At 53.9% G+C, this 57,671-nt stretch carries 51 protein-coding genes and 1 pseudogene (2 of these 52 only partly in view); 32 read left to right on the top strand and 20 right to left on the bottom strand.

What is annotated here, in order from left to right; all coding sequences use genetic code 11:
- Positions 1-149, bottom strand: the beginning of a protein-coding gene (locus JK211_RS01515; RefSeq protein WP_212706902.1) for a trimeric intracellular cation channel family protein. 469 nt of this gene lie to the left of the window's left edge; only the first 149 of its 618 coding nucleotides appear in the window; it begins with the start codon at positions 147-149; its stop codon lies off the left edge, out of view.
- A 380-nt stretch (positions 150-529) separates the two neighbouring features.
- Between JK211_RS01515 and yddG the strand changes: the two genes are divergently transcribed.
- From yddG to phoC, 4 genes are all read left to right on the top strand, one after another.
- The gene (gene yddG / locus JK211_RS01520; RefSeq protein ID WP_212706903.1) at positions 530-1,450 is read left to right on the top strand and encodes an aromatic amino acid DMT transporter YddG; all 921 of its coding nucleotides are present in this window, start codon (positions 530-532) and stop codon (positions 1,448-1,450) included.
- 23 nt (positions 1,451-1,473) lie between these two features.
- Positions 1,474-2,112 (top strand): glutathione S-transferase family protein, encoded by a 639-nt coding sequence (locus tag JK211_RS01525; protein ID WP_212706904.1) that lies wholly within the window; start codon positions 1,474-1,476, stop codon positions 2,110-2,112.
- Positions 2,113-2,229: 117 nt separating this feature from the next.
- A complete protein-coding gene (locus JK211_RS01530) occupies positions 2,230-3,129 on the top strand; it encodes a Kdo hydroxylase family protein (protein WP_212706905.1) in 900 nt (299 codons plus the stop codon).
- Between the two features lie 225 nt (positions 3,130-3,354).
- Positions 3,355-4,083 carry an acid phosphatase PhoC gene (gene phoC / locus JK211_RS01535; RefSeq protein ID WP_371734564.1) on the top strand — a complete coding sequence of 243 codons (729 nt, stop codon included), beginning with the start codon at positions 3,355-3,357 and terminating at the stop codon, positions 4,081-4,083.
- 172 nt (positions 4,084-4,255) lie between these two features.
- On the opposite strand, the gene pmrB is transcribed toward phoC, so the two are convergent.
- Both pmrB and pmrA read right to left on the bottom strand, forming a co-directional pair.
- Positions 4,256-5,368 carry a two-component system sensor histidine kinase PmrB gene (gene pmrB / locus JK211_RS01540; RefSeq protein ID WP_371734565.1) on the bottom strand — a complete coding sequence of 371 codons (1,113 nt, stop codon included), beginning with the start codon at positions 5,366-5,368 and terminating at the stop codon, positions 4,256-4,258.
- Between the two features lie 25 nt (positions 5,369-5,393).
- Positions 5,394-6,050, bottom strand: a complete 657-nt coding sequence (pmrA, locus tag JK211_RS01545) for a two-component system response regulator PmrA (RefSeq protein ID WP_212706907.1) — start codon at positions 6,048-6,050, stop codon at positions 5,394-5,396.
- A 377-nt stretch (positions 6,051-6,427) separates the two neighbouring features.
- Here pmrA and JK211_RS01550 point away from each other — a divergent pair, with 377 nt between their 5' ends.
- Positions 6,428-6,901, top strand: coding sequence for a very short patch repair endonuclease (locus JK211_RS01550; protein WP_212706908.1), 474 nt, complete (start codon positions 6,428-6,430; stop codon positions 6,899-6,901).
- A 41-nt stretch (positions 6,902-6,942) separates the two neighbouring features.
- On the opposite strand, the gene JK211_RS01555 is transcribed toward JK211_RS01550, so the two are convergent.
- A complete protein-coding gene (locus JK211_RS01555) occupies positions 6,943-8,415 on the bottom strand; it encodes a catalase (protein WP_212706909.1) in 1,473 nt (490 codons plus the stop codon).
- A gap of 242 nt (positions 8,416-8,657) precedes the next feature.
- Here JK211_RS01555 and JK211_RS01560 point away from each other — a divergent pair, with 242 nt between their 5' ends.
- Positions 8,658-9,896, top strand: coding sequence for an MFS transporter (locus tag JK211_RS01560; protein ID WP_212706910.1), 1,239 nt, complete (start codon positions 8,658-8,660; stop codon positions 9,894-9,896).
- 66 nt (positions 9,897-9,962) lie between these two features.
- Here JK211_RS01560 and mqo read toward each other — a convergent pair whose 3' ends face one another.
- Positions 9,963-11,606: a malate dehydrogenase (quinone) gene (gene mqo / locus JK211_RS01565; RefSeq protein WP_212706911.1), complete on the bottom strand. Its 1,644-nt coding sequence runs from the start codon at positions 11,604-11,606 to the stop codon at positions 9,963-9,965.
- 365 nt (positions 11,607-11,971) lie between these two features.
- On the opposite strand from mqo, the gene JK211_RS01570 reads away from it, so the two are divergent.
- Complete coding sequence (locus JK211_RS01570) at positions 11,972-12,889, top strand: bestrophin family protein (protein ID WP_212706912.1); 918 nt, start codon at positions 11,972-11,974, stop codon at positions 12,887-12,889.
- 36 nt (positions 12,890-12,925) lie between these two features.
- Here the strand turns inward: JK211_RS01570 and JK211_RS01575 are convergent, their stop codons facing one another.
- A complete protein-coding gene (locus JK211_RS01575; RefSeq protein WP_212706913.1) occupies positions 12,926-14,140 on the bottom strand; it encodes an MFS transporter in 1,215 nt (404 codons plus the stop codon).
- Positions 14,141-14,719: 579 nt separating this feature from the next.
- Here JK211_RS01575 and JK211_RS01580 point away from each other — a divergent pair.
- Complete coding sequence (locus JK211_RS01580) at positions 14,720-16,075, top strand: carbohydrate porin (RefSeq protein ID WP_212706914.1); 1,356 nt, start codon at positions 14,720-14,722, stop codon at positions 16,073-16,075.
- Positions 16,076-16,126: 51 nt separating this feature from the next.
- Here JK211_RS01580 and fhuB read toward each other — a convergent pair whose 3' ends face one another.
- Genes fhuB through fhuF form a run of 4 tightly spaced genes read right to left on the bottom strand, consistent with a single transcriptional unit; the run spans position 16,127 to position 20,476 of the window.
- Entirely contained in the window at positions 16,127-18,088 is a 1,962-nt protein-coding gene (fhuB, locus tag JK211_RS01585; protein WP_212706915.1) for a Fe(3+)-hydroxamate ABC transporter permease FhuB, read from the bottom strand.
- Positions 18,081-18,998 carry a Fe(3+)-hydroxamate ABC transporter substrate-binding protein FhuD gene (fhuD, locus tag JK211_RS01590; RefSeq protein ID WP_212706916.1) on the bottom strand — a complete coding sequence of 306 codons (918 nt, stop codon included), beginning with the start codon at positions 18,996-18,998 and terminating at the stop codon, positions 18,081-18,083. The genes fhuB and fhuD overlap by 8 nt, the downstream gene beginning before the upstream one ends.
- Positions 18,988-19,800, bottom strand: a complete 813-nt coding sequence (locus tag JK211_RS01595; RefSeq protein ID WP_212706917.1) for an ATP-binding cassette domain-containing protein — start codon at positions 19,798-19,800, stop codon at positions 18,988-18,990. Before JK211_RS01595 ends, fhuD begins: the two co-directional genes overlap by 11 nt.
- Positions 19,801-19,804: 4 nt before the next feature.
- Positions 19,805-20,476, bottom strand: a complete 672-nt coding sequence (gene fhuF, locus JK211_RS01600; RefSeq protein ID WP_212706918.1) for a siderophore-iron reductase FhuF — start codon at positions 20,474-20,476, stop codon at positions 19,805-19,807.
- Between the two features lie 157 nt (positions 20,477-20,633).
- On the opposite strand from fhuF, the gene JK211_RS01605 reads away from it, so the two are divergent.
- Together JK211_RS01605 and JK211_RS01610 are read left to right on the top strand one after the other, a co-directional pair.
- A complete protein-coding gene (locus JK211_RS01605; RefSeq protein WP_249213252.1) occupies positions 20,634-22,835 on the top strand; it encodes a TonB-dependent siderophore receptor in 2,202 nt (733 codons plus the stop codon).
- Positions 22,836-22,899: 64 nt separating this feature from the next.
- Positions 22,900-24,540 (top strand): multidrug ABC transporter permease/ATP-binding protein, encoded by a 1,641-nt coding sequence (locus JK211_RS01610; RefSeq protein ID WP_212706919.1) that lies wholly within the window; start codon positions 22,900-22,902, stop codon positions 24,538-24,540.
- A 44-nt stretch (positions 24,541-24,584) separates the two neighbouring features.
- On the opposite strand, the gene JK211_RS01615 is transcribed toward JK211_RS01610, so the two are convergent.
- Genes JK211_RS01615 through JK211_RS01625 form a run of 3 tightly spaced genes read right to left on the bottom strand, consistent with a single transcriptional unit; the run spans position 24,585 to position 28,110 of the window.
- Positions 24,585-25,940 (bottom strand): cytochrome c, encoded by a 1,356-nt coding sequence (locus JK211_RS01615; RefSeq protein WP_212706920.1) that lies wholly within the window; start codon positions 25,938-25,940, stop codon positions 24,585-24,587.
- Between the two features lie 11 nt (positions 25,941-25,951).
- On the bottom strand, positions 25,952-27,556 hold the full coding sequence (locus JK211_RS01620; RefSeq protein WP_212706921.1) for a GMC family oxidoreductase: 1,605 nt from the start codon (positions 27,554-27,556) through the stop codon (positions 25,952-25,954).
- Between the two features lie 50 nt (positions 27,557-27,606).
- Positions 27,607-28,110 carry a sugar dehydrogenase complex small subunit gene (locus JK211_RS01625; RefSeq protein ID WP_212706922.1) on the bottom strand — a complete coding sequence of 168 codons (504 nt, stop codon included), beginning with the start codon at positions 28,108-28,110 and terminating at the stop codon, positions 27,607-27,609.
- Between the two features lie 533 nt (positions 28,111-28,643).
- Here JK211_RS01625 and JK211_RS01630 point away from each other — a divergent pair.
- A complete protein-coding gene (locus JK211_RS01630) occupies positions 28,644-29,819 on the top strand; it encodes a M20 aminoacylase family protein (protein WP_212706923.1) in 1,176 nt (391 codons plus the stop codon).
- 48 nt (positions 29,820-29,867) lie between these two features.
- Here the strand turns inward: JK211_RS01630 and JK211_RS01635 are convergent, their stop codons facing one another.
- On the bottom strand, positions 29,868-30,644 hold the full coding sequence (locus tag JK211_RS01635) for a transporter substrate-binding domain-containing protein (RefSeq protein ID WP_371734563.1): 777 nt from the start codon (positions 30,642-30,644) through the stop codon (positions 29,868-29,870).
- 425 nt (positions 30,645-31,069) lie between these two features.
- Between JK211_RS01635 and JK211_RS01640 the strand changes: the two genes are divergently transcribed.
- The 14 genes and pseudogenes from JK211_RS01640 to JK211_RS01705 all read left to right on the top strand — a co-directional run bounded on the left by JK211_RS01640 (position 31,070) and on the right by JK211_RS01705 (position 46,822).
- Positions 31,070-31,603 (top strand): lysozyme inhibitor LprI family protein, encoded by a 534-nt coding sequence (locus tag JK211_RS01640; protein ID WP_212706924.1) that lies wholly within the window; start codon positions 31,070-31,072, stop codon positions 31,601-31,603.
- A gap of 484 nt (positions 31,604-32,087) precedes the next feature.
- Complete coding sequence (locus tag JK211_RS01645) at positions 32,088-33,560, top strand: aldehyde dehydrogenase (protein ID WP_212706925.1); 1,473 nt, start codon at positions 32,088-32,090, stop codon at positions 33,558-33,560.
- Between the two features lie 26 nt (positions 33,561-33,586).
- Positions 33,587-34,255, top strand: coding sequence for a haloacid dehalogenase type II (locus JK211_RS01650; RefSeq protein WP_212706926.1), 669 nt, complete (start codon positions 33,587-33,589; stop codon positions 34,253-34,255).
- 16 nt (positions 34,256-34,271) lie between these two features.
- Positions 34,272-35,549 carry an FAD-binding oxidoreductase gene (locus JK211_RS01655; protein ID WP_212706927.1) on the top strand — a complete coding sequence of 426 codons (1,278 nt, stop codon included), beginning with the start codon at positions 34,272-34,274 and terminating at the stop codon, positions 35,547-35,549.
- A 30-nt stretch (positions 35,550-35,579) separates the two neighbouring features.
- Positions 35,580-37,017: pseudogene (locus JK211_RS01660) on the top strand (ABC transporter substrate-binding protein).
- Positions 37,018-37,031: 14 nt separating this feature from the next.
- Positions 37,032-37,985, top strand: coding sequence for an ABC transporter permease (locus JK211_RS01665; RefSeq protein ID WP_212706928.1), 954 nt, complete (start codon positions 37,032-37,034; stop codon positions 37,983-37,985).
- A complete protein-coding gene (locus tag JK211_RS01670) occupies positions 37,985-38,836 on the top strand; it encodes an ABC transporter permease (protein WP_212706929.1) in 852 nt (283 codons plus the stop codon). Before JK211_RS01665 ends, JK211_RS01670 begins: the two co-directional genes overlap by 1 nt.
- Entirely contained in the window at positions 38,833-40,494 is a 1,662-nt protein-coding gene (locus tag JK211_RS01675) for an ABC transporter ATP-binding protein (protein ID WP_212706930.1), read from the top strand. Before JK211_RS01670 ends, JK211_RS01675 begins: the two co-directional genes overlap by 4 nt.
- A gap of 24 nt (positions 40,495-40,518) precedes the next feature.
- On the top strand, positions 40,519-41,850 hold the full coding sequence (locus JK211_RS01680) for an FAD-binding oxidoreductase (RefSeq protein ID WP_212706931.1): 1,332 nt from the start codon (positions 40,519-40,521) through the stop codon (positions 41,848-41,850).
- Positions 41,851-41,860: 10 nt separating this feature from the next.
- Positions 41,861-42,715 carry a GNAT family N-acetyltransferase gene (locus tag JK211_RS01685; protein WP_212706932.1) on the top strand — a complete coding sequence of 285 codons (855 nt, stop codon included), beginning with the start codon at positions 41,861-41,863 and terminating at the stop codon, positions 42,713-42,715.
- A complete protein-coding gene (locus JK211_RS01690) occupies positions 42,715-43,641 on the top strand; it encodes a glyoxylate/hydroxypyruvate reductase A (protein ID WP_212706933.1) in 927 nt (308 codons plus the stop codon). The genes JK211_RS01685 and JK211_RS01690 overlap by 1 nt, the downstream gene beginning before the upstream one ends.
- A 5-nt stretch (positions 43,642-43,646) precedes the next feature.
- Entirely contained in the window at positions 43,647-44,774 is a 1,128-nt protein-coding gene (locus tag JK211_RS01695) for a M20 aminoacylase family protein (RefSeq protein WP_371734566.1), read from the top strand.
- A gap of 149 nt (positions 44,775-44,923) precedes the next feature.
- Positions 44,924-46,225, top strand: a complete 1,302-nt coding sequence (gabT, locus tag JK211_RS01700; RefSeq protein WP_212706935.1) for a 4-aminobutyrate--2-oxoglutarate transaminase — start codon at positions 44,924-44,926, stop codon at positions 46,223-46,225.
- A 102-nt stretch (positions 46,226-46,327) separates the two neighbouring features.
- Entirely contained in the window at positions 46,328-46,822 is a 495-nt protein-coding gene (locus JK211_RS01705; RefSeq protein ID WP_212706936.1) for an Lrp/AsnC family transcriptional regulator, read from the top strand.
- 100 nt (positions 46,823-46,922) lie between these two features.
- Here the strand turns inward: JK211_RS01705 and JK211_RS01710 are convergent, their stop codons facing one another.
- The 4 genes from JK211_RS01710 to JK211_RS01725 all read right to left on the bottom strand — a co-directional run bounded on the left by JK211_RS01710 (position 46,923) and on the right by JK211_RS01725 (position 49,652).
- Entirely contained in the window at positions 46,923-47,213 is a 291-nt protein-coding gene (locus tag JK211_RS01710; protein ID WP_212706937.1) for a DUF1330 domain-containing protein, read from the bottom strand.
- Between the two features lies 1 nt (position 47,214).
- Positions 47,215-47,898, bottom strand: a complete 684-nt coding sequence (locus JK211_RS01715; RefSeq protein ID WP_212706938.1) for a type 1 glutamine amidotransferase domain-containing protein — start codon at positions 47,896-47,898, stop codon at positions 47,215-47,217.
- 16 nt (positions 47,899-47,914) lie between these two features.
- Complete coding sequence (locus tag JK211_RS01720) at positions 47,915-48,952, bottom strand: NADP-dependent oxidoreductase (RefSeq protein WP_212706939.1); 1,038 nt, start codon at positions 48,950-48,952, stop codon at positions 47,915-47,917.
- Between the two features lie 103 nt (positions 48,953-49,055).
- On the bottom strand, positions 49,056-49,652 hold the full coding sequence (locus tag JK211_RS01725; protein ID WP_212706940.1) for a TetR/AcrR family transcriptional regulator: 597 nt from the start codon (positions 49,650-49,652) through the stop codon (positions 49,056-49,058).
- Positions 49,653-50,102: 450 nt separating this feature from the next.
- Here JK211_RS01725 and JK211_RS01730 point away from each other — a divergent pair, with 450 nt between their 5' ends.
- The 6 genes from JK211_RS01730 to JK211_RS01755 all read left to right on the top strand — a co-directional run bounded on the left by JK211_RS01730 (position 50,103) and on the right by JK211_RS01755 (position 54,197).
- Positions 50,103-51,014 (top strand): LysR family transcriptional regulator, encoded by a 912-nt coding sequence (locus tag JK211_RS01730; RefSeq protein ID WP_212706941.1) that lies wholly within the window; start codon positions 50,103-50,105, stop codon positions 51,012-51,014.
- 103 nt (positions 51,015-51,117) lie between these two features.
- Complete coding sequence (locus tag JK211_RS01735; protein WP_212706942.1) at positions 51,118-51,522, top strand: DoxX family protein; 405 nt, start codon at positions 51,118-51,120, stop codon at positions 51,520-51,522.
- 13 nt (positions 51,523-51,535) lie between these two features.
- Entirely contained in the window at positions 51,536-52,477 is a 942-nt protein-coding gene (locus tag JK211_RS01740) for a glutathione S-transferase family protein (RefSeq protein ID WP_212706943.1), read from the top strand.
- A 9-nt stretch (positions 52,478-52,486) separates the two neighbouring features.
- Entirely contained in the window at positions 52,487-53,089 is a 603-nt protein-coding gene (locus JK211_RS01745; protein WP_212706944.1) for an alpha/beta hydrolase, read from the top strand.
- A gap of 179 nt (positions 53,090-53,268) precedes the next feature.
- Complete coding sequence (gene rutR / locus JK211_RS01750) at positions 53,269-53,910, top strand: HTH-type transcriptional regulator RutR (protein ID WP_212706945.1); 642 nt, start codon at positions 53,269-53,271, stop codon at positions 53,908-53,910.
- A 110-nt stretch (positions 53,911-54,020) separates the two neighbouring features.
- On the top strand, positions 54,021-54,197 hold the full coding sequence (locus JK211_RS01755) for a hypothetical protein (RefSeq protein WP_212706946.1): 177 nt from the start codon (positions 54,021-54,023) through the stop codon (positions 54,195-54,197).
- A gap of 465 nt (positions 54,198-54,662) precedes the next feature.
- Here JK211_RS01755 and JK211_RS01760 read toward each other — a convergent pair whose 3' ends face one another.
- Entirely contained in the window at positions 54,663-55,298 is a 636-nt protein-coding gene (locus JK211_RS01760; RefSeq protein ID WP_212706947.1) for a carbonic anhydrase, read from the bottom strand.
- Positions 55,299-55,563: 265 nt separating this feature from the next.
- Between JK211_RS01760 and JK211_RS01765 the strand changes: the two genes are divergently transcribed.
- A complete protein-coding gene (locus JK211_RS01765; RefSeq protein ID WP_212706948.1) occupies positions 55,564-56,298 on the top strand; it encodes a glutamine amidotransferase in 735 nt (244 codons plus the stop codon).
- Between the two features lie 76 nt (positions 56,299-56,374).
- Here the strand turns inward: JK211_RS01765 and JK211_RS01770 are convergent, their stop codons facing one another.
- On the bottom strand, positions 56,375-57,671 hold the 3' portion of the coding sequence (locus tag JK211_RS01770) for an MFS transporter (RefSeq protein ID WP_212706949.1). Its footprint extends 113 nt past the window's final position; 1,297 of the gene's 1,410 nt are visible here — the last part of the coding sequence; its start codon lies beyond the right edge, outside the window — the gene reads right to left on this strand; its stop codon occupies positions 56,375-56,377.

Consider the following 57,671-nt stretch of genomic DNA (forward strand, 5'->3'; position numbering starts at 1 on the left):
TCCCTGATACAGCCGCCGCCAATGGCGGTAACAAATGACAGTGCAAAGACACCAAACAGATCGAACCGGTTTCTGACGCCGACAGTAGCCCCACTGAGGGCAAAGACAAAAGTACCGAATAAGTCGATAAAGTGTAAAAGTAAGCTCATAAATTCTCGATAAACCGGGTTTCAGGCAGTAAAAACAGCACTCCGGCCGCCGCAGGATCTTCTGCCCCGGCAAGGCCATCCGCTCACCGGGCGCAGGCACAATAAATGTTTCCGGCGAAGAGCGCAATCCTTTGCGTGGCATCGCCTGCGGCTGGTACAGCCGGTGATTTCTCCTGAACAGAGACGGGCTGAGGTGGCAGGTAAAAGAAGTTACGTCAGGGATCGGGAAAAATCGTGACAGGATGACAGCCAGCCGATACCCTGAAACCAGTAAATATTATGAACGACAGACCGGTTTTTTCCGGCAAATGGTTGCCTGCTCAGGCAGCCTCTGACGTTCCCGGCGCCCCCTGAACAGCAGATAAATAGGATAGGTAGTCATGAATTCGACAAAAGCGACGGTCATCGGCTTAGCCGCTATTGTGCTTTGGAGTGCCAATGTCGGGCTAATCAAACATGTCAGTGAAGGGTTCGGGGCGGTCAGAGGAGCTGCGCTGGTATATACCCTGAGTTCGGTGGTGCTGTTACTGACTGTTGGCTTCCCGAAACTCAGAACATTTCCGCGCAGCTACCTGCTGATCGGCAGCTTACTGTTTGTCAGTTACGAAATCTGCCTGTCCCTGTCGCTGGGTTTTTCACAAAATGCTCAGCAGGCCATCGAAGTCGGGATGGTGAATTATCTCTGGCCGGCAATGACCGTGGTTCTGGGGATCATTGTAAACCGTCAGCGGGTACACTGGACAATTTTGCCGGGCATTGGCCTGTCGCTGGCAGGCATTCTTCAGGTGTTGTCCGGTAACCAGCCGCTCTCCCTGATACAGATAACCCGGCATATTGGAGAAAACCCGTTCAGTTACGGTCTGGCTTTCAGCGGAGCGGTTATCTGGGCGGTGTACTGTGTTGTCACCCAAAAGCTGGCTCGTGGCAGTAACGGAATTACCTTCTTCTTTATGCTGACTGCGGCCACCCTGTGGGTGAAACAGCTGAGTTCTTCCGCCAGTCCTTTCAGTGTCAGTCTGCCTGCCACCATAAGCCTGTTACTGGCAGCCCTGGCGTTCGGCCTGGGTTACGCGGCATGGAATATTGGTATTCTGCGCGGAAATGCCACCTTACTGGCGACTGTTTCTTATTTTATTCCGGTACTGTCAGCGGTACTGGCTTCAGTTATGCTGCACTCCGCCCTGACCCTTTCATTCTGGCAGGGCACAGGGATGGTCTGCTTTGGTTCTCTGGTTTGCTGGCTGGCAACCCGCAGAAAAAAACCGCCAGTGTCACAGGCGGTGGTGCAGCAGAACCGGTAAATTGTGACTGACGGAGAATATCGATGATAGAAATCTGGGGGCGCAAAACCTCGTCAAATGTACAGGCTGTGATGTGGGCGGTGGCCGAACTGCAGCAGCATTATAAACGCTATGATATCGGACACAGGTTTGGCGGCAATGATACTCCGGCGTTTCTGGCCATGAACCCCAACGGTACGGTACCCGTCGTCAGTATCAACGGGGGAACTCCCCTGTGGGAGTCTGGTGCCATTCTGCGTCATCTGGCGGCGCTCTATGGTGACCCGCCGTTCTGGCCATCTGATGTGAATCAACGCTGTGTTATCGACCAGTGGGCGGAATGGTCAAAAATTAATATTGCCATTAATTTTACTATGCCGGTGTTCTGGCCCCTGGTGCGTATTCCGGCGGAACAGCGTGATATGCAGGCACTTACGGTCGCTTTACAGCGGCTGACCCGTTTTCTGAATATTGCAGAGCAACAATTATTGCGTCACCCGTATCTGGCCGGGCCGGAATTCACTCTGGCTGATATTCAGTTCGGCCATATTTTGTATCGCTATTTTGATCTGGATATCCGGCGGGCAGCATTACCGGCCGTCGAAGCTTACTACCAGCGACTGACCCGGCGAGCAGCCTACCGTGAACATGTGATGGTCAGCTATCAGGAGTTAGCGGTCTGAGGCTGTTTCGTTGCTGATATTTTGTCCGGATGAGACTGATTCGCATTTTTGGCGTTAAACAATTTTCTTAACTCTATTATTCTTAACAGTATAAAATTCTTAAACAAGGAGTCAGAAATGCAGACCGATACGCTGCGTTATGACGACGTGATATTCACTTTACCTCTGAATGACTGGGCAGATGGCGGGAGTTTCAGCCAGCAGGCCCTGACGGCCCTTGAGCAGGGCGCAGTTCTTAGCCTGCCACGACTAGGTTTTCCTCTTACTCCGGATGAACAGCCACGTCTGCGGGAGCAAACCGTTCAGCCGGGGCGAAAAAATATCAGCTACCGCGCTGAGACTGATCAGTTATTTGGTGTCGCCGACAAGGCAGACGAAACGGTGATCCGTCAGTTGCTGCAACGCCATCATCAGGTCTGTCAGCAGCTGATCGGTAGTCTGCTGCCTGCTTATGTTCCGGTACTGCACACCCCGATTAACACGTTGCGGGTTCATCCGGTAGCGGTGTGGAAGAAAGGCAGTTCATGGCGTAAAGATGATACCCGGTTACATGTGGATGCTTTCCCGTCGCGGCCTATCCACGGGGAACGTATCCTGCGCATTTTCACCAATATTAATCCGCACGGTGAAGCCCGGGTCTGGCGGGTCGGTGAGCCATTTCCGTCGCTGGTCAAACGATTCCTGCCACGGGTGGGGCGTTACCATCCCCTGAGCAGTCTGTTACAGCAAAAGCTGGGGATCACCAAAAGTTACCGCACCCGTTATGACCATATTATGCTGGGGTTGCACGACGCAATGAAAGCCGATACAGACTACCAGTCATCGGGTGCACAGCTGGAGGTGAGTTTTCCGCCGGGCAGCAGCTGGATCTGTTTTTCTGATCAAACCCCCCACGCAGCCATGTCGGGGCAGTTTATGCTGGAACAGACGTTTCTGTTGCCGGCCAGAGATATGGTAAATCCGCAACATTCTCCCCTGAAAACCCTCGAGACTTTGCTGGGTGCCTCTTTACTCTGAGATATTCCTGCCCGGCCGGGCAGGAACAGTAACCCCCGGGTGTAAATGAACTGTTAATCGTCGATAGTTATTAACTTAGTCACGAACGGCAGAGATCCTGAACATTATAGCGTTATTTTTTTGAACTGTGACCAGTGCAGGAGTTTCGGTGATACGTGACGTGGTAACGTATTTTTTCCGGGAATGTACTTATCACAGGACGACATAATGACTAAAAAACTGACGATGGCACTACTGATATCAGCACTGTTTTATGGTGCTGCTGCGGCGGCGGCAACCCCTGCCGGGGATGATGTCACCACCAAACCAGACCTCTATTATCTGACCAATAGTCAGTCCATTGACAGCCTGGCACTGCTGCCCCCGCCTCCGGCAATTGGCAGTATCGCTTTTCTGAATGATCAGGCGATGTACGAACAGGGGCGCTTATTACGTAACACCGACCGCGGCAAGCTGGCGGCCGAGGATGCTAACCTGAGCAGCGGCGGGGTGGCGAATGCATTTTCTGCGGCCTTCGGACGCGAAATTACGGCCAGAAATACGCCGCAACTGTATAAACTGCTGACCAACATGATCGAAGATGCCGGGGACCTGGCAACCCGCTCAGCAAAGCAGCATTATATGCGTATCCGTCCGTTTGCTTTCTACCAGGTGGCGACCTGTAATACCCGGCAACAGGATGAACTTTCGACCAACGGTTCTTACCCCTCTGGTCATACGGCTATTGGCTGGGCCACGGCGCTGGTACTGGCCGAAATTAACCCGCAGCGGCAGAATGAAATCCTTAAGCGGGGTTATGAACTCGGGCAAAGCCGTGTCATTTGCGGCTATCACTGGCAGAGTGATGTTGATGCTGCACGGGTAGTGGCTTCAGGGGTGGTGGCGACTCTGCATACCTCTCCGGCCTTTAACGCCCAGCTGGCAAAAGCGAAAGCGGAATTTGCTGCACCTTAACCTGCCGTCATTATCTTCTCCCGATTAATAAAATCTTAATGATTAACCTGCATACTCTCCTGACAAACCAGACAGGAGAGTATGATGAATAAAGTCGCGGCTATTTCTTTCGGTGAACTCAGTGCCACATTGCTCGGTCTGTGTGTGCTGGCAACCTTTCTGCTGGTCTGGTTCAGCAGTTTTCCGTAACAATGTCCTGCTTTATGAAGCGTACCACTGCCCGGCACCCCTGACGGTCGGTACGGTTAGTCAGACAAAATGTTGCATCATGCAGCTGACAGATCCGGCTGACAATACTGAGTCCCAGCCCAATCCCTCCGTAGCGGCTATCCATCCGCGTAAAGGCTTTGCTGAGCTCACCGGTTTTGCTTTCATCAATGCCGGGTCCCTGGTCTTCTACCGCCAGCTCAATATATTGCTTACCGTCGGTCGCGGTTAGCTGCTGAATACTCACCTGTAAGGTACTGTGTTCAGGGCTGTAACGGTGCGCGTTTTCTGTCAGGTTACGTACCACCAGCTGTAATAATGTCGGGTCGCCTTTGACGATAAAGTCTGCGCTGTCATCCGGCAAAATTAAGTGCTGGTGCCGCAGCTTGATCATGGTCAGCAAACTGTCACGCAGGGGACGGGTGACAGCGCTGACCAGTGGCACCGGTTGCTGACTGCCAGCGGAAAATGACTGCCCAACCCGTGCCAGTTGCAGCAGCTGTGAAACACTGTCAGTCATCTGATCGAGACGATGGATCAGAGCCGACATATCAATGGGATGCTGTCTGGCAATTAATTCAAGATGCAACCGCAGCCCGGCCAGCGGGGTACGTAATTCATGGGCGACATCGGCAGTAAACAGCCGTTCTCGTTCGAGGGTGGTGGTTAAACGTTCGACCATCTGATTAATCGCGTGGATCACCCCGTCGATCTCGATAATTGCGCTCTGGTACTCCACCGGTTGCAGATTAAATTCGCTGCGTTTTCCGAGGTGATAGCGTAATTCTGACAGGGGATGCGTGATCCACTTCACCGCCTGCCAGCACAATATCAGGGCGACGGAAATCATGATCAGGCTGGGTAATGCCAGGCTGGCGACCGCTTCGTGGATCTCTTTTTCCACATGTCCCTGTTCATTACGTTGCTGCAATACAGCTCTGACCAGCAGATCTATCTGTTCTTTGCTCTCATGCCATAACCAGAGCACACTGATTAGCTGGCAAAACAGTAAAATCGCGCCGATAGTGATCAGCAACCGCCGGCGCAGGGTGGTTGTTTTCGGTAACCTGTTCAATATTTGCTGACCCTCTTCGACGGACACTTTATTTCAGCAGAGCGTACCCAAATCCCCGCACGGTGCGGATACGGGGTTTACCTATTTTTTCACGCAGATTATGGATGTGAACTTCAAGGGTATTGGTTGAAGGTTCATTATTCCAGTTATAAATATCGTTGTATAAAATCTCACGGTGAACCGGGCTGCCGGCTTTCATCATCAGCCGGGCCAGCAAGGCATACTCTTTCGGCGTCAGATCCAGCAATTCGCCGCTGCGGAACACCTGACGATGGGCGGTATCCAGCGACAAATCCTCAACCGTCAGCAGATTGGTGCTCTGGTTATTGTGGCGGCGGATTAAGGCCCGTATCCGCGCATTCAGTTCTTCCAGAGCGAAAGGTTTGATCAGGTAATCGTCGGCCCCGCTGTCGAGGCCGATAATCCGGTCGCTCAGGGTATCTCTGGCGGTCAGTATCAATACCGGTAAAGCCATTTTCTGACGACGTAAACGTAACAGCAGGTGTATTCCATCCTCATCCGGCAGACCAAGATCGAGGATCACCAGACTGTATTGGGTAGCTTTAAGACAGTTTTCTGCTTCCCGTGCACTGCTGACACCATCGCAGGTGTAGCCTTCATCGTGCATAGCGATTATCAGACCCTGCAGTAACAGGGCATCATCTTCAACAATTAATATCTTCATCTGGTACTCCGGCAAGACAGTTACAGTTTATCTGTCTGATAACAGTGGTGACGGCCACTGGTCATAACCCCGCGGGCCAGACAACAGGCAGTGGCGGGGGAACGATTTTTCTGGTGTATTGTTAGCTGCGATTACTGGCCGCAGGTACCACCGCCGGTAATATAAGCAGTGATGTCATAAGCAATATAAGTATACCGGTACAATAATACCGGCGGGCTATTATGCGGCGCAAAGCTTAGGATAACCTTAAATTACTTAATCCTGTGACGCGGGCTGCTGGCTTAACGGCATGATTTTTCATGAGACAGCCGGTCTGACGTATTAAGTAACTTAAGATACGCTGGCAGGCCGGCGGCGGTCACACTACCGGAGGAACGATGGCTGATGTACATGATGAGCCGACCCGCAGTAAAAATATGCGGGCCATCAGGGACCGTGACACGTCCCTGGAAAAACGAATACTGTGGTTATTGCAGTCACTGAATATCCCGGCATCTCAGCAGGTACGGGAACTACCCGGCCGGCCCGATTTTGTCCTGCAGGACAGTAGCAAAATTATTTTTACCCACGGTTGCTTCTGGCATCGTCACTCCTGTCATTTATATAAACCTCCGGCAACCCGCCGTACTTTCTGGCAACAGAAAATTGACCGGAATGCTGAACGGGATGAGCAAATTCTCGAAAAGCTGCAGGCGGCTGGCTGGAATGTGTTGATTATCTGGGAATGTGCCCTGAAAGGAAAATACCGTCTGACGGAGAAGCAACTAACAGAACGGGTCGAAGAGTGGGTCTGTACGGCGCAGGATTCGGCAGAAATCAGCCAGTCAGGGTTACGTCTGTTGTCAAAGTAACCCTCCGGTAGCGCAGGGGCGGTTTCCCGGAGGGCTGAGTGTTATTTCGCTGCCTGGCGGGCAGTGGTGACTTTCTCTGCTATCCGGTCACCGATTTTACGGTCGATATTTCGCCAGTAGTCAAATGCCCGTGATAATACCGGTTCTTCAACCCCGTTCAGCAGATGCCCGCTGACATTATCCACCAGCCGTTGCCGTGCCGCATCATCCATCACCTGACAGACCAGCGTATTCGCCTGACTGAAATCATCATCCTCAGCATGAAGCGCATAGGGCTGGCGCACCATATCACCGCTGCTGTGCCAGGCAGAATCGGTCGGATATTGTTTGCCATCGGCCTGCGGGCCTGCTTTGGAGTTTGGCGCATACACCGGGTCACTGACCGGTGTCATACGCATAGCGCCATCTTTACTGTAGCTGTTCACCGGTGAGTGAGGGGCGTTAACGGGGATCTGTTTATAGTTGACCCCCAGCCGTGCACGGTGGGCATCGGCATAGGCAAAGACGCGGCCGAGTAACATTTTATCCGGACTTAAGCCGATGCCGGGCACCAGGTTGTTAGGTTCAAATGCGGCCTGTTCAATCTGGGCATGGTTATCCGTCGGGTTACGGTCGAGGGTCAGTTTACCGACTTCGATTAATGGATAATCCTGATGCGGCCAGACTTTGGTCAGGTCAAACGGGTTAAACCGGTAGTGCTCTGCGTCGGCAAACGGCATAATTTGCATATACAGGGTCCATTGGGGAAAGTCGCCCTGTTTAATGGCGTTAAACAGATCCCGCACATGGAAATCCCCGTCAGCCCCGGCCAGCTGGTCGGCCTGCTGTTGGGTCAGACATTCAACACCCTGATCGGTTTTAAAATGGTATTTAACCCAGAATTTCTCCCCGGCAGCATTGACCCACATATAAGTATGGCTGGAATAACCGTTCATATGGCGCCAGCTTTTCGGGATACCACGGTCACCCATCAGCCATGCCAGCTGGTGTGAGGACTCGGGGGATAAGGTCCAGAAATCCCACTGCATTTCATTATCACGCAGGTTATTATCAGCGCGGCGTTTCTGCGAGCGGATAAAATGCTGGAACTTCATCGGGTCACGGATAAAAAATACCGGGGTATTATTGCCGACCAAATCATAGTTACCTTCGGTGGTGTAAAACTTTATCGCAAATCCGCGCGGATCCCGCCAGGTATCAGGACTGCCGCGTTCTCCGGCCACGGTCGAAAACCGCATCACAACCTCTGTTTTTACCCCCGGCTGGAACAGGGCTGCACGGGTATACCGGCTCACGTCTCCCGTCACCCGGAAATGGCCGAAAGCGCCGCTGCCTTTGGCATGGGGCTGACGTTCTGCAATTCGCTCCCGGTTAAAATTAGCCATTTGTTCGATAAGATAATGGTCATGCAATACCAGCGGACCATCGGCACCGACCGACAGAGAGTGTTCGTCGCTGGCAACCGGGATGCCGGCATCGGTCGTCGTTATTTTTGGTTTCTGATCATTGCTCATGCTTCTTCTCCATGTGAAAAACAGGGTTAATGCGCACCCGCTAAGCATAGTCGAAACCTGACCATTGAGGGGCTCCGTCCCGCAAAATAATCGACCAGCGGGATTCCCCTGAGACAGAAACCGCTGAACGTTATCAGTACTGCGGCAAAATTTATCATTTTCTGTACGTTGGATTGATGCGGGTAATACGTTATTCTCGCGGGCTAATAATCACCTGAGTAAATAATCCCGGAGTTTTGCTTATGGTCTCTTCCGGCGGAGAGTCTTCATCGCGTGTTTTTCATCATCCTGGCTTCAGGGTCTATGTTGCCGCACAAACCTGTTCTTCTCTGAGTTTTCAGATTGTCTCCCTGGCGGTCAGCTGGCAATTGTATACCATGACCCACAGCACTTTTATGCTGGGGATGATCGGCCTGATGCAGTTTATACCCTCGGTAGTGCTGGCATTACCGGCGGGCCATCTGGCGGACCAGTATAATCGCAAGACCCTGATTATCGGTGGTCAGAGTATCGAGTTTCTGGCGGTTATCGGGCTGGCGGTTTTACCCTTTATCGGTACCGGCAGTCCGGTAATCTTACTGGCGCTGGTATGCCTGTTTTCGCTGGCCCGCGCTTTTGAGGGGCCGTCAATGACCTCTCTGTTACCGGCGCTGCTGCCCGCGGGGCTGCTATCAAAAGGGATGGCGACTAATCAGGTGTTCCGCGAGGCGATGGTAATTGCCGGACCGATGGCTGGCGGGTTGCTGTATGTCGTTGCGCCGCAGGTGGCCTACGGAACGGCGGCGATCGCCTATCTGGCCTCGCTGGTGGTGATGACCACCCTGAAATATGAACGTGAAGTGGTTAAACCACTGCCGATGACCTTCAAAAATTTGTTTGCCGGGCTCGACTTTATTGTTAAACGCAAGGATGTGCTGGGCGTTATTTCACTGGATCTGTTTGCGGTGTTACTGGGCGGAGTTACCGCCCTGTTACCGGTTTTTGCCAATGATGTCTTGCATACAGGGGCCTGGGGGCTGGGAGCACTGCGGGCTGCACCGTCGGTCGGGGCATTGATTACCGGCATCTGGATCAGCCGCAACAGCTTTCATAAACATACAGGTATGATTATGTTTGGTTGTGTTGCCGGTTTCGGGGGGGCGACGCTGGTTTTTGCCCTGTCAGATAACATTATCCTGTCACTGTTGGCGCTGGTGGTATTGGGCGGTTTTGATATGGTCAGTATGGTGATCCGTGGTGCGATGGTGCAGCTGGATACTCCTGATGATATGCGCGGCCGGGTTAACGCAGTGAACTCTGTGTTTATTAATACCTCGAATCAGCTGGGTGAATTTGAAACAGGTTTGCTGGCCAGCGCTATCGGCACAGTTCCGGCGTCGGTGGCCGGTGGTATTGGTACCCTTGTGGTGGCGGGTCTGTGGATGGTGATGTTTCCGCATCTGCGGCGGCGGCAAAAACTGGCACAGGGATCTGAGGTCTGAGCCGAATATGGCGGGATAAAAAAATCCGCCGGCTCAGAGAGGGGCGGATTTTTCAGTAGTAGCCGATTACAGGGCCATATCCTGCTGCGGAGTTGCCTGCCGGGCAGGGGTATTCTCTGCCGGGCTTGCTACTGACGGGGCCGCGATGCGCGGTGGTTTGGTCAGTTGCAGGCTGGCGGCGGTATCATCCCAGACCTGCTGGGTAAGGGCGACATTGCCGTTAATTTTCTGACCGTAGGTCGGGACGATACTACGGATTTTCTGTTGCCATTCAGGTGTCTGTACCTTATCCGCGAATAGTTTTTCGATCACATTCAGCGTAATAGGGGCGGCAGTGGAAGCACCCGGCGAAGCACCCAGTAAGGCTGCGATGGTTTTTTGCTGGTCGGTAACAATTTCGGTACCCAGTTTCAGCACACCGCCTTTCTGTGGATCTTTCTTCACGATCTGTACCCGTTGTCCGGCCTGCCACAGACGCCAGTCAGACTTTTTAGCATCAGGGTAGTATTCCTGCAGGGCAGCAAAACGATCCTCATCTGACAGCATAACCTGACCAATCAGGTATTTCACCAGGTCGAAGTTATCAATCCCCACATGGGCCATAGGTAAGATATTGCTGGTTGTGGTGGCGCTTAGCAGATCAAACAACGAACCATTTTTCAGGTATTTGGTCGAGAAGGTGGCAAACGGACCAAACAACACCACTTTTTTACCGTCGAGATTACGGATATCAATATGGGGAACCGACATCGGCGGTGCACCGACAGAGGCCTGACCATACACCTTCACTGAATGACGTTCAGTCACTTCCGGATTTTCTGTGACCAGGAATGAACCACCGACCGGGAACCCGCCGTAGTTATCTGCTTCCGGAATACCGCTTTCCTGCAGTAATTTCAGGGCTGCGCCGCCGGCACCGATAAACACATATCTGGCATCAATCTCATGTTCGGTATTGTCTTTCAGGTTTTTTACCGTCACATGCCAGCTGTTATCCGGATTGCGTTTAAACGCGGTCACTTCTGTGGATAGCTCAAGGCTGAAGTCAGGTTTAGATTGCAGACTGCTTACCAGCTGACGGGTAATTTCGCCATAGTTGACATCAGTCCCCAGCGGAGTCCAGGTGGCTGCAACTTTTTGTGCCGGATCACGGCCTTCAATCACCAGCGGTGCCCATTGCTTGATTTGGTTCTGGTCGACAGAAAACTGCATTCCCTGGAACAGGGTTGTGTTTTGCAGTGCCTGATAGCGTTTAGTCAGGTAATCAACATTGCTATTACCCCAGACAAAACTCATATGTGGTGCGCTGTTAATAAAGGAATGAGGATCTTTCAGTACGCCCTGTTTAACCAGGGATGACCAGTACTGACGGGAAATCATAAAGGACTCGTTAATCTCAATCGCTTTACTGATATCAATCGAACCATCAGCACGCTGCGGAGTATAGTTAAGCTCCATATTGGCAGAGTGTCCGGTTCCGGCATTATTCCAGCCATTGGACGACTCTTCAGCCACGCCGTCCAGCCTTTCAACCATAATCTGTTTCCAGTCCGGCTGGAGTTCATTCAGCCAGGTGCCCAGAGAAGCACTCATAATACCGCCGCCGATCAGCAACACATCGGTTTTTTCGCTGGCAGCAGACGCTGACTGGCTGAAGGTCGCTAAGGCGAGAAGGGAGAGGCTGAAAGCCATTTTCTTTGAATAAGTCATAGTACGCCTGGTCATTGAGAAAAACTGCGGGGGAGTGTAACTCCGGATGTGTCCAATTGTGAATATATTTATGTATTAACATTGATAAAAATAAGTTAATAAATAGGCTTTAGTTATTTAACTAACTGATTATAAATAAATAATTTAAAATTATAAATTTTCACCAATTGAACAAAATAGAATCAGATCTGTTTTTTTTACCTGATTTGTAACAATTATATCAGTAAAGTTTATGTGCTTATAACAGGAAGGACCCGGAAAAGGGCCTGCGGCCAGTGACGGATCGCGGAGATAATGCATTGTTCGGTGTTACATCAGAATTATTGTATAATTTGCCCCATTGATTCTTCCGGCGTTAATATAAAATGATTATCCGTAAACCACAGCACTGGTTCCTGCGCCTGTTTGACTGGCATGGTTCAGTACTGTCTGATATTGCCTTCCGCATGGGACTGAATGTTGCGATATCAATAGTCGCTATTCTGGTCCTCCCCTGGTACCAGAGCCTGAATGTTAAGTTGTCTACCGCCCCTTTTAGTCTGCTGGGAATAGCCATCGCTATCTTCCTTGGCTTTCGTAATAATGCCAGTTACGGACGTTTCCTTGAGGCGCGGTTGCTGTGGGGGACATTACTGATTAACTGCCGTATTCTGTTGCGCCAGTTACATTGCGTATTACCGGAAAATTCACCGCAATTGATCACGTTTTCTCAATTACTGACCGGCTATGCATATGCGCTAAAACATCAGCTAAGATCAACCGATGCAACCGAAGATCTGCGGCGTATTTTACCCGCAGCACTACAATCGCAGGTGCTGGCCAGCCCTTTCCGCGCTAACCGTATTTTATTAGTCAGCGGTCAGTTCCTCGGGGATCTGCGGCGACAGGGAAAAATATCCGATATTATTTTTTGCGAAATGGACCAGGCATTACGCAAACTGGAAACGTTACTCGGCGGCTGTGAAAGGCTGGATAATACCCCGATCCCGTTTGCCTATAGTCTGATACTGCACCGCACAGTCTATCTGTTCTGTACTTTATTACCTTTTTCACTGGTCACCGAACTGCATTATATGACAGTACTGGTGTCAGCCTTTATTTCCTACACCTTTCTGTCTCTGGATTCACTGGCAGAAGAGCTGGAACAGCCTTTTGGTACCGGATCCAACCATTTACCCCTCGATGCTATTTGTCTGACCATTGAACGGCATATGCTGGAAATGAACGATCAGTCGCCGTTGCCGGCGCCTTTATTACCAGACCACCGTTTTCAGCTGACATAATCGCCATGGCAGCCAGTGCGGCTGCTATGTCACCACTCAGTCACGGGTCACCAGGCTGGCGGCCCGCTGTGCGGTTCTGAAGGTCAGGGTCAGGTAAATCAGGTTAATCAGAATCACAATCGCTGAGGCCAGAAATACCCAGCGCATGCCCAGTACGGCAGAAGTGACAGAACCCAGCAACGGGCCGGTGACATTGCCCAGGTTCATAAATGACTGGTTATAACCGAACACCCGTCCTGAGACTTCCGCCGATGAATAGGTGAGTAACAGGGTCTGGATGGCAGGAAACATGGCACCGTCGGCAAACCCCAGCAGGAAACGTAATACGGAAAACTGGGGGACGCTGCTGACCAGCGACATTAAGGTCAGTAATATAATAAACATGACAAACGCCACCGAAATAATCCGCTTTGGTCCGATATTATCACTCATCCGTCCCCAGACCGGGGCGGAAATTAAGGCTGACATTCCCGGCAGTGCGGCAATAAAACCACTCATAAAAGCAATATTATGACTGTCCGGAGCAAGGTGCTGCACATATAAAAACAGGATCGGATTAACGGAACCGTTACATAATTGCACTACCAGAGTACAGAATAACAGACACAGAATAATACTGGGCGAAGGTACCGTTTTCCAGACAGATACCGGCTTAGTACGGATCTTATTTTCAGATTTCTGACGCGGCTGTTCTTTGATAAAAAACAGGGTCACCAGGGTAGTCAGTACCAGTAACAAAGTGGTGACATGGAATACCGGGCGCAGTCCGACATGATCGGCAAGATATCCGCCGAGTAACGGGCCACCGAGAAAACCGCTGATTTGCGCGGTAGACAAAATACTTAATGCCCAGCCGCTTTTTCCTTTCGGTACCTGAGAGGCAATTAACGCCATTGCATTGGGGATATACCCGGAAGCCAGCCCCATCAGGCCACGTAACAGAAATAACTGCCAGACACTGGTCACCATCCCCTGGAAAAAAATCGCAATCGCCATCCCGACAGCAGCACGGATCAGCATCAGTTTACGTCCTTTACTGTCGGCCATCCGCCCCCATAACGGAGAAACAATGGCCGAGATAAGGAAAGTAATACTGAAGGTCAGCCCTGACCACAGGGTCAGACTGGCTGTGTCATAATTCCCGAGCTGTGAGATATAGAGCGGTAAAAAGGGCAGAATCTGGCTGGTGCCTAAACCTGTAATAAAGCATCCCAGCCACAGAGATAACAGGTTCTTTTTCCAGGAAATCATAAGCAATAACGGAGTCTGGTGAGGTCAGGGAGGAAAAAGTATACGCCAGACAGTCTCTGATTGGCAGGGGAAAGTACATTTAACCCGTTGAAACGCAGGGAACAGCGGTAAAACAAGCACTTTTTTACCCGTGAGTATGCTGTCCGCTGGCCGGCTCCGCGCCAGCCGGGACGATGCTTCCCGGGCAGGGCCACTGAACAATCAGTTATCAGTAATAGGTCCTTGCGGAGATACTTTTGGAATAATCCGCATTAGCCAACACTGGATCTGGATAATTCTGATATAGACTCGCCTCCTGTATGACTCTTATCACAATAATTAATGATACTTTGAAAAGAATGTTTTATCAGCGTTACTGAATGATAAAGTAATATTGCATAACAGACCGGACTGTCCGAAAAATAATTTTTTCAGTATGAATTCTCTTTACCGCCAGGGGTTATCTCTGTGACGGGCGGATTAATATTTTCTGAAAAAATGAAACGGCCTGATGAATAATACTACTCCTGTCCTCAGGCGGTATTTATATTCTGTTATTGCGAATAACTAACGGATTAATTTACTTTTCAGGATGAGCGTATGAATATAACCGGCCAGCAGTGGCGTAATCGTAAAAAATCAATAGTATTTCTGTGTGCTGTATTTTCCTGCCCGGCCTATGCCACGCAATGGGAAGCAAGTGTATTAGGTTTTGAACCCTCAGAACCCGGAGTATTTGGCGATATGCTGGGCCTGAGATCAGATCTCGCCAGGTCAGGGTTTAATTTTAATCTGGCCTATCTCAGCCAGTCGGCAGTAAATACCGGCGGAGGTTATAACCGTGATCGCAAACTGGCTTATATCGACCAGTTTGCCCTGACTTTTTCGCAAAGTCTGCAGCAGATCACCGGTATCCCTGATGCGACTATCGAAGGTAATATCGTTAACCGTAATCATAATAATAATCTGACGGCGGAACGGTTACAGAATCCGGCACTGCCGTTTAATGATCTTGCTCAGGAAAGCTGGGGCGGGCAATCCATTACACGGCTTGGCTGGCTGACTTTCAGCCGCAGTTTTTTTGAGCGGCGTCTTTTCTGGCGTATCGGTATGATGAATAAGGTACAGACCTTCGATCAGTCAATTCCCTGTGATTTTCAGATGCTGACACAATGTGGAGGAAAATCAGCCAATGCTCTGTTGTGGAACAACTGGAACGTGCATAGCTGGGGAACCACACTGGAATATAAGCTGACGCCGGAAGTGACTCTGAAAGGCGGTATCATGGAACAGAATCCGCGGGCCGCGGATCGAAATCGCGGCTGGAGTCTGTCCGCCAGAGGCAGTCGCGGAGTCCTGCTGCCGCTGGAAGTCGAGCTGAAAACCACAGTTAAAGGTCTGCCGGGTTTATACAATGCCGGTGTATTGCTGACCAATGCCAGCCAGCCTCACTTATCACGCGGAAAATCGCAGCAGGATGGCAGCCGTGATCCGCTGGGGTATCGTAGTTATGGCAATACCGCATTTATCTGGGCCTCTGCGAATCAGCAGGTCACGTCGCATAAAGACAATAAACAACGCGGGATGAGTCTGTCCTGGAGTGGCAGCCTGGCCGATCACCGGACTAACCCGATTCAGCTGACCAGTGCCATATCCATGCGTTACCGTGGTCTGTTTGACAGCCGGCCGCGGGACTGGCTGGGGCTGGGGGTAAGCTATATCAGGATGAGTCACTATGGAAACGAAAAGTACGCGTTCGCCAGAGTGGCGTCTCTGCCGACGGTAGCGGGGTATCCGAACATCAGCAGTTCGGTGAATGCAGAGCTGTATTACCGTTTTACCATCACCCCGTGGCTGCAAGTTCAGCCGGATATTCAGTACTGGCATAACCCGGCGGGTGACAGAAATACCGCCGATGGCTGGGTTGCCGGGCTGAAAACGGTAGTGGTTTTCTGAGGATAACGGCCCGTTGGCGGGTGAACGGGCCGTCAGTGACAGACAGCAATCTCAGCCGTTATTCTGTCGGCATAACAGCCAGACAAATACCGGTGTTCCCAGCAGTACCGCCATAATCCCCGCCGGAATCTGGAAAGGCCAGATAACCAGCCGCCCCAGAGTATCAGCCACTATCATCAGTACCGCGCCGGTGATGGCTGCGGCCGGTAAGGCAACCGCAGCCTGACGGATCCCCAGCTGGCGGATCGCCTGAGGTGCCAGCAGTCCGATAAAGCTCATTGGCCCCAGTAACAGGGTGGCACAGGCACTGAGGATGGCGCAAAATACCAGCAGTACGCCGGTGACCGGCCGCAAGGCGAGTCCCAGGGATGCGGCCACGGGTCCGCCAAGGGGTAACAGGGTCAGCCAGCGAAAAAACAGCAACGACAGGGGCAGGGCAACAGTAATGATGATCAGGCCACTGAACGCTGTCTGTGGGGTAGCTCCCCAGGCAGAGCCTGATAACCAGCTGATAATCTGACTGGCATCGGGTGTGCCGCTGGCCAGCAGCAAACTGATCACGGCAGCGGCAAGGGCACTCAGGGCCGTTCCGGCCAGCAGAATACGCGATGACGATGCCGCTCCGGCAAAAGCGAAGCAAATAATAATCCCCAGGCTGAGCAATGCTCCCGCCAGTGCAGCAGGGAAAACAGTGATCCCCGCCGCGCCGGGGAAGATTAACAGCATAACGACCACCCCGCATGCAGCGCCGCTGTTAACCCCGAGCACTTCGGGGCTGGCCAGCGGGTTGGCGGTCAGGCGTTGTAATATGACCCCGCCGATAGCCAGTAGCGCGCCGCAACTGCCGGCGACCATGGCCCGTGGCCAGCGGAACCCTAAAGGATCAGAACCGGTCAGTTGCAGACCCTGTCCGGTGCGGGTAATACTCACCGCCAGCAATGCAGCCAGTATCAGCAGTATTACCAGCAGGGCCCATTTTCGGCGGTTGATTTGCCGTGCCCGGCGGGGCTGCGGATGTAAGTCCGGGAGGGTAACAAACCGGGCACGGGCAATAATCCACAGCATCAGCGGGATCCCGCCGATGGCGGTAATATTACCGGCGGTGATTTGATAGCCGCCATACGCCATCAATACGGCAACCTGATCACAGGCCAGTAATATCAGTGCGCCGAACAGCATCACCAGCAGCAGATGGCTGATAAAACGCTTATGGGGCAGTAACCGGCAGATCTGCGGGGCAAACAGGCCGATAAAACCAATAATACCTGCCTGGCTGACAGTCCAGCCGGCGGCGAAGATCACCAGCAATAATCCCCCCAGCCGGATACGCTGGCTGCGGCCACCGAGGCTGCTGATCATCGTATCGGATAAACGCAGCAGGTTTAACGGTCGGGAAAAAAGCACAGTCAGCAGGACAATAATCAGCACCACCGGCGTCAGATTTTTCACCACTGACCAGTCATTCTGGGTCAGATTTCCACTGCTCCAGATAAACACATTCTGCAACTGCTGGTGGCGGAACAGCATAATCCCGTTCTGCAAGGCGGTGCAAAACAGTCCGATAATCAGTCCGGTCAGCAGCAGGGTGAGGGGAGACAGACGGCGCTGATTACTGAGAATAAAAATAATCACCCCGCAGACCAATGCACCGGCCAGGGATAACCCCTGACTGATCAGCACACTGCTGCCCAGCAGGGTGGCCAGCGTCATGCCCAGTTGAGCCCCGGAGGCAATACCGAGGGTCGAAGGTTCGGCCAGCGGGTTTTTCAGTAATAACTGACACAGCCAGCCCGCCAGCCCGAGCATTGCACCGGTCAGTAATGCCACGGCGATCCGTGGCAGATAGCTGTAGTGCAACAGCAGCATATTCTGTTGCTGAAGATCAGCGACAGCCTGTGGCGTCAGTCCCCGGGGATGATGCGGAAAATAATAATGCAGGCTGTTCACGGTCAGTAACAGCATAATCACGACCGACAACAGCAGAATAATTGATATCACGGCGGATTTACGCACGGTATTCCTCCGCAGTCTGCACCAGTTTTCCGGCAAAACGTAATGCTGAATAAAGACTGCCATACAGCCAGATCGGTTCAATAAGCCGGCGACGGTGTTGCAGATTAAAAGGCATCTGCTGCCAGACCGGTGAGCCGGACAATGCGTTAGTCAGCCCCTGATCACCGTGTGAAAACTGCAACACAATATCTGCCTGACAGGTCAGCAGTTGCTCGATACCGACGATCACACTTCCCCAGATACTGGACGATCCCTGCCAGGCGGATTGCAGACCGGTGGCGGTGACGACTTCGCCGAAAAGGCTGTCGCGGGTCAGTACCAGGGCCTGACGGGGTGACATCAGGGTAAACATCAGCACTTTTTTACCTGCCAGTGGTTGCAGTTGCTGCCGGTAAACCGCCATTTGCTGGTCGAAACTGTGCAGGTATTGCTGTGCCACGGGCTGACGTTCAAGACGATCTGCCAGCTGCAGTATATTCTGCCGCGCCACACTGAGCAGTGTGCTGCCGGCAACGGCAAACGGATACTGCCATACGGGGGCGATTTGCTGTAGCCGGGAGACGGATAACGGCGAATGTTGCGGCAGGAGCAGTAACCGGGGAGACAGGCTGTACAGCAGTTCCAGATTAGGTTCGGTGCGCAGCCCCAGTTCGGTGACCTGAGGCGGGACAGGCGGTGCCGATACCCAGTTGTTATAGCCACTGATATCACTGACTGCCATTGGTATCAGCCCCAGAACATACAGCATTTCGACGGCCGACCACTCCAGTGCGGCAACCGGCGATAATGGCGGGGCAGCCACCGCGCGGCACACTGACGGCAGGCCGGCGGCGGCCAGCAGTAAGGCTGACCGGCGTAATAACTGACGCCGACTGAACAGTGCCGGTTGTCCGCCGGAACTATCTGACATAGCTGATATACTCCCCGTTCTCCGGCTGGCGGATGACGCCCATCGGCACACCGTAAATCTGTTCCAGCTGTGACGGGGTCATCAGCTGACTGACATTACCGTGAAAAATTTTCTCTCCCTGTTTCAGGGCAATAAATTCATCACAGAACCGTGCGGCCATATTAATGTCGTGCAACACCATAATAACGGTTAACTTGCGTTGCCGTGACAAGGTGTGGATCACTGACAGCACCTCTTTCTGATGGGCAATATCCAGCGCGGAGGTCGGTTCATCCAGTAATAAACAGTGGCTGCCCTGAACCACGCACATGGCAATCCACGCTCGCTGCCGTTCCCCCCCGGACAGACTCTCCACCAGCTGGTCACTGGCACGGGTGAGATCGACACTGGCAATCGCACGGGCAATCGCGTCATGATCCTCATGGCGCATTTTTCCCAGCGCGCCATGCCAGGCATAACGCCCGAGCCCGACCAGCTCTTTTACGGTCATTCCTTCCGCCACCGGCAGACTCTGGGGCAGATAGGCCACCTGACGGGCAAACTCCCTGGCCCCCCAGTCAGATAAGGGTTTGCCATGCCAGCGGATCTCTCCGGCGGAAGGCGTACTCTGCCGGCTGAGCAGTTTAATCAGGGTAGATTTTCCGGAGCCATTATGGCCAATCAATCCCGTGACCCGCTGTGGTGAAAACTGCAGGTTCAGGGGGCGGAGTAATTGCCGCTGTTCAATACTGACTTGTGCCTGAAAAAGGCCGAATGTTGCCGCACTGGCAAGGGTATCCTGACTGTTCACATTTTTTCTCATCGGATTAACTGTTTTCGCTTTTCAGCAGCGGACAGGACGGGCACTTCTGATGCCCGTCGAGCCGGAAAATCAGACAACAGTGGCGGCGTTGCTGGCGCGGAGAGCCGTCCGGCCCGCTCAGGGTGCGTAACGGCGCATATAAGCGGTTGACCTGGCCGTCTGGCAGGCGGGGCATGGCGAATAACGCCTCCAGCAACTGTACATCCGCCTGTTTTTCGGCAGCCCGCTGCATTCCCTGCCATAGTCTGACCGCCGCATTACTCCAGAATACGGTCAGATTATGTCCGGCAAAGGTGGCCAGTGTCTGACATACGGGATCAATAAACTGGCTGATCAGCTGTTCCAGCTGCTGTTGCTGCCTGTCGAGGGGTAACTGCGGCCCCGGGGCACCGGCATTCAGCCAGGTCTCCGGGTATCCGTGGTGGTTAAGTTGTAGCTGTCCGTTGAATTCCCATAACGGGCTGGCCCGCTGCTCGCAACACAGCCTCACGGCCCAGTTGATCAGCGTATCGGCAAACAGCCAGTGCGACCACAGGGACAGCCATGCGGCTTTTTCCGACGGGGAATACTGTTGCCAGACGGCGGGCAGCCATGCACCAAAGGCGTCCGGCTGACAAAGGATCCTGGCAGGAACGCCGCTAAACGGCAGTTCAGCCGTAGTATCGGTGACTGACATGGCAAAATTTCCACTGCTGACAATAAAATTCCTGGAATAATAATGCAAATGATAAAGAGTTACATTATTATCCTGCGTTTTGTAGCATTTTTCCGGTAACAGTCAGCGGCAGACATCCGCGAGCTGTACCGGTTTACCAGACAAACCAGGCAGAAAAATGAAAATGAGTGGCAGTAGTTTCACACCCGGTCTGCTCCGCCAGGCCATCCTGATGGCACTTCTTCCGGTCAGTAGTTATGCCCTTGGGGCAGGCCATCCCCCGGGGGATGAAGCCGGAACCGGCAATAATACCTTGCTGGTTACCGCCAGACCGGGGGCAGACACCAATAATGGTCAGGATCCACTGCCGGCATTTCTGGACGGTGGTATTGCCAATGGCGCACGGCTGGGGGTACTGGGGGAACAGAAAGCCCTTGATGTTCCCTTTAATGTGATCAGCTACACCTCAACACTGATAGACAGTCAGCAGGCCCGTACTTTGCAGGATGTGGTAAAAAATGATGCATCGGTGCAGAACGTACGTGGTTATGGCAATTTCTCTCAGGGATTCCGTATCCGCGGGTTTGACCTGCTGGGTGATGATATTGCCCTTAATGGCCTGTACGGGATCCTGCCACGGCAAATTCTTCCTCTGGAAGACGTTGAGCGGGTAGAAATTATTAAAGGTTCCACTGCCTTTATGAATGGTGTCCCTGCCGCAGGGAGCGGTGCCGGGGGCAATATTAATATCGAATCTAAACACGCCACCAGTACGCCGGTCCGGCGTATCAGCGTCGATTATACCTCCCGCCAGCAACCCGGGGTCAGTGCCGATATTGGTCAGCGTTTCGGTGACCGGGACCAGTTTGGTATCCGTGCTAACCTGGTACAGCGCGAAGGTGAAACACAGATTCACCGTGAGAAAGATCGTACCACTGCCGCTTTTCTCGGCCTTGATTACCATGGCGATAAACTGGAGAGTTCACTGGATCTGGGGTACGTAAAATCGACGATCCATAATGGCCGGGCAGGTATCCGGCTGGCGAAGGGGATGACCGAAGTCCCTGATGCGCCGGATCCGCGCACTAACTACGGGCAGTCATGGAGTTACGCAAATTTAACCACCCGTTATGCCTTACTGAAAAATGACTACCACCTGACACCGGACTGGGTATTCTACAGTGCTATCGGGGCTAACCATACCAATGAATGGTCGGCCAGCGGGTCGCCGGTAGTATCAGACCTGAACGGGGATTCCACGATGAGCCGTCTGGATACTCATTACTCTGCCGATACAGTGGCCGGTATGGCCGGGGTCCGCGGGAAATTCCGCACCGGTGATGTCAGCCATCAGGTTAACCTCGGTTATTCCGGTATCTATAATCGGGCAGGCAGCGCCTATCTGATGTCGGGAACTTTCACCGGACCGAATATCTATAACCCTTCGCCGGTAACTGCCGGGCCGATGATTTATTCCGGCGGTAATATGTCGGCACCTTCCGTACGCAGCCGTACCGTCAATAACGGCATTTCCCTGTCAGATACGCTCGGGATACTCGACGACCGCCTGTTATTCACGGCCGGTGCCCGCTACCAGAAACTGCGGGTACGTAACTACCAATACAGTGGTGCGGAAGATACGGCCAGTGCATTTGATGCCCATCGCTGGTCACCGGTCTATGGTGTGGTATGGAAAGCACAGGACTGGCTGTCTCTGTACGCAAACCATACGGAAGGTCTGCAGGCGGCAGCCGTTGCCCCGTCAAATGCGGTGAATGCAGGCCAGGTGCCGGGTATCGGACGTACGCGACAGAACGAAGTCGGGGTTAAAGTACAGCGCGGCACCTTTGGCGGAAACCTGGCCCTGTTTGATATGCGTAAGATGGCGGGCCGTCTGGACAGTGACCAGGTATATCGTCTGACCGGTGAACAGCGTAATCAGGGCATTGAAGTCAATATCTTCGGTGAGCCGATCCTTGGCTGGCGGGTGAATGCCGGCAGCAGCTGGCTGAAACCGGTTATGCACAATACCAGCGACGGATCCAATGGTAAGGATGCTGTAGGCGTACCGCGTAATCAATGGACACTGGGTTCTGAATGGGATATTCCGGGCGTACAGGGCGTCACCTTATCGGGCACCCTGGTGCATACCAGCCGCCAGTATTACGATGTGGCCAATACTATGCCGATACCGGCCTGGACCCGTCTGGACCTCGGGGTACAGTATGTGACCTCACTGCAGGAGACCCGTGTAACCTGGCGCGCCGGGCTGGAAAACGTCACCAACAGAAAATACTGGCAAACCGTCGGTCAGAGTAATGGTTATCTGACCCAGGGGGATCCGCGAACCCTTAAATTATCAATGAGTGTCGATTTCTGATCACTCCCGTTGTTCCTCAGCCCCTGTCCGCCGGCCAGTCCGGCGGCCATTTTTACAGTGAACTATGTCGCTACTACGATCGATTCTGAAACAGCATTTGCTGGCTATCGGCGGAATTATTCTGCTTAACCTGACCAGTGCCTGTCTGGGTATTTTTACCATTGCTTATATTAATCAGACCCTGGCCGATGAAAGCTCGTTATATACCGGGCTGAGCAAGCTGACCGGGCTGCTGATCCTGCTGTTACTGATTACGCTGGCAGCACAGTGGGGACTGACGGCGCTGGGGCATCATTTTATCTGGCAGAAACGCAGCCGGATCATCCGGCAAATGATGGCCACACCACTGGATAAGTTAGAGCAACAGGGGGACGGTGAGTTACTGTCTCTGCTGGGGCCGGATATTCGTAATATCACCCTGGCTTTTGTCCGTCTGCCTGAATTAATTCAGGGAGTCGTGCTGGGCGGGGTGGCGATCGGCTATCTCGGCTATTTATCCCTGCCTGTATCAGGGATAGTGATTATCTGGATGGGGCTGACTTTTTATACCGGTTACCGGATGGTGGCTAAGGTCTATCATCATATCCGCCATGTCCGTGACTATGAGAGCCAGTTGCAGGAGGTCTTCCAGGTGGTTATCCACGGTAAAAAAGAACTGAGCCTGAATCCGGCCAGGGCCCGGCACTTTTATGACCATGATTATCAGCAGGCGGCCCTCGGCTACCGGCAGCATATTATCCGCGCCGACAGTTTTCATATTTCGGCGATTAACTGGTCAAATATCATGATGCTCGGGCTAATCGGGCTGATTTTCCTGGCGTCCCGGTCGCTGGGATGGATCTCCGCCACCACAGCCACATCTTTCTCCCTGACCGTATTATTTTTACGCTCTCCGTTGCTACAGGCGATTGGTGCCTGGCCGACGTTGCTGAGTGGGGAACTGGCCTGGCAAAAAATCAACCAGATATTCCCCGACCGGGCGACGACTGAGCCGCCGCCTGCTACGGCGATCCCTGCCGACTGGCAGATCCTGCGCTGGGAAAATCTCAGCTGGTATTACCCGCAGAGCGGGTTCCGGGTGGGTCCGGTGAATGCCACTCTCAGACGCGGGGAAATTGTATTTATTATCGGTGCCAATGGCTCCGGGAAATCGACCCTTAGTCAGATGCTGGCCGGTTTGTATAAAGATCCTCAGGCGAAAGTCTGGCTGGATAATCAGCCGCTGGACAATACAGGGTTAAAATCTCTGTTTTCGGTGGTATTTACCCGGCCTTATCTGTTTAAAACCCTGTTTGTTGAACCACAGCCGGAGGATCAGGCCCTGACAGAACAGTGGCTGGAAAAAATGCAGCTGGGGGAGAAAATTTATGTCAAGGATCACCAGCTGAGTACGCTGGAACTGTCTCAGGGGCAAAAAAAACGAGTGGCATTGTTACTGGCGCTGGCGGAAAAGCGCGATATTTTGTTTCTTGATGAGTGGGCTGCCGAACAGGATCCCCAGTTCCGGCGCTATTTCTATCGTGAATTGTTGCCGTGGTTAGTGTCGCAGGGCAAAACCCTGCTGATTATCAGTCATGATGATGATTACTTTGATGTCGCAGACCGGGTCCTGCAGATGCAGCAGGGACAGCTTATGGAACTGTCCGCAGCACAGCGGCGGCAGGCTGCCAGAGAGGTACTTGCACAGCCGGTTCAGGGCGGATAAATAAACAGGGGCTGCGCGGGCAGCCCCCGGGAAAGTGACCCGTATCAGCGTTTTTTACGACGGGATCGCCGCACAACACCAGCGATAATCAGCCCGGCAACAATCACCACGGCAGCGATCATTCCGCCCCTGGCTATCGACAACAGCGGGGACGGTGCACCTCCTGCCCGCAGTACTGCGACCCGTTGCGGACTGGTCTGTACCTCCCTGTCACCGAAGGTGCTGAAGATATAATTAACCAGTGTCGAGATTTGCTGATCATTCATACTGCTGCTGAATGACGGCATAGCCTGTCCGTGGTCAGGGGTTAATCCGTCGAGAATCGCCATTACCGCATTATCAGCCACCGGATGCTGCAGCGCCGCATTGCCGTACAGCGCCGGCAATCCGCGGCTGCCCTGGCCCGATAACTGATGGCAGGTTGCACAGTGTTCTGAATAAAGCTGAGCCCCCGGTGAGGCACTGTCGTTCATCAGCGCCAGCTCAGAGACTCGCGGCGGGCTGGCAGGTAACCGGCCCGGCGCGGCATTCTCCGGCTGAGGTGTAGTGGCGCGAATATAGGTCACGATGGCATTAATATCGCTGGCTGACAGTCGGCTAAAGCTTTTATTAATCGCTTCCAGCATCGGACCACCCGCCTGTGAACCGGTCGGTGAATGGCCGGCAGACAGATAGCTGGCCAAATCACTGGCAGACCAGTGACCGATACCGGCATGCATATCCGGGGTGATATTCGGGGCAAACCAGGTACCGAGCGAAGCACCGGCCAGCGCCTGACCCTGTTTCTCGGCCATCAGGGCATTGCGCGGGGTATGGCAGGTTGAACAGTGGGCCAGTCCCTGTACCAGGTAAGCCCCGCGGTTCCAGGCCGCAGACTGACTGCTGTCCTCAGTATAAGGCTTATCCCCCGCAAACAGCAGATTCCACCCGGCCATGGAAAAACGGATATTGAACGGGAACGGCAAGTCGGTGGCCCGGGTTTTTTGATCGACCGGAGCCACAGCCTGCATAAAGTATGCATACAGGGCCTGCATATCCTGATCGGTGATTCTGGCATAAGAGGTATAAGGCATTGCCGGGTACAGGCGGGCACCGTCTTTTCTGATGCCCTGGCGCACTGCTTTTTCGAAATCGGCCAGTGAATAGTCACCGATACCGTCAGTTTTCGACGGGGTGATATTGGTCGATATAATTTTACCGATTGGGGTGGCTATCGCCAGCCCGCCGGCAAAAGGCTTACCGCCATCGGTCGTGTGACAAGCGGCACAGTCCCCGGCGACAGCCAAATATTGCCCTTTTTCAACCAGCCGTTGTCCGGCACTATCTTCCGCAAAGGCGGTGCTGGTCAGCACCAGCCCGCTGAGCGCAGCCGCAATGCTCAGAGAAAGCAATCTTTTCATCGGCGATCCCCTCAGAGTTTGCCAAGAATGGCGTCAGCAGTACGTAAACCGAGCGCACAGGCAGTCAGCGTTGAGTTGGCTGTTGCCACTGTCGGCATCACCCCGGTAGAAACCATGTACAGATTATCGAATTCCCAGGCTTTTCCTGTCGGGTCAGTCACTGAGGTTTTTTCATCGTGGCCCATGGCCAGGGTGCCGGTAATATGCTGGTTATTACTGTAAACGCCGGGCGGTGAATAGCGGACATCCGTGGCACCCAGCAGACTGGCAATTTCTGCGTACACTTTCAGGGAGTGCTGCATACCTCTTTCGATATACCCGTCATAGGAATAAGAGAATGCCGGTACCGGTAAGCCCAGAGCATCTTTTTTACGGGTACTGAGCATGGTGCGGTTATCAGGATCTGGTAATTGTTCGAGCACGTTTTTAATACTCAGTTCATGGGATGCACGGTAGACAATGGCATTATCGAGGTCTGCGCCGGTCAGTCCTTCTTTAATTGCCCCGGCAGTGACTCCGGCAACCCGTGATGAGTTAGAAATATCAATACGGAATGCGGCCGATTCGGAACGGAATGCACCGTCACGTAATTGCTGAATAGATGACGGGCTCATCGGGCCCCGGCCCGGCCAGAGTGGCTCATCCACATAAAAGGTGGCAGAGTTTGAGGGATGATCCATCAGGTTACGCCCCAGCTGATCATAGTTATTACACAGACCCCGGGGGTTTTTATCATCTGCCGACAGCATCAGGATACGCGGTATTTCTATCGCATTTGCGGCCATCACAAAAACGTCCGCGGTCACCCGATGGGATTGTTTATTCCAGTCGTAGTAATGCAGCGCGGTGATTTTGCCGTGACCGTTGTGTTCAAGTTTATAGACCACCGCCTGCGGAATCAGCTCTACTCCGGCTATTTCTGCCGCTGTGGCGGCGATCCCCCCGTGATACTGTGCATCAATCGGGCAAACCGGCATACAGTTGTTGTTACCGCAACACTGGGGACGGCCATCATAAGGAACCGAATTACGGCCGGTGGTATTGGTCAGCACTTCGTAACGGGGGGCCAGACGTGCGGTCACCCGCTGTTCAAGGTAAGACATGGTAACGCCCGGCATCGGGTAAGGGTGCCGGCGTGGTGAATATTTAGCCATAGCGTCCGGGCCGGAGACTCCCCACAGCAGTTCCGCTTCGTAATAGTAGGGTTCCAGGTCCTCGTAACTGATCGGCCAGTCGCGGCCGACGCCGTACAGGGATTTCAGACGGAAATCGTTGGGTAACAAGCGCCAGGCTTGTGCTGCCCAGTGCCAGCTGGTACCGCCGACGACCCTCAGATATTCCGGCTTATAAGCTTTCGGCCCGGTCTGGTCCAGGTAGCCGTTATCTTCCGGTTTATAGTCGGGGAACGGGGCGATTTCTGAATTCGGGTAAGGGGCGATAAAATCGTCTTTACGGGCCGAGTGGCGAAAATTATTGACGATTTGATCACGCTGGATGCGCGGGCCGGCTTCCAGCATCAGGACCTTGCGACCGGCCAGCGCCAGTTTTCGGGCGGTCAGGGAACCGACAACACCGGAGCCGACCACAACGATATCGGCAGAAATAGTTTCAGACATTCTGATCACTTCTCACAGGATAAAATTTAACAGTTCACCGGCAGGGCCGGTTAAAAAGGTCTGGCCGCCCAGCTGCCATAAGCGCCATAGGCGTAAGTCGGGGGGTTAAGCACCGCGGCAACCTGCTGGTTTGCCAGGTCATCAACGTACGCCACACAAATGGCTTTATCACCGCTTCCGGCAATCCCCAGGTACCAGCCCGTCAGGATCAGCGCCGGTAAGTCAGCCAGATCGGTCACACGACTGTCGGCGGCCAGCCGCGTTTTCAGGGCCGCTGCAGGGACTGAATTCTGAGTGACCCACTGTTTCAGACGTGACAGACGTTGCGGGAACTGGCTATCAATGTGGCTGAAAGCAGCAAACAGCGCGCGACTGTATTCTGCAGGCAGAGTGTTACGGCCGGTTAACAGCATGGAGATATCACTAAAGTCGCTATTGTCAGGTGTGTCGGCGAAAGCCGGTAGTATCGCTGACGGTAGCAGTGATGTGGCAGCCAGCGCGCCCATTCCCTGCAATATTCGCCTGCGCGATATCTTATTAAACATATCAATCATTCACATTTCCTGATGTTATTTATAGTGTTCAGCAAAGGGTGTAACCACGACATTGTTATTCCAGTGACAAAAAATAGTGATCATCACAATGATAACGCCGGTAAGTATAATCATCTGGTTAACTATTATGTACAGGATATTTAACAGGTGCCGGAGAGTGTCCGGCAGCGTTACCGGACGGGATTATCTTTTTGTGGTAGCGTTTACACTCGATGTTTTATCAGGGTTAATAAAAATAAAAAGCCAAATCAAGATGTTGTATATTTTTGAACCAAAAAACAAAAATGTCTCATTTATGTTAATTTTTCTGCATTGGCCTGATAAAGAGTAATGTAACAAAGTAATACTCTTTTTAAGGTTACCGGTAACATTATCTTGCTGTCAGCCGGTATCTGGCGATGAGCCGGTCATCAGAATCATGACTTTCATCGACGGACTGTCAGTGATCTGAAAGTTAATTATGATTAAGTATTTATCGGGCCCTGATATGCTGTTGATGATGCAAACACAACCTATAAAAAGAGAGATACACTATGTCTGATGTTGTTATCCCGGCGATTAAACAGTATGAAGAGGAGATGATCGCTATCCGTCGTCATCTGCACGCTCACCCGGAACTCAGTCTGCAGGAATTTGAGACCAGCCAGTTTGTCGCTGAAAAACTGACGGAATGGGGCTACCGGGTGACGCGGGAAATAGGTAAAACCGGGCTGGTGGGGACGCTGAGCAAAGGGCATTCGGCGAAATCTATCGGCCTGCGTGCTGATATGGATGCCTTGCCGATCCAGGAAACCACCGGACTGAGTTATGCCAGTCAGCATCCCGGTAAGATGCATGCCTGTGGTCATGATGGCCATACTACCATTTTACTGTCCGCAGCCAGATATCTGGCCAGTGATGAATGCCGGTTTGATGGTACGGTACATGTGATTTTTCAGCCTGCGGAAGAAGCGATTGGCGGCGCTGATTTGATGATTCAGGACGGATTGTTTGAGCGTTTCCCCTGCGATGCTATCTATGCATTACATAACCGTCCCGGGCTGCCGGCCGGAAAATTTGGTTTCTATGCCGGTCATTTTATGGCCTCGGCTGATACGGTAAAGATCACTCTGCAGGGTAAAGGCGGGCACGGGGCTCACCCGGAAAACACCGTCGACCCGCTGGTGGCCGCCGCCGCGCTGATTATGTCATTACAGACCATTGTCTCGCGTAATGTCACTCCGGGAGAGACGGCGATTGTCACCGTCGGGATGTTGCATGCGGGAGTGGCGTCCAATGTTATTCCCGAAACTGCGGAGATGGAACTGACGGTACGGGCAATGAAACCGGAGGTCAGGGAACTGCTGATCCGCCGTATTCATGAAATCAGTGAACTGACAGCCCGGAGCTACGGTGCCAGGGCGACCCTGCAGGTCTGTGAGTCTTACCCGGTACTGACCAATAGTGCGCAGCACACGGCTGACGCTAAAGCGCTGGCGATTGAAGTCTTTGGCCGCGATGCAGTGGAAGACAATATTATTCCATCCACCGGCAGCGAAGACTTTTCCTTTATGCTGGAAAAACGTCCGGGGTGTTATTTTCTGCTGGGAAATGACAGCCCGCAGGGGCAGGGCTGTTCACTGCATAACCCGGGGTATGACTTTAATGACCAGATTATTTCTGCGGGGGCGTCTTTCTTCGTCAGGCTGGTACAACGGCATTGCTGCTGAGAGGTAAGCCGATAAGGGCTCTCCCCGGTACGGATACCGGGGAAAGACTTACTGTGGCGGATAGACGCTGAAGGTAAAATACTTTTTTTCGATACGCGCATATTCACCGCTTTTATGGATCGCGGCGATAGCATTATTAATTAAGGTCAGACGGGCAGTATCACCTTGACGTAAGCCGATCCCGGAACCCTGCCCGAAAAACACCTTATCTTCCGGCTGTGCACTGACAGAATAACCTTTCCCCTGCGGTGTTTTCAGAAAACCGTTATCTGCGGTGACGGCATCTGTCAGGGTGCCGTCCAGCCGGCCGGCAACCAGATCCGGGTAGATTGCATCCTGATTAGGATAGGAGACGACCTGTACCCCGGCCGGGGCCCATTTTGCTTTTGCCCAGGCTTCCTGGGTGGTTCCCTGGGCAACCCCGATAGTTTTTCCTTTCAGCGTTGCCAGGTCATCGGTGATATGGCTACCGTCAGCCACCACCAGTGCATTCGGTGTATGATAAATCATGTCCGAGAAAGCAATTTGTTGCTGGCGTTTCTCGGTACGGGACATAGAAGAGAGGATGGCATCAAATTTTTTCGCTTGCAGTGCCGGAATCAAACCGTCGAAGCTGAGCTCTGTCCATTGGCAGGTCACCTGTGCCTGTTTACAGATAGCGTTACCGAGATCAATATCGAATCCCTGTAATTTGCCTTCTGCTGTTTTAAATTCAAAGGGCGGAAAGGTGGGATCCACGGCAAAGCGCAATACGTCAGCAGCGCTGGCAATACCGCTGATACCTAACAAACCGGCCAGCCCACAGGCAGAAATGATTTTTTTCACTGATGATTACCTTATTAATTATAATACCCTGTTATCCGGCAACCGGAGGTTACCCGGCCCTGTATTCTTAATTCTGCTGCAGTCTGTCCTCTGCAACCTGTATTTCAATAACAGAACAGAAAGTAACGGTCAACAGGGATTAAGCGCAATCAGAACAGGGGGAGAGCATCGGCTGACGCAATAAATATGAGCGGTAAATCCCCGCATAGACAACGTGCCGCCTGAGTGCGTTTTGCCCTGCGGAACAGACTGCCAGGAATACGCTCGTGCGCTTTGCACTTATTCGCCACCGTGTTCAGCCAGGCGAAACGGCAGAGAGCGGGCTGACTTTTTATACCCTGTATATACACCTGTGCCCTGGCTGGCTTACCCGCAGCAGGACAGCACGCTGTTCAGGGTGGCTGACGGGCAGCACCTGAAGGCGTATGTGGATAAATCCCGGCAACGGGCGGCAGTATGTGCACAAATCTCAGGTTAAAACTTTAGAAGGTAAGTTGACTTACAACGCTGAAGGAAATGATATTTCATCATCTCTATATGATAGCCGGGTTATTCACTGGACGGGTAATGATCTTTCAGGCGTAATACCTGGTCGTGGTTATGATATGGGGGGACGTACTGAGAACGATGTATATAATGATATGATTGCATCAGGCATACCTAACCCTCAGGCTGTTAAAATATCAAAATGCGCAGGACTTAAAGGCGTTGCTGCTCGTGATCATGTAAGTACTGTTCATTCTGCATATATAAATGATGAATCTTTAAAGCAGGCGTTAGTAAACAACATTAAAACGTCCCAGAGGGATTGGATTAAATTCAGGGATTCTGATTGTAAGTTATACTCATTCCAGATAGATAACAAAAGCCCGGCATATCAAACGACCGTCAATCAGTGTGTTGCAAAAATGTCAGAAACCAGAGGGGAAGAGTTGGCTGAGCTTTCTGGCAACATGTAAGCTATGGAAATAAATTTTAAAAGGGTCTTTCTGAGATCCTTTTTTATGTTTTTAACTTCCATATCCCGCTCTTTTTGTAAAATGTCGTATTTTGCAGCTTCGCTCCCATTGGGAAAAAATGTTGGACCTTGTTATGCCTGCGGGTCTTGAGCGGAGTGCTTCACATGCATAGCACTCCACTCTGTCTAAAAAACACCCTTAACGCAGGATGTTTTCCGTTTTCCGGCCAGAACCCGGACAGCTTCTTTTTAGTGCATTCCTTCTGCGGTTGCATTATTTTGGTGTTTTTATCAAATCATTTAAAAACAGCAGGTTATATTTATTCTTTGCGATTGATTTCAAATTTATCGTCTGTTCGGCAGGAAATTTTTTTCCGTCCCCGTTAAACGCATTTTATTTCGCAAAATATCTGGCACGCATTCTGCATTATCCAGTCAGACGGTATTTTCATTGTTTGTACTGCATGACTGAATAAGGTGTGTCTATGTTAAGTTTCGACCCGAATAAGGTTGAGTTCAGCACCGGGAATTATATTGACGGACAGTATTGTCATAAAAACCAGGGGCAGATTCCGGTACACCGGCCATCTGACGGACAAAGCTATGCCGATATTCCGGAAAGCGGTGCACAGGTGGTTGCTCAGGCGGTTGAAATAGCGGAACAGCAACGTATCCGCAGCGGCTGGTCAGAAGCATCGCCACGTCAGCGCGGGGCGGTATTACGCCGCTGGGCCGATTTAATTGAAGCCGATGCGCCTTATCTTGGCCAGCTCGAAGCTCTGGGATCAACACGGCCGATCAGCGACGTGATTCATCACGAAATTCCCTTTACGGCAGAAGCGATCCGTTTTTACGGCGAATGTGCGGATAAATACAGCGGTGACCTGTTACCGACCCGTAAAGACAGCCTCGGGATGCTGGTGCCTGAACCTTACGGGGTGGTCGGGGCGATTACTCCGTGGAACTTCCCGTTATCGATGGCGTCGTGGAAATGCGGACCGGCGCTGGCGGCGGGCAACGGGGTGGTGCTGAAACCTTCAGAACTGACGCCATTTTCCACCCTGCGGCTGGCCGAATTGGCAGTACAGGCCGGCCTGCCTGCCGGGGTACTGAATATTGTTCAGGGCAGCGGCAGGCATACCGGCAGTGCACTGGTGAAACATCCGCAGGTCCGCAAGGTTTCCTTTACCGGTTCGACGGCGACCGGGGCGCAAATCATGAGTGACGCCGGATTTAATGGTATGAAGCCTGTCACCCTCGAACTGGGCGGTAAAAGCCCGCAACTGGTCTTTAACGATGCCGGTGACCCGGCAGAGGTGGCCGCGCGGATCCTGCGCGGATTTACCGCCAATGGCGGCCAGGCCTGTGTTGCCGGAACACGGCTGGTTGTGCAGCGTGGTATCGCCCCGGCACTGATCGATCATCTGCTGCAGTTATGTCAGTCATTCCGTCCCGCCAATACCTGGCAGGGATCCTGCCAATACTCCCCGTTAATCGACCAGCGTCAGGGCGAGAAAGTGCAGCGTCTGGTGCAGCAGTGTTGTGAACAGGGCGGGGAAATTCTGACCGGCGGCCAGCGCTTTGCCGGGACAGAACAGGGCTGGTTCTGGCAGCCAACCCTGCTGAGCGGCGTGGCAGCGGATAACTGTGCGGTGCAGGAAGAGATTTTTGGTCCGGTACTGACGGTGCAGTATTTCGATGACGAAGATGAAGGGATCGCCCTGGCACAGCATGAAACCTATGGCCTGTGTGCCGGAGTACATACCCTCAGTTTACCGGTGGCGATGCGGGCCATGCAGTCGCTGAATGCGGGCACCGTATGGATTAACCGTTATGGCCGCAGTGGTGACTTTATTATTCCGACCGGCGGATTTATGGGGTCGGGTATCGGTAAAGATCTGGGACGTCAGGCTTTCCAGGCCTGTCAGCGCCAGAAAAGTGTACTGATCGATTTTTAGTTCTGTCTGTTAACGGAGACCACGCTATGCCTGTGTTTACCCCGAAGTTTATTACCTTTGACTGCTACGGCACCCTGATTAATTTTGATATGGCAGGTGCCGCACGCCGCTGTTTTGCCGACCGGGTCGGGGCAGATGTTATGCCGGCCTTTATCAGCGACTTTGCCCGTTTTCGGTTAGATGAAGTGCTGGGAGCCTGGAAACCTTACTATGAGGTGGTCAGTAATGCCCTGCAAAGAGCCTGTCATAAATGGAAAGCCGAATGGCAACCGGCCGACAGTGATTTTATTTATGCCGACTGTAAAACCTGGACTGCACATCCGGATGTGCCCGGCGGGCTGCAAAAAATTGCCTCTGAGATCCCGTTAGTACTGCTGACCAACTCTATGAACGATTTGATACCCCACCATGTACCGCGGCTGGGGGCGCCGATATATATGACCATCACCGCCGAGGAGACCGGCGCTTACAAGCCGGCGATGCGTGGTTTTGAATATATGCTCGACAAACTGGGCTGCGGACCGGACCAGATCCTGCATGTTTCCTCCAGCCTGCGTTACGATCTGATGACCGCCCATGATCTGGGGATCACCCATAAAGTCTTCGTTAACCGCGGTCATGAACCCGGCTGTCCTGAATATGGTTACAGTGAAATTCAGGATATCAGCGAACTGCCCGCAATCGTCGGTCTGTGACAGGAGTGTAATCCCCATGAAACTGGAATCATTCTGGCAACACACCGCCCCGGAATTTCACGGGGGATGTCAGCAACCGTTACCCGCCAGGGCGGATGTGGTGGTGATCGGTGCCGGGTTCAGTGGCATCTCAGCGGCTCGTCAGCTCGCCCGCCAGGGACTGGAGGTGGTGGTGCTGGAAAGGGAGCAGGTGATGAGCCAGGCTTCCGGGCGGAACGGCGGCCACTGTAACAGTGGCGTGGCACAGAATTTTGCGGCACTGGTAGCAAAGAAAGGACTGGAGACCGCCACCAGATTTTACCGTGCTTACGATGATGCGGTCAGTTATGTGCAATCTCTGATCAGCGAAGAGTCTATCGATTGTGATTTCCGCCTGTGCGGCAAAATAAAACTGGCGAGTAAACCCGGCCATTTCGCCTCCCTGCAGTCAGCCGCCGAACTGATGCGCAAAACCGTCGATCCGGAGGTGGAATTACTCTCTGCCAGTGAGATCCGCGATGAAGTCGGCAGTGATGCTTTCCACGGGGGATTACTGCAAAGGCGTGGCGGGCAGATGCATATGGGCAAATTCGGGACCGGGCTGGCAGAGTCTGCCGCCAGCGCCGGGGCCCGGATTTTTGAACAGCACGAAGTCACCGGACTGACCCGGCTGGCAGGTTATCAGCACCGGGTGACTACGGCGCACGGCAGTATTGTTGCCGATAAAGTCCTGCTGACCTCCGGCTGTTCAAACCAGGGGCCTTTCCCGTGGTTTCAGCGGCGGATTGTGCCGGTCGGCAGTTTTATTATCACTACAGCCCCCCTGGCGGCACAGACCTTACAGCGTCTGTTGCCAAAAGACCGCACTTATGTCACCTCGATGAATATCGGTAATTATTTCCGTACCACCGCTGACCGGCGGCTGGTGTTTGGTGGCCGGGCCCGTTTCTCTGTCAGTAATCCCGCACAGGACCAGCGCAGCGGCGACATCCTGCGCACCTCAATGCAACGTCTGTTTCCGCAACTGGCAGATACGCCTGTCGACTATTGCTGGGGCGGGATGGTGGATATGAGCGCCGATCGGCTGCCCCATGCGGGTGAGCAGGACGGACTGTTTTACACCATGGGTTATAGCGGACACGGCACTCAGATGTCCGTATTGATGGGAAAAGTGATGGCAGACCTGATCAGCGGCGCCTCTGACAACAACCCATGGCAAAGCCATGGCTGGCCGGCGGTGCCGGGGTATTTTGGCAAGCCCTGGTTTCTGCCCCTGACCGGACTGTATTACCAAACGAAAGATCGCCTGTTCTGACAACAAAAATCGTGATGTGGAGAGGATCGGATGAAAAAAGATAACGGACAGTCCCTGAGTCATGTTCAGCTGAATAGCCTGCTGCAAAAGGGGTCTTTATCGCGGCGTAGTCTGCTGAAAATGTTATCTGCCGGGGCGGTACTCAGCAGCGGAATTATTGGTTTTCCTGAACTGGCCATCGCCGAAAGCGCTCCGCTAAAAGGCGGTAAAATGCGTGCGGCCATGTCCAACTCATCGGCCACTGATACTCTGGACCCGGCCAAAGCCAATAACAGTGCCGATTACACCCGCCAGTTTATGTTTTACAACGCCCTGACCGAAATTGATGATCAGCTGGTGGCAAAACCGGCACTGGCATCATCGGTGCATTCTGATGACGGCATCAGCTGGCAGATTACCCTGCGGCCGGGGGTCAGTTTCCACCACGGAAAATCCCTGACCGCAGACGATGTGGTCTGGTCGCTGGCCCGCCATAAAGACCCGGCGGTGGCGTCGAATGTGTTTGCCCTGGCACAGCAATTTAAAACTATTTCGGCGGTTAACCCTCAGCAAGTCTCGATTGTGCTGGAAGGCGCTAACGCACCTTGACCAGCTGGAACTGCTGGGGGTGTCTGACCAGGCGGCGCGGGTGAATGGCCTGATGTCCGGTGACCTGCATATCTGTTCAGCCATCAGTCCCGGCTATGCCCGACAGCTGAATGCCAGCGGCGGGCAGTGCAAAATTCTGGAGAGTAAGTCCGGGATGTATACGGACCTGATTATCCGTACCGATACGGCACCGGGCAGCAACCCTGATTTTGTGATGGCGATGAAGTATCTGCAGCCGCGTGAAATGATGGTGAAAACGGCCCTGCAGGGATACGGCACGGTCGCCAATGATACCCCGGTTCCGCCGTGGCACCCCCTGTATAACGCTGATCTGAAACCCCGGCCGGTCGATACAGATAAAGCCCGTTTTTACCTGAAAAAAGCGGGTATGGAAGGGGCCAGGGTGGAGGTTATTACCGCGCCGACCCTCGACGGTGCCATCGAAGGCGGCCTGATGATGCAAAACATCGCACAGCAGGCCGGACTGAACCTGAATGTACGGCGGGTGCCTTATGAAGGTTACTGGTCGGCCCACTGGATGAAAGATCCTGTCGGCTATGGGTCGATTAACCCGCGCCCGACGCTGGATCTCTCGTTTTCCCAGTTCTACCTGTCAGGGTCGGCCAATAACGAATCAAAATGGAAAAATCCGCAATTTGACCAGTTAGTGGTTGCAGCGCGCGGGGTGCAGGATCCGGTCAAACGCAAACAGATGTACGACGATATGCAGACGCTGATTTATGACCACTGCGGTACGCTGATCCCGATGTTTGTCAGTTCACTGGATGGCTACAGCAGCAAGGTTCAGGGGCTGAAAGCATGGCCTGCGGGAATGATGATGGGTTACCGCTTCCATGAGAATGTCTGGCTGTCTGCCTGAGTAAGGAGTGTGCGATGAACCGTTATATGTTGTTGCTGATTGCCCGGCGTATCGGGGCGGGACTGCTGACACTGGTTATTGTTTCGATGGTGGTGTTTTTTATCACCAGTTTATTACCGGGCGATGCCGCTCAGATGATCCTCGGGCAAAATGCCACACCGCAGACGGTTGCTGCATTGCGTCACCAACTTGGCCTGGACCAGCCATTACTGGTCCGCTATTACCACTGGTTTACCGGTCTGTTCTCCGGCAATTTCGGCATATCGTTTGCCAGCCGTATCCCGGTGGCACAGCTGATCGCCGCCCGTATCCCGGCGACCCTGGAACTGGCCGCGGCCACCAGCCTGGTGTCGGTGCCGCTGGCCCTGTTTATCGGCATTACCGCCGCCATGCAACGGGATAAGTGGCCGGATAAACTGCTGGTCAGCGGCACGATGGCGACCGTGGCGGTCCCGGAATTCCTGATTGCCACCGTGGCGGTGATGATTTTTGCGGTGCGTCTGCACTGGGTCCCTGCGATGTCGTTCGGCAGCCCTGAGCCGGGCATGCTCAGTTTTATTAACACCTATGCACTGCCGGTGCTGACCCTGTGCTGTGTACTGACAGCACAGATGGCCCGCATGACCCGTGCCGCCATTATCAGTCAGCTGGACAGTCCTTATATAGAAATGGCGATACTGAAAGGCGTCTCCCCGGTACGCGCCGTTATGCGCCATGCTTTACCTAATGCGGCCGGTGCCATCGCCAATGCCATCTCCCTGAGCCTGTCCTACCTGTTTGGCGGGGTGATCATTATCGAAAACATTTTCAACTATCCGGGGCTGGCCAGCCAGCTGGTGGATGCGGTCAGTAACCGTGACCTGCCGGTGGTACAAATCTGTGTGATGCTGTTTGCCGGTTGCTACCTGTTGTTATTGCTGCTGGCGGACATTGTCACTATCGCGTTTAACCCGAAATGGAGGGGCTGATGAGATATTTAAGCACAGCGTGGCATTTTTTTGTCGCCTTAACACCGGCAGGCCGTCTGGGGCTACTGGTGTCATTATTCTGGGTAGTGATCGCGATTGCCGGACAGGCACTGGCCCCGTATCCGGTGAATGATATCGGCGCCGGCCCTCTGTTCGGCGGTATGTCAGCCCATTACTGGCTGGGTACCGACTACCTGGGTCGCGATATCTTAAGCCGCATTATCGCCGGCAGCCGTTACTCCATCGGGCTGGCCCTGACTTCCGCAATACTGGCCAGCGTGATCGGCACCTTACTGGCCCTGCTGGCGGCAGTTTCCGGCAGCTGGCTGGAGGAAATCCTTGGCCGGATTAACGATGCGCTGCTGGTGCTGCCGGGTAAAGTGATGTCCCTGATGATCGTGGCAGTGTTTGGTTCTTCACTGCCAATGCTGATTATTACCGCCGTCTTTACCTACTGGCCGGGGGCGTACCGGATAGCTTTTGCACTGGCCAGCCAGTTGCGCAATATGGACTATGTGCGGGCCTCGGCATTGCGCGGCGAAAGTCGCTGGTATCTGGCAATCCATGAAATTTTACCGAATATGATCCATCCGATGCTGACCGACTTCGGCTTACGTTTTGTCTATATCGTGCTGTTGCTCAGTGGTCTGAGCTTTCTCGGGCTGGGTGTGCAGCCGCCTCAGGCCGACTGGGGCAGCCTGGTACGTGAAAATCTGCAGGGGCTGTTTGACGGTTCTCCGGCGATCCTGATGCCTGCGCTGGCCATTGCCAGCCTGACCATCGGCGTCAACCTGTTTATTGACAGCCTGCAAAATATGCGTCCGTTAGTGCGGGTTCAGGAGGGAGTATGACAGTGACTGTGTATCCGGCGACACCGCTGATTATGGCCGACGGCCTGCAGGTCAGTGCATTCAGTCAGGGGACTGAAACCGTACTGGTCAGTGATATTCATTTATCGGTGAAAAAAGGTGAAGTTCTGGCACTGATTGGTGAATCAGGATCGGGAAAAACAACGATCGCCATGGCACTGATGGGATATGCCCGCCACGGCTGCAGGATCACCGGCGGCAATATTCATGTGGCGGGCCGGGATGTGCGGGCCATGAGTGCCCCGCAGCTGCGCCAGTTCCGCGGTAACGATATCGCGTATATTGCCCAGAGTGCCGCATCGTCCTTTAACCCGGGGATGAAGATTATCGATCAGGTGACTGAGCCGGTACTGATCCACCGGCTGATGTCCCGCCAGCAGGCCAGACAGAAAGCCATCGCCCTGTTCCGCGAACTGGCATTACCCCGGCCAGAGACTATCGGTGAAGGTTATCCCCATCAGGTATCAGGCGGGCAGTTACAGCGGCTGATGACCGCAATGGCGCTGATGGCTGATCCTCAGGTAATTATCCTCGATGAACCGACCACCGCACTGGATGTCACCACTCAGGTCGAAGTACTGAAAGTGCTGCGTAATGTGGTGGCCCGCCGCGGTATGACGGCAGTTTATGTCAGCCATGATCTGGCGGTGGTGCCGCAGATGGCAGACCAGATTATGGTATTGCAGCAGGGCCGAATGATTGAGTCCGGCCCGACCGCACGGCTGCTGGGCCATGCCAGCGAACCCTATACTCACCAGTTAATGGATGCCGCGCGGCATCACCCCCGGCCGGGCCACTGGCAGCGCGACAGCAGGGATATCCATCCCTTGCTGGAAGTCCGTGACCTGGCCGTGGGCTACGGGGCGAGGAATAAACAGGGGTTGCCGAAAATCCGTATTCTGGAGCAGATCAACCTGCAGTTATGGCGCGGCCAGGCGATAGGCATTATCGGTGAGTCGGGTTCCGGAAAAACAACCCTTGCCCATGCGATTGCCGGGCTGAATCCTGCCTGGAATGGTCATCTGTTATTTAATCACCACTATATTTCCACGGATCTGCAGCAGCGCCAGCCGCAGGAGTTACGGCAGATCCAGTATGTTTTCCAGATGGCAGATACGGCACTGAATCCGGCCCACACGGTCGGCGAGATCCTTGGCCGTCCCCTGACATATTTCCGGCAGTTACACGGAGACGCGCTGGAGAGCGAGATTATCGCCTTACTGGCACTGGTAAAACTTCCTGCCACACTGCGTCACCGTAAACCGGCATCCTTGTCCGGCGGGCAGAAACAACGGGTCAGCCTCGCGCGGGCGCTGGCGGCCCGGCCGGAAATTATTATCTGTGATGAGGTCACCTCCGCGCTGGATACGGTCGTCGCTGCGGCAATCCTTGACCTGATTTCCGAGCTGCGGCGCAAGCTGAAATTATCGGTATTGTTTATCAGCCACGATATGCATGCGATCCGCGCGGTCTGTGATGAGATTGTGGTGATGAAACAGGGCCGGATTGTCACGCAACTGGCCAGTGACGATTATGACAAGCCTTCCGGCGAACTGTACTTTGAGCGCCTGAAACGGGCGGTACCTGAGTTACGCTGCGGCTGGCTGGATGAACACCGGGATACGCTGAAAGCGGAATAAAATAATTAACAGAGGATGGTCTTTATGCCTGCGCTTATTCAATACGTTCAGGACAGTCTGTATCTGCCGTCGTCGGCTGATGTGGTGATTATCGGTGGCGGTATTGCCGGGGCGGCAGCCTGCTGGGAACTGGCCCGCCAGGGGGTCAATGTCGTACTGCTGGAAAAAGGCTTGATCAGTGCTGAGCAGTCGAGCCGTAACTGGGGCTGGTGCCGTCAGCAGAACCGCGATGAACGTGAATTACCGCTGATTATTCATGCATTGCAACGCTGGCAGCAACTGAACCAGGAAACCGGTGAAGAGCTGGGGTTCCGTAAAACCGGTCTGGTGTATGCCACCCGTAATGAACAGGATATTGCGGCCTGGGATAACTGGGGGAAAATGGCGAAAAGCTATGATATTCGCAGTCAGATCCTCAATGCCTCACAGGCCAGAGCGCTGACCCCGGGCAGTACCACCGACTGGAAAGGCGGGGTTCATTCCCCCGACGATGGTCATGCAGAGCCCTCGATGGCGGCCCCGGGGCTGGTACGTGCGGCCATCAGAAAAGGGGCTCAGGTTTTTCAGCAATGTGCCGTGCGTGGACTGGATATCAGCGCCGGGCGGGTCAGTGGTGTAGTGACTGAGCGCGGAATAATAACAACCTCGCGTGTTATCTGTGCCGCCGGGACCTGGACATCCATGTTTTGTCGCCGTCACGGCATTGATTTACCGCTGGGGAATGTGATTGGCAGTGCTTTCCGCACTTTGCCGGTAAAGCAGGTGATCAGTGCCCCGTTTTATACGGACAGTTTCGCCTGCCGTCCGCAGCTGGATGGCGGTTATACCGTCTCCGTTTCGGGCCGCGGCCGTCTTGAACCGGGCTTTCAGGGGCTGAAATATGCCCGTCAGTTCTACAGTACTTTCAACGCACGGCGTCACAATCTGACGGTCAGTCCCGGAATTATGCCGTTTATCCGCGGGCCTGAGGCCCTGGCCCGCTGGTCAATGGAGGGTGTTTCCCCGTTTGAAAAAGTAAGGATCCTCGATCCGGCTGCCGACCAGGCGATGGTTCAACAGGGGCTGACGGCGATGGTGCGCGAGTTTCCACAGCTGCAAGGGATTCAGGTCGCCCAGAGCTGGGGCGGGATGATAGACAGTACCCCGGACGCTATCCCGGTGATTTCACCGGTCGAAAAACTTCCGGGTTTGATTGTCTCCGCAGGCTATAGTGGTCACGGATTTGGTCTCGGGCCGGGTGCCGGACGGCTGGCGGCAGATTTAGCCACCGATGCGCCGCCGGTCGTTGATCCGACACCCTACCGTTATTCACGCTTAGTTGACGGCAGCGGACTGAATACCCCGGGAATGATGTAAGGAAAAGAGAATGACAATTGAACTACGTAGCATGCAGGAAACAGATTTAGCTCAGGGGTTCCGGCTGAGCCAGCAGGTCAGCTGGCCACACCGTTATCAGGACTGGCAACAGGCGCTTTCTCTGGGCGAAGGGGTGGTGGCTGAAAATCAGCATGGGGTGGTTGGCTGTGCGCTACTGTGGCAGTGGGGTGAAGCGCGCAGCACACTCGGGCTGGTGATTGTAGACCCGGCTTGCCAGGGGCAGGGGATCGGCAAGCAGCTGATGCAGGCATTACTGGAAAAAGCCGCTGGCGGAAATGTCCGGCTGCATGCCACCGAAATGGGTAAAGGTCTGTATCAGAAATACGGTTTTGTCGTGCAGTGCAGTGTTTTTCAGCACCAGACCGCACAGCTGCCGGAAATCAGCGCTCCCCGGCCTGATGCCACCGCCGGGGAAACTGTCCGTCCGCTGCGCAGGGAGGAGTTACCGGCACTGATCGAACAGGATTATCAGGCCCATGGCCTGTATCGTCCGGCATTGTGGCAGGATTTGTTACAGAGTGCCGACGCGCTGCTGGTGCTGGAAAACCCGGCCCGGCCGCTGGGATATATGGTGATACGTAAATTTGGTCGTGGCCATGTTATCGGCCCTATGCTGGCGGCGGATGAATCCAGCGCCAGAAAATTATTTGGTTATGCGGCGGCACAGCTGACCGGTCAGTTTGTCCGTATTGATACTTACGGTAATACAGCGTTTTCTGACTGGCTGTCAGAGTGTGGGTTACCGGTGGTGGATGCGCCACTGATGATGGTGCGGGGCACGCCCTGGCAACGTAAGCCAGAGGCGATGGCTGATTTCAGTTTTATGTCACAGGCGATGGGCTGATGAGTATTGTTTACCGTTCCGCGCCGCAACGCGGGCAAATCTGGCAGGCGTGGCTGGCAGAACATGCCGCCGATCTGCCCTTTTATCAGTGGCCGGAGACCGGTGATCCGCAACAGGTCCGCTATCTGGTGAGCTGGGATATTCCGGATAATCTGGCTCAGCGTTTCCCGAATCTGCAGGTTATTTTCTCGGTGGGTGCCGGGGCCGACCAGTTTACCTCAGAGGCGGTGCCGCCCGGGGTCAGTATTGTACGGATGATTGAACCCGGTCTGATGGATGATATGGCGGCTTATATTACCTTCTCGGTGGTGGCACTGCACCGCGGAATGCCCCGTTATCTTGAACAGCAGCGCCAGCAGCAATGGCTTAAACACCCTGCGCCGGCCGCGGCGGACTGCCGTGTCGGTATTCTCGGGCTGGGAAATCTGGGGCAGGCTGCCGCCCGGGTGCTGAACACACTGGGGTATTCCTGTGCCGGCTGGAGCCGTACGCCCAAGTCAGTCGCGGGTGTGACCAGTTATCACGGTGACCCGCAACTGGGCGAGTTCCTGCGGCAATGTCAGATACTGGTGTGTTTATTGCCGCTGACAGATCAGACCCGCGGCATACTCAGCCAGGCGCTATTTTCACAGTTACCGGACGGGGCCTGCCTGGTACATGCCGGGCGGGGGAAACAGCTTAACCATCAGCATCTGCTGGAGGCCCTCGACAGCGGCAAACTGAGCCGTGCGGTTATTGATGTGACTGAACCGGAACCACTGCCGGCCGGACATCCGTTCTGGCTGCATCCGAAGATCTGGCTGACACCGCATATTGCCAGCGAAACTCATGCAGAAAGCGCGGTAAAAGTGTTACTGGACAATATCCGTAACCACCAGCAGGGTAAGCCGATGAAGGGTGTTATTGATAAACAACGGGGGTACTGATGGATATTCAGAAATGGACCAGCGTCCGCCGTCAGCTGCACCAGCATCCGGAAACGGGGTTTGCTGAGGAAAAAACGGCGGCACGGATAGCAGAGTCTCTGCGCACGATGGGGATCTCCGTCGAACAAGGGATCGGTAAAACCGGCGTGGTCGGGCTATTACAGGGTAAACGCCCCGGCCAGCGGATGATCGGCCTGCGGGCGGATATGGATGCCCTGCCAATGCAGGAGCAGGGCAGCAGCGCCTGGGCGAGTAGCACTGCCGGGGTTGCCCATGCCTGCGGGCATGACGGCCACATTGTGATGTTGCTGGCCTGTGCCGAAACTCTGGCCAGAAACCCGGATTTTTCCGGCAGTGTGTGCTTTATTTTTCAGCCGGCAGAAGAGGGTCTGGCGGGGGCGAGGGCGATGATAGATGACGGCTTATTCAGCCGTTATCCCTGCGATGCAGTATACGCTATCCATAACTGGCCTGAATTACCCCTCGGAGAGTTACGTACCCGGCCGGGGCCGATGATGGCGGCCGCTGATCGTTTTGATATTACCTTATCCGGCGGTGGCGGCCATGCGGCTCAGCCGCATCTGAGCCCGGATACTCTGCTGGCAACCAGTGAACTGGTGGTGGCCCTGAACAGTCTGGTCCCCAGAACGCTGAACCCCCATGAGGCGGCATTACTGACAGTGACCCAAATACACGGCGGTACTTCGCACAATATGATCCCGGCAGCGGCCACCATCACAGGCACGGTCCGGACCTTTAGTCCGCAGGCAAGGGATACCCTTGAGCGGCAGCTGCGGCTGAAAACGGAACATATCAGCGCCGCCAGCGGGCTGCATGCAGAGATCCGTTACCACCGCTATTACCCGGCAACCTGTAACAGTCCGCGTGAAACCCGGCTGGCCCTGGCAGCCGCAGAACGGGCCGGTCTGATTGCTCAGCAGGCCGATTATCCGGCCCTGACCTCCGAAGATTTTTCTTTTATGTTGCAGGAAAAACCCGGGGCCTATGTCTGGCTGGGATCCGGTCCCGGTTATCCGTTACATCATCCCTGTTTTGACTTTAATGATCAGGCAATCCCTTACGGGGTGCGCTGGCTGTGTGAAGTGGTGTACGGGGAAAGTGACGGGCTGTAGTCAGGGCGGCCATTACAGCCCGTGTCCGCAGCAGTAATATTTCGCCAGAAAAGAAAGCGTGTTATCTCGTTACCGGCGGGCAGTTCTGCCGGACGGCAGGTGGTCGCATCAATGGGCCACAACAACCCCACTAATCACAGGAATCTACTATGAGCGATATAACAGCGGTAACCCATAATGATGTCTGGCTGGATCGGCGTCACAGGCATGTCCCCCGCGGGATAGTCACGGCACATCCTCTGGTGGTGGAAAGAGCCAGCGGCAGCGAAGTCTGGGATACGGAGGGTAACCGTTACCTGGATTTTGTCGGCGGTATCGGGGTACTGAATGTCGGGCATAATCACCCGGCGGTTAGCGCGGCGGTCACCCGTCAGCTGTCGAAGGTGTCTCATGCCTGCTTCCAGGTCGCCGCCTATCCGGGGTATATCAGTCTGGCAGAACGCCTGAATCAGCTGGTGGGCAAAGACACGGAGTGCCAGAGTGTGTTTTTTACCAGCGGCGCAGAAGCGGTTGAGAATGCAGTAAAAATTGCGCGGGCGGCGACGGGACGGCCGGGGATTATCGCCTTTGATGGTGCCTTTCATGGCCGCACATTGCTCGGTACCAGCCTGACCGGTATGAGCCAGCCGTATAAACAAAACTTCGGCCCTTTTGCTTCTGCCATCTATCGTTTGCCGTACCCGAATCCGTATCGTGACATCAGCTGGCAGCATTGTCTGAATGCGCTGGAGATGCTGTTTTCGGCACAGATCGTGCCGGAGCAGGTGGCGGCGATATTACTGGAACCGGTGCAGGGGGACGGTGGTTTTCTGCCGGCACCGCCGGCTTTTATGCAGGCATTGCGTAAAATTACCGAAAAACACGGCATCTTACTGATTTGTGATGAAGTTCAGACCGGATTCGGGCGGACGGGAAAAATGTTCGCCTTCGAACACGCAGACATTATGCCGGACCTGGTCACGGTTGCCAAAAGTCTCGGCGGCGGGCTGCCCATTTCCGGGGTGACCGGCCGTACTGAAATAATGAATGCCCCTCTGCCCGGCGGGCTGGGAGGGACCTACGGCGGAAATGCGCTGGCCTGTGCGGCCGCCCTGGCGGTACTGGATGTAATAGAACAGGAAGATTTACTGGCCCGCAGTCTCCGCCTCGGGCAGATGCTCCGCCAGCGGCTGGAACAGCTTGCCGGTAAATATGCCTGTATTGGTGAGGCGCGCGGGGTCGGTTTTATGCAGGCGGTGGAAATTATTGATCCGGACAGCGGAAAAGAAGACCCGGCCCTGACGCAGGCAATTCTGCAGGCGGCATTCAGCGAAGGACTGCTGCTGATTAAATGCGGGTTGCAGCGTAATGTGATCCGTTTTCTGGCACCGCTGGTGACCACCGATTCTCAGCTGGAGGAAGCCTTACATATTTTTGATATCGCGCTGGCGAAAGGGACCGGCCGGATTTGATGACGAAAAATTTTATCTGATAAACCACGCCATAGACGTAGCCATTTGCTATTAAGGCGTGGTATATCAGTTAATTAAGTTTCGTTGATCTCAGAGGGTATTATGAATGGTCTGCTAAAACTGGATAGACTGGATATCAGTATTCTTGCCCATCTGCAGAAAGACGGCCGGATCAGCAATGTGAACCTGGCGGAGGCGGTCGGCTTATCGCCAAGCCCTTGTCTGCAGAGGGTGAAACGTCTGGAGGCGGCCGGATTTATTGGCGGATATGAAGCCAGCCTGAATCTGGCCAAAATTACCGAATCTGTCAGTGTGTTTACCGAAGTGACACTGAATGGTCACCGGCGTGAAGACTTTCAGCGTTTCGAACACTGTCTGAGTCAGACTGACGAACTGATGGAATGCCACCTGATCACCGGAGGATATGACTATCTGCTGCGGTTTCTGACCCGCAGTATTGAGCATTACCAGGAGGTAATTGAGGGGCTGCTGGACGAGAATATCGGCATCGGCAAATACTTCAGTTATATTGTGATTAAATCACCGATCCTCAAAAAGAGTGTTCCCCTGTACAGCCTGCTGGAAAAAAGTGAATAGCCCCCGGACTGTCTGGCCTGATGGTCAGGGCAACAAAACACCGGAAGACCGCTCAGTCCCCCGGTAATTGTGGCAGAGTGTCAGCGATCGGCCGGGTAAATCAGTCCAGACCTTCGGTCAGCACCACCCGGTAGCGGGCCCCTTTCAGCCGGTGCAGCTTCGCCGCCTGATAAGCAGGGCTGTGGTACCAGTCACGGGCCGCAGCAGTGTCGGGAAATTTCAGTATCACGACACCTTCAGTGTCTGCACCTTCGAGGCTTTCTGCGGCACCGTAAAATGCCAGCGGCGTCAGAGGATGATCTCCGCGGGCAGCGCTGGCTTTTTCGGCATAGATATCCATTTCTGCCTGGTCGCAGGTCTGATCACGGATAAATACAATATAGGCGCTCATCTTATTGCCCTTTAATCGCTTTGATTAATTCACGGGCGGTTTCGGCAGAAGAGCCCGGGTTCTGCCCGGTGATCAGCAGACCGTCACGTACCACATAAGATGCCCAGTCCGGGCCTTTACTGTATTCGGCTCCCTTCTGTTTCAGCATATCTTCGACCAGGAAGGGCACCACATCGCTAAGCTGCACGGCATCTTCTTCACTGTTACTGAAACCGGTGGCCCGCAGTCCTTTAACCAGCGGCTGGCCATTGGCTTGTTTTGCATGACGCAGCACCCCCGGCGCGTGGCAGACCGCAGCCACCGGCCGGCCGGCTGCCAGTAATGTTTCGATAATACTGACTGAGCGGGTATCTTCGGCCAGATCCCATAACGGACCATGACCGCCCGGATAGAAGACCGCATCATAGTCGCTGGCGTTGACCTCAGACAGTCTGAGGGTGGTGGCCAGCTGTGCGGTTGCTTCGGCGTCTTTTTCGAAACGCCGGGTGTCGTCTGTCCGGAAATCAGGCAGGTTGCTTTTCGGGTCCAGCGGTGGTTGTCCGCCGGCCGGAGAACTGAGGGTCAGTGTGGCCCCGGCATCTTTAAAGACATAATAAGGCGCAGCCAGCTCTTCAAGCCAGAATCCTGTTTTTTCACCGGTGTTACCCAGTTTATCGTGGGAAGTCAGTACAATTAAAATATTCATCAATTTTTCTCCGGGGTTAGTGGTCACCGGCGACACGGATCACCAGCTTGCCGTAGTTGTTACCCTGTAACATGCCGCTGAAAGCCTGCGGGGCCTGTTCCAGCCCCTCAACAATATCTTCACGGTAATAAATCTTTTTCTGCCGCAGCCAGTCGCTCATCAGGGTCCGGAAGGCAGGGAAATGGGGGGCGTAGTCGTCAAAAATGATAAATCCCTGAATACGGATACGTTTTTTCAACAGTGTACCGATAAACTGCGGCAGACGGTCGGGACCGGCGGCGGCTGTATTGTCGTTGTAATGGGCGACCACACCACACAGGGGGATCCTTGCTTTGCTATTGAGTAGCGGCAGCACCGCATCGAACACCGCTCCGCCAACGTTTTCGAAGTAAATATCAATTCCGTCCGGGCAGGCGGCCTGTAATTGTTGCCGAAAGTCGGGTGCACGGTGATTCAGGCAGAGATCAAACCCGGCATTGACCACCGCATCACGGCATTTTTCATCACTGCCGGCAATGCCGACCACACGGCAGCCTTTCAGCTTACCTATCTGTCCGACGGTGCTGCCGACCGGCCCGGTTGCGGCAGCAACCACCAGGGTTTCACCGGCCACCGGCTGACCAATATCTGTCAGCCCCATCCAGGCGGTGAAGCCCGGCATGCCGGCCACGCCTAATGACAGGGAAGGGTGTTCAGGGTTGCTTCCCAGACTGACCACCCCCTGGCCGTCAGACAGGGCGTAATCCTGCCAGCCTGACCAGGCCATGACCCAGTCGTCTTTTTTAAATTCCGGGTGACGGGAACGGATAACCCGGCTGATGGTTCCGCCCACCATAACCTCACCGATAGCCACCGGCGGAGCGTAGGAAGGGGCATCACTCATCCGGCCACGCATATAAGGGTCGAGAGATAAATAGACGGTGCGCAGCAGGATCTGTCCTTCATCCGGCGCAGGGATCTCCGCATTTTCGAGGCGGAAATTATCAGAGGCCGGACAGCCATCGGGACGGGAAGCCAGTACCCAGCGGCGGTTGGTGTGTTCTGTCTGTGGCATAATATCTCCCGTAATTAAATTAGACCAGTCGTCTAGATGGTATGTAAAAACAACATTCAGGGTAAGGGGATAAGTCAGTAAACGCACATAATGGCAAACTGAATTATAGTCCCAGTAGCCGTTTTGTCAGGATCATTGCCGCCTCCAGTGACAGTCGCTCACCGGATATTTTGCCCAGCAGACTGGCACCAAGCCACAGCTGGTAAAGGTTACGGGCAAATGCTTCACTGCCTTCCGGCGGGATCTGAAAATTATCCTGTGCGGCCAGCTGGTCTATCAGGGTAGCCAGCCGGCCGATAATCTGCCCGGTCCCCTGGTTCAGTACCGCACGCATCCGGTCAGATAAGTCACTGACCTCGGCACCCAGCTTGACGGCCAGGCATTTATGGCCTTTCGGAACCTGCTGGTTGTCTGTCTCCAGCCAGCCTTGCCAGTAGCGCATCAGCGTATCCGCGGCACAGGTGCCGGTAGTGATTAAACGATCCATTTCTGCCATATACCCGCAAAAATAATCTTCCAGCATCGCGCTGCCAAACTCTTCTTTGGACGAAAAATAGTAATAGAAAGATCCTTTCGGGATACCGGCCGCGGTCAGAATTTCATTCAGGCCAACGGCGGAGAACCCTTTGCGGGTAATGATTTCTTTTGCAACCTGCAACACCCGCTGCCGGTTTTCATTGACTGACGGTGATATGTTCATCTGCTGAACGGGCCTCGTATTTTAAATGGCGGATGCAGGCTCAGATGCCGGAAACCGGAGGAAATAACAGTATAAACAGCGGCGATTCCCTCAGCCACCCCTCTGTGCGGAATACCGCGGGTCCGCAATATCCGCGGGTTTTGCCGTACCGCGCCGGCCACAGATCACGCTGCCGCGCGCTCCGTATTCTGCGGTGGTTAATATTATAACGATGCTCGCTGCGGAATGGCCGGAAGCAATAGTGACAGTGTCACTATTATTGCGCGCTAATGGTTGTCTGATCGCTTGCCGGCCAGCGGGCTGGCAGTCACCCTCAGGGGATCAACGCTACAGAGTACTGACTTCTGTGAATATTTTTGTATTATAGCCCCGCAGCCGGGGATTATCCGGCGCTGTTTAAAGTACCGCCCCGGGCGGTACTGTCATTTTATCGCACAGGGGACGGGCAGTATGGAACGACTGGAATGTGACCGGATGTTTATTGCGGTGGTGGAAGCAGGCAGTTTTACCGCTGCAGCCCGGCGGCTGCATACCAGCCACGGCCAGGCCTCGAAATTAATTTCCAGACTGGAACATATTCTCGGTGTTCAGCTGTTTCGCCGCAGTACCCGTTCACTGGCGGTCACTGAGGTCGGGCTGGCCTATTATCAGCGGGTCCGCGCACTGATTGATGAATACGATGCACTGAATGATGCCATCCGCCATACTTCTGAAGCCCCGGCGGGCCGGTTACGTATTTCGGCACCTGTCACTTTTGGTACCACGCAGTTAACCCCGCGGCTGATCGATTTTGCCGGTCGCTATCCGGATATTGAACTGGATGTCAGTTATGCCGACCGGCTGGTAAATATTATTGATGAAGGTTTTGATCTGGCGCTGAGGATAGGCTCTCTGCCGGACAGCAGCCTGATGGCCCGTAAATTATGTGATATCAGGATCTTACTTGTCGCTTCGCCGCAGTATCTGGCACGCCGCGGAACACCGCAACACTGGTCTGCGCTGGAACACCATGACTGTATTATCGATACCAATTTTCGCGACCCTTTTCGCTGGCCATTTTCTGCACCTGCCGGGGGCCTGCAGGAACAGGCGGTCAGCGGGCGTCTGAAATTTTCCAACGCCGAAGTCTGTCTGCAGGCAGTCACAGCCGGTCTGGGAATTGCCCGTTTGCCGACTTTTGTGGCCGGAGATGCCCTGAAACGGCAGCAGGTTGTTACGGTACTGGACGATTATGCCCCCGCACCTCTGGGATTATTTGCCCTTTATCCGCCGGCAAAATATCTGGCGCATAAATCCAGGGCGATGATTGATTATCTGGCAGAGACCTTTACGGCGATACCGGACTGGGATCAGGGCTGGTGATTATTTCCATTATGGAAATTAAGATGCGCCCTGTGGGCGGCTAATCAGTGTGGCCCCGATAAGGTAGTCTTGTTAGCAACAACACCTTATTGAGGAAATAATCATGACCGATCATCGTACTGCCCCTTATGCTGTTCTGCTGCTACGCGTTACCCTCGGAGTGCTGTTTCTGGCTCACCTCGGGCTGAAGTTATTTGTCTTTACCCCGTCGGGAACGGCGCAATACTTTCAGTCACTGGGACTGCCCGGCGGGCTGGCGTATCTGGTCATGTTGCTGGAGCTGGCGGGCGGGCTGGCATTAATTCTCGGGGTATACGCGCGTATTGCCGCGGTGGTGTTAATCCCTTTGTTACTGGGCACTATTGTTACGGTACATGGTCCGGCAGGATTCTTCTTTACTGATGCCAACGGTGGCTGGGAGTTCCCTGCTTTCTGGATTATAGCTCTGCTGGTGCTGGCATTAAGCGGTGATGGTAAGTACGCGTTAAAACCAACATTCCGTCACTGAGCCGGAGGGCATTATGTTAGTCAATGGACAATGGAGCGCCGACTGGCATCCGGTACAGGCAGTCGATAAACAGGGCGGCTTTGTCCGCCAGGTGTCCGGGTTTCGCCACCAGATCACGCCTGACGGTAAGGACGGTTTTCAGGCAGAGGCGGGGCGCTATCATCTGTATGTGGCATTTATTTGCCCCTGGGCGTCACGCACCCTGATGGCCCGTAAACTGAAAGGGCTGGAGCAGGTGATCACTGTGTCGGTGGTCGAGCCCTGGTTGCTGGACCAGGGCTGGCACTTCGGGGATTATCCGGGGTCTGTGGCAGATCATGTGAATCATAGCCGCTGGCTCCATGAAATTTATACGCGGGCAGACCCGCAGTATACCGGCCGTGCGACGGTACCGGTATTGTGGGACAAAAAAACGGCGACGATTGTGAACAATGAGTCAGCAGATATCCTGCGTATGCTGAACAGCGGCTTTGGTGCATTAGCGGAGAATACGATTGATTTGTATCCACCGGATTTGCAGGCGGAGATTGATGCGCTGAACGATGAAATCTATCCGGCACTGAATAACGGTGTCTACCGGGCCGGTTTCGCGACAACCCGCCACAGTTATCAGCAGGCTTTCAGCGATGTTTTCTCGATGCTCGATCGGCTGGAACAACGAATGAGTGATGGCCGTCATTTTCTGCTCGGTGACCGCTTTACCGAGGCGGATATCCGGCTGTTTGTGACACTGATCCGTTTTGATGCAGCCTATTTCGGTCTGTTCAAGTGTAATCAGTATCCTCTGACGGCCTTTCGGTCACTGTATGCCTATACCCGGCGTATTTTGCAGCTGCCGGGCGTCCGCGAGACGGTAAATATCGACCATATAAAACAGGGATACTACTCTATTAAGGCACTTAACCCGACGGGGATTGTCCCGGCCGGGCCTGACTTAAGCGGACTGGGACTATAAGAGGGTGATATGAGCAAGAAAATAGTGATCCTGCTGCACGGTGTCGGCAGTAACGGTGCCGACTTACAAGGGCTGGGGGATTTCTGGCAGGCATCAATGCCGGAAGTGATTTTTGTGGCCCCTGACGCGCCGCAGCATTGTGATATGGGTAGCGGTTATCAATGGTTTAGTGTTAATGGTGTGACAGAACATAACCGGCCACAGCGGGTGGTCGCTGCCCGTGAATCTTTTGATGCTGTTATCCGGGCTATTCTGGACCGGCATCAGATAACTGCCGAAGATCAGGTGATACTGACCGGGTTTTCACAGGGCAGCATTATGTCGCTGGATGAGGTGGTTCGTGATGCACTGCCGCTGGCCGGAGTAGTGGCATTTTCGGGGCGGCTGGCTTCCCCGCCGCCGTTCTATCCGGCGAACGGCACCAGGGTTCTGTTGATCCACGGCCAGGCAGATCCGGTGATCCCGTGGACTGAAAGCCGTGATGCACAGCAGCAACTGGCAGATGCCGGGGCCGCAGCAACCTTTATCCCTGAACCGGGTTTACCCCACACGATTTCTGCTCAGGGTATTGCTCACGGCGGAGAGTTTATCCGTCAGCGTTTTGGCCTGTAACCGGGGTTAACCTGTCGCCGGACAACAAACGGTTGTTACGCTGTTGGCCGGCAATCAGCGGTCTTTCGGATAAAATCTGCTGTTTTACAGTCAGTTGTGGGAAAAACTGTTGCCGCTGAATATCATATTCTGTCTGCGGTCTGTTATGATGCTGCAGACTGAAATACAGGAGGTGACAGGTGAAAGGACGTGAAAAATCCCCCGGGCGACGTTCACAGGCGGTTGCTGCGAAACGCACAGCCATTGTGAATGCCGCACTGTCTTTATTTTCACAGTATGGTTTACATGGCACTCGCATCGAGCAGGTTGCTGCTCTGGCTGCTGTATCAAAAACCAATCTGCTGTACTACTTCCCTTCAAAAGAACAACTTTATCTGGCGGTGTTGCAGGATATTCTGGCGATCTGGCTGGCTCCCTTACGGGCGTTACATGCAGATCAGCAACCGCTGCAAGCCATTAACCACTATATTCGTCTGAAACTGGAAGTTTCCAGAGATCATCCGCAGGCATCGCGGCTGTTTTGTCTGGAAATCCTGCAGGGAGCTCCGGTCTTACATAAGGAACTGGAAGGTAATTTACGTGAGCTGGTGGATGAAAAAGCCGCACTTATCCGGCACTGGATTTCTGCGGGGCAGCTGGCAGAGGTCGACCCGCGGCAGCTGATTTTTATGTTATGGTCAGTCACCCAGCATTATGCGGATTTTGCGGTTCAGATACGCTCAGTGACCGGGAAATCGCTGCAGGATCCTCAATTTTTTGCCGATACCCTGCAAAATATTCAGACGGTTATTGGCAGGGGGTTGTGCCCGCAGCAGGCATGACTGTGCTGCGGCTATTGCTTTTTTTGGCGTTACAGTCCCGGAATTGATATTTCCCTTTTGGCGGGTTTCAGGCTGAACTGTACAGACGGGCACTCAGCGGGGAAATGAGCATGATACGACAATTACGGCAACAGCTGGCACGGATTCGCGGCCTGATAAAACGCAGCCCGACGGCTGACAGGGTAAAAGACAGTCATCTGTTACTGGAATCGATGATCCCGATCCTTGGTTTATATGGTATCGGGCCCGGCCATCTTGATTACCGGCAGGCACATAATGATGAATAGTCATCATCATCATCGCTTGTTACGGGTGACCTACTGGAATGAGCTGTGCTACGGGGCGTCCACGGCCAGTGACCGGAGACTGGCTGTCAGGAAAACCGGCAGGCATCATCAAAATCCAGCCGTGGCAGACGGCTGTGTAACTTACTGCTGTCACTGTAGCCCGGATTCACCGGCATATTTACCCGCCAGTCACTGCCTTTAAAAAAGTGGCATTGATTATTTGCGCATCAAGCCCGGCCATGAGACCGACATCCGGCACGCGGGCAGCCATCATAAATTAAGTGCGGACTGCTCAACAGGGGGGGCATCGTTACCTCCGAATACACACAACCAGTCAGCCTTTGTGCCCCGGACATCAGGGGTGCGGGTAATTATGCTGAAAATAGCGACCAGTGACAGGGGTAACAGAATCTCCTGCAGCAAAGACTGCAGGAGGCGGTACCGGACAGAGCCGGTTACCGGGGGTTATTCAAAACAGACGTGCGGGTTATCAGCCAGTGGCACGAAGGTTTTACCGTCGCTATCCAGTGCCTGTACCTGGCCGCTTTCAATATCAAACACCCAGCCATGCAGGTGGATCTGATTATTGCGCAGGGCGACGGCGACGGACGGATGGGTTTTCATGTTATTCAGCTGAGCAATAACGTTTTCACGTACCATGGCGCTGACTTTATGTTCTTCGTCCGGATAACTGTTTTTCTCGACAACGGCTTTCGCTGCATCGGCATAACGCAGCCAGTGTTCGACAGCAGGCATAGTATCCATGCACTGGCATTTGGCGATAGCGCCCATTGCACCACAGTTAGAGTGGCCACAGATGATAATGTCTTTTACGCCCAGCGCGACAACAGCATATTCGATGGTGGCAGAGACGCCGCCCGGCTCCGGGCCGAAAGACGGAACGATATTGCCTGCGTTACGGATCACAAATAACTGACCAGGTTCCTGCTGGGTCACCAGTTCCGGGACCAGACGGCTGTCTGAGCAGGAAATAAACAAGGCCTTAGGATTCTGACTGTCTGCCAGGCTATGGAATAATTCTTTTCGCTCAGGATATACTTCGGTCTGAAAGTTCAGAAACCCTTGAATAATTGTTTTCATAACTCGCCCAAATGATAAAAAAATCGGCTTAATCATAGAACGAATGTCCGGCAGGGGGAAGTCCCCGCGCTAAAAGCTATTATTAATCGGCCGGTTCTTAGTGACGTTGTCACTTATCAGCCACCTGCTGACAGCAATCGTGGCGGAAGATAATCACCGGCAGGCAGTATATTTTGATACTTGTTTCGACCGCGATTTAAAGCTATTACTGATTGTCTTATCGGGATTATCCGGCCGGTGATGGTCAGAAAACCAGGAAATTACAATGCATCAGCCTCAGATTATTATTGTACAAACCGGCACTCCGCCGGAGGATATTCGCCAGCAGTATGGTGACCTGCCAGACTGGTTCAGCCAGGCGATTGGCGTCCCCCTGAAGGAGATACTGGTGGTCCGTGTGTTTGACGGCGACGAGCTGCCGGCACCGGATCCCCGGCGGCTGGCGATTATTACCGGTTCCTGGGCGATGGTGACCGAAAAACTGCCGTGGAGTGAAAAAACCGCAGCGTGGATCCGCAGTGCTATGGCAGTCAGTATGCCCCTGTTCGGGGTTTGTTACGGACACCAGTTGATGGCTTATGCTCTGGGGGGCGAAGTCCGCTATCTGGATTCTGTTCGCGAAACCGGCTGCCTGTCCGTCAGCCTCAGGGAAGCGGCAAAGAATGATCCTTTAGTAGGTACACTGCCGGACAGCTTTCCCGCACACCTGACACATATGCAAACTGTCAGCCGTGCCCCGCAGGGGGCTAAAGTTCTGGCGGATTCTGCGGCTGACGGACACCAGATTGTGCGTTACGGGCCAAATGCTGTTTCGACCCAGTTTCACCCGGAATTTACGGTGGCTGCCGCCAGAGCCATGACTGCACGTAACAGTGAAATATTTGCCGCCGAAGGGCGCGATACTCAGGCGATCATTGATGGCATCACCCAGACCCCCGAGGCAACCCGGCTGTTAACCGCATTTATTGCTCAGTACGTGGCCGGATACCGGCCACAATAGCAGACAGTGTAACAGGGTATGCTGCCTGCTGCTGTTTCCGGCCGGGGCTGCGGCAAATGTGTAGTCCTGTGGCGGATTATTGTTTCTTTAGCCGGCTGATACTGAGCATCACCGCCAGGCCGCCGGACAATACTGCCAGCCATAACGCAGTCTGTACGCCGTGGTATTCCTGCAGCAGGCTGTGCTGACCGGACAGGGCGAGGATCACTCCGACAATCGCGGTTCCCAGACACTGTCCGAACATGCGCATTATTGCCAGCACCCCGGAAGCATAACTGCTGTGTTCTCTGGCGACATTAGACAGCATTTCACGGTTATTCGGACTCTGAAAGCAGCCGAAGCCGATGCCACAGACCAGACTGCGTAAGCAGATATCCCACGCTGCGGCATTGTCCGGTAACAGGGCCAGCAGGATCAATCCGGTGACAAATATTCCCAGCCCGAGGGTCGAGATAATGGCCGGAGGGATACGGTCGGAAAGGCGTCCGGCGTGGGGAGCCGCGAGGATAATACCGAGGGGCCAGGGAGTAAACAACAGTGCCGAAAAGAAGGCGCTGTGTCCGTAGATATTCTGGAACAGAAACGGTAACGCAATAAAAGTGATTCCCTGGCTGACAAATGAGGCCATTGAGGTGATGGCGGCCAGAGAAAAGCGTGCAGACGAAAAAATATTCAGGGGCAGCAGGGGGGCAGCAGCGTTGCGTTCAACCGCGATAAATGCCAGTCCTGCAACTAACGCCAGTAAGCCGTAACCCGCTGCCAGCAACAGGTCATGGCCGGAAAGCCCCGGACTGCCGGGCGCAGCGAGACTGTCGGCGGCCATAATCAGCGCGCCGGGGATAATGGCCGATAATACTGCGCCTGTCATGTCGAAAGGCAGTGATATTTTCTGTGAACGGCCCGGTAATACCCGTAATGTCAGTATCACTGCAATGATCCCCGGTGGAAGGTTAATCGCAAACAGCCATTGCCAGCTCATGACCGACAGTATTGATCCGCCGAGTATCGGCGCAATGGCAGTGCCTGATGCAACCAGCAGAGCATTCATCCCGAGAATACGTCCCAGCAGCCGGTTTGGAAATACGGAACGCAGTATCGCGGGGCCAATGCTGAGTGTCGCCGCCCCGCCAATTCCCTGTAAAATACGCATCCCGATCAGGGTATGAGGATCCGCTGACAGGGCGCAGCCCAGTGAAGACAAGGTGAAAATGATCTGACCTGCGGCAAATAAGTGCCTGAAGCCGATACGGGTGGCCAGGGCTGCAAAAATAGCCAGCGTCATAGCCGCCGCCAGCAGGTAGCCATTTGAGACCCAGACCACTTCTGAGGCAGGTACGCCCATAGCTCTGGCTATCTGTGGTAAGGCGATATTT

The sequence above is a fragment of the Tatumella sp. JGM130 genome (assembly GCF_018257525.1).
Classification (GTDB): Bacteria; Pseudomonadota; Gammaproteobacteria; order Enterobacterales; family Enterobacteriaceae; genus Tatumella; species Tatumella punctata.

Excerpts from the sequence above, each read along its gene's own strand:
- JK211_RS01755 (WP_212706946.1), top strand. The coding sequence starts at position 54,021 with ATGATACGACAATTACGGCAACAGCTGGCACGGATTCGCGGCCTGATA.
- JK211_RS01650 (WP_212706926.1), top strand. The coding sequence starts at position 33,587 with ATGCCTGTGTTTACCCCGAAGTTTATTACCTTTGACTGCTACGGCACC.
- JK211_RS01580 (WP_212706914.1), top strand. The coding sequence starts at position 14,720 with ATGAATATAACCGGCCAGCAGTGGCGTAATCGTAAAAAATCAATAGTA.
- JK211_RS01595 (WP_212706917.1), bottom strand. The coding sequence starts at position 19,800 with ATGAGAAAAAATGTGAACAGTCAGGATACCCTTGCCAGTGCGGCAACA.
- JK211_RS01735 (WP_212706942.1), top strand. The coding sequence starts at position 51,118 with ATGACCGATCATCGTACTGCCCCTTATGCTGTTCTGCTGCTACGCGTT.
- JK211_RS01645 (WP_212706925.1), top strand. The coding sequence starts at position 32,088 with ATGTTAAGTTTCGACCCGAATAAGGTTGAGTTCAGCACCGGGAATTAT.
- JK211_RS01730 (WP_212706941.1), top strand. The coding sequence starts at position 50,103 with ATGGAACGACTGGAATGTGACCGGATGTTTATTGCGGTGGTGGAAGCA.
- JK211_RS01625 (WP_212706922.1), bottom strand. The coding sequence starts at position 28,110 with ATGATTGATATGTTTAATAAGATATCGCGCAGGCGAATATTGCAGGGA.
- JK211_RS01630 (WP_212706923.1), top strand. The coding sequence starts at position 28,644 with ATGTCTGATGTTGTTATCCCGGCGATTAAACAGTATGAAGAGGAGATG.
- JK211_RS01685 (WP_212706932.1), top strand. The coding sequence starts at position 41,861 with ATGACAATTGAACTACGTAGCATGCAGGAAACAGATTTAGCTCAGGGG.
- JK211_RS01570 (WP_212706912.1), top strand. The coding sequence starts at position 11,972 with ATGATTATCCGTAAACCACAGCACTGGTTCCTGCGCCTGTTTGACTGG.
- JK211_RS01690 (WP_212706933.1), top strand. The coding sequence starts at position 42,715 with ATGAGTATTGTTTACCGTTCCGCGCCGCAACGCGGGCAAATCTGGCAG.
- JK211_RS01605 (WP_249213252.1), top strand. The coding sequence starts at position 20,634 with ATGAAAATGAGTGGCAGTAGTTTCACACCCGGTCTGCTCCGCCAGGCC.
- JK211_RS01725 (WP_212706940.1), bottom strand. The coding sequence starts at position 49,652 with ATGAACATATCACCGTCAGTCAATGAAAACCGGCAGCGGGTGTTGCAG.
- JK211_RS01720 (WP_212706939.1), bottom strand. The coding sequence starts at position 48,952 with ATGCCACAGACAGAACACACCAACCGCCGCTGGGTACTGGCTTCCCGT.
- pmrA (WP_212706907.1), bottom strand. The coding sequence starts at position 6,050 with ATGAAGATATTAATTGTTGAAGATGATGCCCTGTTACTGCAGGGTCTG.
- JK211_RS01765 (WP_212706948.1), top strand. The coding sequence starts at position 55,564 with ATGCATCAGCCTCAGATTATTATTGTACAAACCGGCACTCCGCCGGAG.
- JK211_RS01525 (WP_212706904.1), top strand. The coding sequence starts at position 1,474 with ATGATAGAAATCTGGGGGCGCAAAACCTCGTCAAATGTACAGGCTGTG.
- JK211_RS01555 (WP_212706909.1), bottom strand. The coding sequence starts at position 8,415 with ATGAGCAATGATCAGAAACCAAAAATAACGACGACCGATGCCGGCATC.
- mqo (WP_212706911.1), bottom strand. The coding sequence starts at position 11,606 with ATGACTTATTCAAAGAAAATGGCTTTCAGCCTCTCCCTTCTCGCCTTA.
- JK211_RS01710 (WP_212706937.1), bottom strand. The coding sequence starts at position 47,213 with ATGAGCGCCTATATTGTATTTATCCGTGATCAGACCTGCGACCAGGCA.
- JK211_RS01615 (WP_212706920.1), bottom strand. The coding sequence starts at position 25,940 with ATGAAAAGATTGCTTTCTCTGAGCATTGCGGCTGCGCTCAGCGGGCTG.
- JK211_RS01620 (WP_212706921.1), bottom strand. The coding sequence starts at position 27,556 with ATGTCTGAAACTATTTCTGCCGATATCGTTGTGGTCGGCTCCGGTGTT.
- JK211_RS01550 (WP_212706908.1), top strand. The coding sequence starts at position 6,428 with ATGGCTGATGTACATGATGAGCCGACCCGCAGTAAAAATATGCGGGCC.
- JK211_RS01745 (WP_212706944.1), top strand. The coding sequence starts at position 52,487 with ATGAGCAAGAAAATAGTGATCCTGCTGCACGGTGTCGGCAGTAACGGT.
- JK211_RS01655 (WP_212706927.1), top strand. The coding sequence starts at position 34,272 with ATGAAACTGGAATCATTCTGGCAACACACCGCCCCGGAATTTCACGGG.
- JK211_RS01705 (WP_212706936.1), top strand. The coding sequence starts at position 46,328 with ATGAATGGTCTGCTAAAACTGGATAGACTGGATATCAGTATTCTTGCC.
- JK211_RS01560 (WP_212706910.1), top strand. The coding sequence starts at position 8,658 with ATGGTCTCTTCCGGCGGAGAGTCTTCATCGCGTGTTTTTCATCATCCT.
- JK211_RS01675 (WP_212706930.1), top strand. The coding sequence starts at position 38,833 with ATGACAGTGACTGTGTATCCGGCGACACCGCTGATTATGGCCGACGGC.
- fhuD (WP_212706916.1), bottom strand. The coding sequence starts at position 18,998 with ATGTCAGATAGTTCCGGCGGACAACCGGCACTGTTCAGTCGGCGTCAG.
- fhuF (WP_212706918.1), bottom strand. The coding sequence starts at position 20,476 with ATGTCAGTCACCGATACTACGGCTGAACTGCCGTTTAGCGGCGTTCCT.
- JK211_RS01575 (WP_212706913.1), bottom strand. The coding sequence starts at position 14,140 with ATGATTTCCTGGAAAAAGAACCTGTTATCTCTGTGGCTGGGATGCTTT.
- JK211_RS01670 (WP_212706929.1), top strand. The coding sequence starts at position 37,985 with ATGAGATATTTAAGCACAGCGTGGCATTTTTTTGTCGCCTTAACACCG.
- JK211_RS01640 (WP_212706924.1), top strand. The coding sequence starts at position 31,070 with ATGTGGATAAATCCCGGCAACGGGCGGCAGTATGTGCACAAATCTCAG.
- JK211_RS01680 (WP_212706931.1), top strand. The coding sequence starts at position 40,519 with ATGCCTGCGCTTATTCAATACGTTCAGGACAGTCTGTATCTGCCGTCG.
- JK211_RS01760 (WP_212706947.1), bottom strand. The coding sequence starts at position 55,298 with ATGAAAACAATTATTCAAGGGTTTCTGAACTTTCAGACCGAAGTATAT.
- JK211_RS01665 (WP_212706928.1), top strand. The coding sequence starts at position 37,032 with ATGAACCGTTATATGTTGTTGCTGATTGCCCGGCGTATCGGGGCGGGA.
- JK211_RS01740 (WP_212706943.1), top strand. The coding sequence starts at position 51,536 with ATGTTAGTCAATGGACAATGGAGCGCCGACTGGCATCCGGTACAGGCA.
- JK211_RS01610 (WP_212706919.1), top strand. The coding sequence starts at position 22,900 with ATGTCGCTACTACGATCGATTCTGAAACAGCATTTGCTGGCTATCGGC.
- JK211_RS01715 (WP_212706938.1), bottom strand. The coding sequence starts at position 47,898 with ATGAATATTTTAATTGTACTGACTTCCCACGATAAACTGGGTAACACC.
- yddG (WP_212706903.1), top strand. The coding sequence starts at position 530 with ATGAATTCGACAAAAGCGACGGTCATCGGCTTAGCCGCTATTGTGCTT.
- phoC (WP_371734564.1), top strand. The coding sequence starts at position 3,355 with ATGGCACTACTGATATCAGCACTGTTTTATGGTGCTGCTGCGGCGGCG.
- gabT (WP_212706935.1), top strand. The coding sequence starts at position 44,924 with ATGAGCGATATAACAGCGGTAACCCATAATGATGTCTGGCTGGATCGG.
- JK211_RS01530 (WP_212706905.1), top strand. The coding sequence starts at position 2,230 with ATGCAGACCGATACGCTGCGTTATGACGACGTGATATTCACTTTACCT.